This is a genomic window from Actinomycetospora sp. CA-084318 (assembly GCF_050955885.1).
GTDB lineage: Bacteria > Actinomycetota > Actinomycetes > Mycobacteriales > Pseudonocardiaceae > Actinomycetospora.
The window spans coordinates 5,128,716-5,184,283 of sequence record NZ_CP192098.1 but is presented as its reverse complement, the minus strand read 5'-3'; the positions used below and the strand labels follow the sequence as shown (position 1 = coordinate 5,184,283).

General features: G+C 73.0%; 56 protein-coding genes (2 of these 56 cut by a window edge). 30 read left to right on the top strand and 26 right to left on the bottom strand.

The window, feature by feature from the left end:
- Positions 1-81: the final stretch of a DUF5134 domain-containing protein gene (locus ACQPYX_RS25270; protein WP_433800026.1), read on the top strand. 603 nt of this gene lie to the left of the window's left edge; 81 of the gene's 684 nt are visible here — the last part of the coding sequence; its start codon lies off the left edge, out of view; it ends in the stop codon at positions 79-81.
- On the opposite strand, the gene ACQPYX_RS25265 is transcribed toward ACQPYX_RS25270, so the two are convergent.
- The gene (locus ACQPYX_RS25265) at positions 67-825 is read right to left on the bottom strand and encodes a helix-turn-helix transcriptional regulator (RefSeq protein ID WP_433800025.1); all 759 of its coding nucleotides are present in this window, start codon (positions 823-825) and stop codon (positions 67-69) included. The two genes, ACQPYX_RS25270 and ACQPYX_RS25265, sit on opposite strands and share 15 nt — an antisense overlap.
- Positions 826-892: 67 nt before the next feature.
- Between ACQPYX_RS25265 and ACQPYX_RS25260 the strand changes: the two genes are divergently transcribed.
- Both ACQPYX_RS25260 and ACQPYX_RS25255 read left to right on the top strand, forming a co-directional pair.
- Entirely contained in the window at positions 893-1,951 is a 1,059-nt protein-coding gene (locus ACQPYX_RS25260) for a zinc-binding dehydrogenase (protein WP_433800024.1), read from the top strand.
- A gap of 34 nt (positions 1,952-1,985) precedes the next feature.
- Entirely contained in the window at positions 1,986-2,558 is a 573-nt protein-coding gene (locus tag ACQPYX_RS25255; protein WP_433800023.1) for a DUF4232 domain-containing protein, read from the top strand.
- A 150-nt stretch (positions 2,559-2,708) separates the two neighbouring features.
- Here the strand turns inward: ACQPYX_RS25255 and ACQPYX_RS25250 are convergent, their stop codons facing one another.
- Entirely contained in the window at positions 2,709-3,518 is an 810-nt protein-coding gene (locus ACQPYX_RS25250; protein WP_433800022.1) for an SCO6745 family protein, read from the bottom strand.
- Between the two features lie 135 nt (positions 3,519-3,653).
- On the opposite strand from ACQPYX_RS25250, the gene ACQPYX_RS25245 reads away from it, so the two are divergent.
- Together ACQPYX_RS25245 and ACQPYX_RS25240 are read left to right on the top strand one after the other, a co-directional pair.
- Positions 3,654-5,258 carry a CocE/NonD family hydrolase gene (locus ACQPYX_RS25245; protein ID WP_433800021.1) on the top strand — a complete coding sequence of 535 codons (1,605 nt, stop codon included), beginning with the start codon at positions 3,654-3,656 and terminating at the stop codon, positions 5,256-5,258.
- Positions 5,259-5,519: 261 nt separating this feature from the next.
- Positions 5,520-6,197, top strand: coding sequence for a hypothetical protein (locus ACQPYX_RS25240; protein ID WP_433800020.1), 678 nt, complete (start codon positions 5,520-5,522; stop codon positions 6,195-6,197).
- Positions 6,198-6,259: 62 nt separating this feature from the next.
- Here ACQPYX_RS25240 and ACQPYX_RS25235 read toward each other — a convergent pair whose 3' ends face one another.
- Positions 6,260-7,384 carry a response regulator transcription factor gene (locus tag ACQPYX_RS25235; protein ID WP_433800019.1) on the bottom strand — a complete coding sequence of 375 codons (1,125 nt, stop codon included), beginning with the start codon at positions 7,382-7,384 and terminating at the stop codon, positions 6,260-6,262.
- Between the two features lie 113 nt (positions 7,385-7,497).
- On the opposite strand from ACQPYX_RS25235, the gene ACQPYX_RS25230 reads away from it, so the two are divergent.
- Positions 7,498-7,911: a RidA family protein gene (locus ACQPYX_RS25230; RefSeq protein ID WP_433800018.1), complete on the top strand. Its 414-nt coding sequence runs from the start codon at positions 7,498-7,500 to the stop codon at positions 7,909-7,911.
- A 75-nt stretch (positions 7,912-7,986) separates the two neighbouring features.
- Positions 7,987-9,333: an FAD-binding oxidoreductase gene (locus ACQPYX_RS25225; protein ID WP_433800017.1), complete on the top strand. Its 1,347-nt coding sequence runs from the start codon at positions 7,987-7,989 to the stop codon at positions 9,331-9,333.
- A gap of 71 nt (positions 9,334-9,404) precedes the next feature.
- On the opposite strand, the gene ACQPYX_RS25220 is transcribed toward ACQPYX_RS25225, so the two are convergent.
- From ACQPYX_RS25220 to ACQPYX_RS25200, 5 genes are all read right to left on the bottom strand, one after another.
- Positions 9,405-10,196, bottom strand: a complete 792-nt coding sequence (locus ACQPYX_RS25220) for an NAD(P)H-binding protein (RefSeq protein WP_433800016.1) — start codon at positions 10,194-10,196, stop codon at positions 9,405-9,407.
- A gap of 111 nt (positions 10,197-10,307) precedes the next feature.
- A complete protein-coding gene (locus ACQPYX_RS25215; RefSeq protein ID WP_433803805.1) occupies positions 10,308-12,155 on the bottom strand; it encodes a galactose oxidase-like domain-containing protein in 1,848 nt (615 codons plus the stop codon).
- 134 nt (positions 12,156-12,289) lie between these two features.
- Positions 12,290-12,817 (bottom strand): hypothetical protein, encoded by a 528-nt coding sequence (locus tag ACQPYX_RS25210; RefSeq protein ID WP_433800015.1) that lies wholly within the window; start codon positions 12,815-12,817, stop codon positions 12,290-12,292.
- A gap of 18 nt (positions 12,818-12,835) precedes the next feature.
- Entirely contained in the window at positions 12,836-13,090 is a 255-nt protein-coding gene (locus ACQPYX_RS25205) for a DUF2630 family protein (protein ID WP_433800014.1), read from the bottom strand.
- 26 nt (positions 13,091-13,116) lie between these two features.
- Positions 13,117-13,545 (bottom strand): TIGR03618 family F420-dependent PPOX class oxidoreductase, encoded by a 429-nt coding sequence (locus ACQPYX_RS25200; RefSeq protein ID WP_433800013.1) that lies wholly within the window; start codon positions 13,543-13,545, stop codon positions 13,117-13,119.
- Between the two features lie 33 nt (positions 13,546-13,578).
- Between ACQPYX_RS25200 and ACQPYX_RS25195 the strand changes: the two genes are divergently transcribed.
- The 6 genes from ACQPYX_RS25195 to ACQPYX_RS25170 all read left to right on the top strand — a co-directional run bounded on the left by ACQPYX_RS25195 (position 13,579) and on the right by ACQPYX_RS25170 (position 17,870).
- Complete coding sequence (locus ACQPYX_RS25195) at positions 13,579-13,986, top strand: nucleotidyltransferase family protein (RefSeq protein ID WP_433800012.1); 408 nt, start codon at positions 13,579-13,581, stop codon at positions 13,984-13,986.
- On the top strand, positions 13,983-14,420 hold the full coding sequence (hepT, locus tag ACQPYX_RS25190) for a type VII toxin-antitoxin system HepT family RNase toxin (RefSeq protein WP_433800011.1): 438 nt from the start codon (positions 13,983-13,985) through the stop codon (positions 14,418-14,420). Before ACQPYX_RS25195 ends, hepT begins: the two co-directional genes overlap by 4 nt.
- 132 nt (positions 14,421-14,552) lie before the next feature.
- Complete coding sequence (locus ACQPYX_RS25185; RefSeq protein ID WP_433803804.1) at positions 14,553-15,302, top strand: ABC transporter permease; 750 nt, start codon at positions 14,553-14,555, stop codon at positions 15,300-15,302.
- 46 nt (positions 15,303-15,348) lie between these two features.
- Positions 15,349-15,897, top strand: coding sequence for a hypothetical protein (locus tag ACQPYX_RS25180; RefSeq protein WP_433800010.1), 549 nt, complete (start codon positions 15,349-15,351; stop codon positions 15,895-15,897).
- Positions 15,898-16,022: 125 nt separating this feature from the next.
- A complete protein-coding gene (locus tag ACQPYX_RS25175; RefSeq protein WP_433800009.1) occupies positions 16,023-16,649 on the top strand; it encodes a histone-like nucleoid-structuring protein Lsr2 in 627 nt (208 codons plus the stop codon).
- Positions 16,650-16,727: 78 nt separating this feature from the next.
- On the top strand, positions 16,728-17,870 hold the full coding sequence (locus ACQPYX_RS25170; RefSeq protein ID WP_433800008.1) for an acetyl-CoA C-acetyltransferase: 1,143 nt from the start codon (positions 16,728-16,730) through the stop codon (positions 17,868-17,870).
- A gap of 73 nt (positions 17,871-17,943) precedes the next feature.
- Here the strand turns inward: ACQPYX_RS25170 and ACQPYX_RS25165 are convergent, their stop codons facing one another.
- Positions 17,944-18,108: a hypothetical protein gene (locus ACQPYX_RS25165; RefSeq protein ID WP_433800007.1), complete on the bottom strand. Its 165-nt coding sequence runs from the start codon at positions 18,106-18,108 to the stop codon at positions 17,944-17,946.
- 156 nt (positions 18,109-18,264) lie between these two features.
- Between ACQPYX_RS25165 and ACQPYX_RS25160 the strand changes: the two genes are divergently transcribed.
- The gene (locus ACQPYX_RS25160) at positions 18,265-18,615 is read left to right on the top strand and encodes a LysM peptidoglycan-binding domain-containing protein (protein ID WP_433800006.1); all 351 of its coding nucleotides are present in this window, start codon (positions 18,265-18,267) and stop codon (positions 18,613-18,615) included.
- Positions 18,616-18,682: 67 nt separating this feature from the next.
- Here the strand turns inward: ACQPYX_RS25160 and ACQPYX_RS25155 are convergent, their stop codons facing one another.
- Positions 18,683-19,438, bottom strand: coding sequence for a GntR family transcriptional regulator (locus ACQPYX_RS25155; protein WP_433800005.1), 756 nt, complete (start codon positions 19,436-19,438; stop codon positions 18,683-18,685).
- Between the two features lie 122 nt (positions 19,439-19,560).
- Here ACQPYX_RS25155 and iolC point away from each other — a divergent pair, with 122 nt between their 5' ends.
- From iolC to ACQPYX_RS25100, 11 genes are all read left to right on the top strand, one after another.
- Positions 19,561-20,541 carry a 5-dehydro-2-deoxygluconokinase gene (iolC, locus tag ACQPYX_RS25150; RefSeq protein ID WP_433800004.1) on the top strand — a complete coding sequence of 327 codons (981 nt, stop codon included), beginning with the start codon at positions 19,561-19,563 and terminating at the stop codon, positions 20,539-20,541.
- Entirely contained in the window at positions 20,534-21,436 is a 903-nt protein-coding gene (locus tag ACQPYX_RS25145) for a class I fructose-bisphosphate aldolase (RefSeq protein WP_433800003.1), read from the top strand. The genes iolC and ACQPYX_RS25145 overlap by 8 nt, the downstream gene beginning before the upstream one ends.
- A complete protein-coding gene (gene iolB / locus ACQPYX_RS25140; RefSeq protein ID WP_433800001.1) occupies positions 21,433-22,344 on the top strand; it encodes a 5-deoxy-glucuronate isomerase in 912 nt (303 codons plus the stop codon). Before ACQPYX_RS25145 ends, iolB begins: the two co-directional genes overlap by 4 nt.
- Positions 22,344-24,251, top strand: coding sequence for a 3D-(3,5/4)-trihydroxycyclohexane-1,2-dione acylhydrolase (decyclizing) (gene iolD, locus ACQPYX_RS25135; RefSeq protein ID WP_433800000.1), 1,908 nt, complete (start codon positions 22,344-22,346; stop codon positions 24,249-24,251). Before iolB ends, iolD begins: the two co-directional genes overlap by 1 nt.
- Positions 24,252-24,266: 15 nt before the next feature.
- Entirely contained in the window at positions 24,267-25,805 is a 1,539-nt protein-coding gene (locus tag ACQPYX_RS25130; RefSeq protein ID WP_433799999.1) for a CoA-acylating methylmalonate-semialdehyde dehydrogenase, read from the top strand.
- 76 nt (positions 25,806-25,881) lie between these two features.
- Complete coding sequence (locus ACQPYX_RS25125; RefSeq protein ID WP_433799997.1) at positions 25,882-27,300, top strand: sugar porter family MFS transporter; 1,419 nt, start codon at positions 25,882-25,884, stop codon at positions 27,298-27,300.
- Positions 27,297-27,650: a universal stress protein gene (locus ACQPYX_RS25120; RefSeq protein ID WP_433799996.1), complete on the top strand. Its 354-nt coding sequence runs from the start codon at positions 27,297-27,299 to the stop codon at positions 27,648-27,650. Before ACQPYX_RS25125 ends, ACQPYX_RS25120 begins: the two co-directional genes overlap by 4 nt.
- 185 nt (positions 27,651-27,835) lie before the next feature.
- Positions 27,836-28,771, top strand: coding sequence for a sugar phosphate isomerase/epimerase family protein (locus tag ACQPYX_RS25115; protein ID WP_433799995.1), 936 nt, complete (start codon positions 27,836-27,838; stop codon positions 28,769-28,771).
- An 8-nt stretch (positions 28,772-28,779) separates the two neighbouring features.
- The gene (locus ACQPYX_RS25110; protein ID WP_433799993.1) at positions 28,780-29,796 is read left to right on the top strand and encodes a Gfo/Idh/MocA family protein; all 1,017 of its coding nucleotides are present in this window, start codon (positions 28,780-28,782) and stop codon (positions 29,794-29,796) included.
- Positions 29,793-30,677 carry a sugar phosphate isomerase/epimerase family protein gene (locus ACQPYX_RS25105; protein ID WP_433799992.1) on the top strand — a complete coding sequence of 295 codons (885 nt, stop codon included), beginning with the start codon at positions 29,793-29,795 and terminating at the stop codon, positions 30,675-30,677. Before ACQPYX_RS25110 ends, ACQPYX_RS25105 begins: the two co-directional genes overlap by 4 nt.
- Positions 30,674-31,816, top strand: coding sequence for a Gfo/Idh/MocA family protein (locus ACQPYX_RS25100; protein ID WP_433799991.1), 1,143 nt, complete (start codon positions 30,674-30,676; stop codon positions 31,814-31,816). Before ACQPYX_RS25105 ends, ACQPYX_RS25100 begins: the two co-directional genes overlap by 4 nt.
- A 150-nt stretch (positions 31,817-31,966) precedes the next feature.
- Here the strand turns inward: ACQPYX_RS25100 and ACQPYX_RS25095 are convergent, their stop codons facing one another.
- The 8 genes from ACQPYX_RS25095 to ACQPYX_RS25060 all read right to left on the bottom strand — a co-directional run bounded on the left by ACQPYX_RS25095 (position 31,967) and on the right by ACQPYX_RS25060 (position 40,650).
- Positions 31,967-32,566, bottom strand: coding sequence for a DJ-1/PfpI family protein (locus tag ACQPYX_RS25095; RefSeq protein WP_433799990.1), 600 nt, complete (start codon positions 32,564-32,566; stop codon positions 31,967-31,969).
- A gap of 58 nt (positions 32,567-32,624) precedes the next feature.
- On the bottom strand, positions 32,625-33,620 hold the full coding sequence (locus ACQPYX_RS25090) for a LacI family DNA-binding transcriptional regulator (protein WP_433799988.1): 996 nt from the start codon (positions 33,618-33,620) through the stop codon (positions 32,625-32,627).
- Between the two features lie 88 nt (positions 33,621-33,708).
- Positions 33,709-35,922: a cytochrome P450 gene (locus ACQPYX_RS25085; RefSeq protein WP_433799987.1), complete on the bottom strand. Its 2,214-nt coding sequence runs from the start codon at positions 35,920-35,922 to the stop codon at positions 33,709-33,711.
- A gap of 178 nt (positions 35,923-36,100) precedes the next feature.
- Positions 36,101-36,877, bottom strand: a complete 777-nt coding sequence (locus ACQPYX_RS25080; protein WP_433799986.1) for a TIM barrel protein — start codon at positions 36,875-36,877, stop codon at positions 36,101-36,103.
- A complete protein-coding gene (locus tag ACQPYX_RS25075; RefSeq protein WP_433799985.1) occupies positions 36,874-37,734 on the bottom strand; it encodes a sugar phosphate isomerase/epimerase family protein in 861 nt (286 codons plus the stop codon). The genes ACQPYX_RS25080 and ACQPYX_RS25075 overlap by 4 nt, the downstream gene beginning before the upstream one ends.
- A complete protein-coding gene (locus ACQPYX_RS25070; RefSeq protein WP_433799983.1) occupies positions 37,731-38,726 on the bottom strand; it encodes a Gfo/Idh/MocA family protein in 996 nt (331 codons plus the stop codon). Before ACQPYX_RS25070 ends, ACQPYX_RS25075 begins: the two co-directional genes overlap by 4 nt.
- Before the next feature lie 14 nt (positions 38,727-38,740).
- The gene (locus tag ACQPYX_RS25065) at positions 38,741-39,502 is read right to left on the bottom strand and encodes an SDR family oxidoreductase (protein ID WP_433799982.1); all 762 of its coding nucleotides are present in this window, start codon (positions 39,500-39,502) and stop codon (positions 38,741-38,743) included.
- Positions 39,499-40,650: a phytanoyl-CoA dioxygenase family protein gene (locus tag ACQPYX_RS25060; protein ID WP_433799981.1), complete on the bottom strand. Its 1,152-nt coding sequence runs from the start codon at positions 40,648-40,650 to the stop codon at positions 39,499-39,501. The genes ACQPYX_RS25065 and ACQPYX_RS25060 overlap by 4 nt, the downstream gene beginning before the upstream one ends.
- 98 nt (positions 40,651-40,748) lie before the next feature.
- Here ACQPYX_RS25060 and ACQPYX_RS25055 point away from each other — a divergent pair, with 98 nt between their 5' ends.
- Positions 40,749-41,714 carry a LacI family DNA-binding transcriptional regulator gene (locus ACQPYX_RS25055; protein WP_433799980.1) on the top strand — a complete coding sequence of 322 codons (966 nt, stop codon included), beginning with the start codon at positions 40,749-40,751 and terminating at the stop codon, positions 41,712-41,714.
- 79 nt (positions 41,715-41,793) lie between these two features.
- On the opposite strand, the gene ACQPYX_RS25050 is transcribed toward ACQPYX_RS25055, so the two are convergent.
- The 4 genes from ACQPYX_RS25050 to ACQPYX_RS25035 form a co-directional block, all read right to left on the bottom strand.
- The gene (locus tag ACQPYX_RS25050; protein ID WP_433799979.1) at positions 41,794-42,789 is read right to left on the bottom strand and encodes a Gfo/Idh/MocA family protein; all 996 of its coding nucleotides are present in this window, start codon (positions 42,787-42,789) and stop codon (positions 41,794-41,796) included.
- Positions 42,786-43,601, bottom strand: a complete 816-nt coding sequence (locus tag ACQPYX_RS25045; protein ID WP_433799978.1) for an ATP-binding cassette domain-containing protein — start codon at positions 43,599-43,601, stop codon at positions 42,786-42,788. The genes ACQPYX_RS25050 and ACQPYX_RS25045 overlap by 4 nt, the downstream gene beginning before the upstream one ends.
- Positions 43,602-43,612: 11 nt before the next feature.
- The gene (locus ACQPYX_RS25040) at positions 43,613-44,671 is read right to left on the bottom strand and encodes an ABC transporter permease (protein WP_433799976.1); all 1,059 of its coding nucleotides are present in this window, start codon (positions 44,669-44,671) and stop codon (positions 43,613-43,615) included.
- 82 nt (positions 44,672-44,753) lie between these two features.
- On the bottom strand, positions 44,754-45,707 hold the full coding sequence (locus tag ACQPYX_RS25035) for a substrate-binding domain-containing protein (protein WP_433799975.1): 954 nt from the start codon (positions 45,705-45,707) through the stop codon (positions 44,754-44,756).
- A gap of 172 nt (positions 45,708-45,879) precedes the next feature.
- On the opposite strand from ACQPYX_RS25035, the gene ACQPYX_RS25030 reads away from it, so the two are divergent.
- The gene (locus tag ACQPYX_RS25030; protein ID WP_433799974.1) at positions 45,880-46,635 is read left to right on the top strand and encodes a GntR family transcriptional regulator; all 756 of its coding nucleotides are present in this window, start codon (positions 45,880-45,882) and stop codon (positions 46,633-46,635) included.
- A 23-nt stretch (positions 46,636-46,658) separates the two neighbouring features.
- On the top strand, positions 46,659-47,411 hold the full coding sequence (locus tag ACQPYX_RS25025; RefSeq protein ID WP_433799973.1) for an alpha/beta fold hydrolase: 753 nt from the start codon (positions 46,659-46,661) through the stop codon (positions 47,409-47,411).
- A 5-nt stretch (positions 47,412-47,416) separates the two neighbouring features.
- Here ACQPYX_RS25025 and ACQPYX_RS25020 read toward each other — a convergent pair whose 3' ends face one another.
- Positions 47,417-48,346 carry a helix-turn-helix transcriptional regulator gene (locus ACQPYX_RS25020; RefSeq protein WP_433799972.1) on the bottom strand — a complete coding sequence of 310 codons (930 nt, stop codon included), beginning with the start codon at positions 48,344-48,346 and terminating at the stop codon, positions 47,417-47,419.
- 135 nt (positions 48,347-48,481) lie between these two features.
- Between ACQPYX_RS25020 and ACQPYX_RS25015 the strand changes: the two genes are divergently transcribed.
- Positions 48,482-49,900 (top strand): amidase, encoded by a 1,419-nt coding sequence (locus ACQPYX_RS25015; protein ID WP_433799971.1) that lies wholly within the window; start codon positions 48,482-48,484, stop codon positions 49,898-49,900.
- 184 nt (positions 49,901-50,084) lie between these two features.
- Positions 50,085-51,182, top strand: a complete 1,098-nt coding sequence (locus tag ACQPYX_RS25010; RefSeq protein WP_433799970.1) for a tyrosine-type recombinase/integrase — start codon at positions 50,085-50,087, stop codon at positions 51,180-51,182.
- Positions 51,183-51,400: 218 nt separating this feature from the next.
- Here ACQPYX_RS25010 and ACQPYX_RS25005 read toward each other — a convergent pair whose 3' ends face one another.
- The 3 genes from ACQPYX_RS25005 to ACQPYX_RS24995 all read right to left on the bottom strand — a co-directional run.
- Positions 51,401-52,651, bottom strand: coding sequence for a pentapeptide repeat-containing protein (locus ACQPYX_RS25005; RefSeq protein WP_433799969.1), 1,251 nt, complete (start codon positions 52,649-52,651; stop codon positions 51,401-51,403).
- 1,184 nt (positions 52,652-53,835) lie between these two features.
- The gene (locus ACQPYX_RS25000) at positions 53,836-54,489 is read right to left on the bottom strand and encodes a response regulator transcription factor (protein WP_433799968.1); all 654 of its coding nucleotides are present in this window, start codon (positions 54,487-54,489) and stop codon (positions 53,836-53,838) included.
- Positions 54,480-55,568 carry the 3' portion of a sensor histidine kinase gene (locus ACQPYX_RS24995; protein WP_433799967.1) on the bottom strand. The gene runs 666 nt beyond the window's last position, so 1,089 of the gene's 1,755 nt are visible here — the last part of the coding sequence; its start codon lies beyond the right edge, outside the window; the stop codon is at positions 54,480-54,482. The genes ACQPYX_RS25000 and ACQPYX_RS24995 overlap by 10 nt, the downstream gene beginning before the upstream one ends.

Here is a 55,568-nt window from a genome sequence, read left to right as displayed (position 1 = left end):
CTCGCGCACGGCCGGGTGCAGCTCGTCGGGCAGGCCGGGATGGGCGTGGCGATGGCCGCAATGCTGCTACTCGGCGTCTGACGGGCCGTACACCACGAGCGTCAGGTCGGGGCGCTCGGCGGGGTGCAGGGCGGTGTGGGTCAGCGTCACGACGTCGCCGTCGGGGCGCCGGACGCGCTTGGTGCCCGAGCGGTCGTCGCGCACGTCCTGCCGGTCCCACCAGCGCGCGGCCTCGGCGGAGCGCTCCTGCAGCCGGGTCACGACCTCGGCGATCCGCCCGTCGTCGGGATGGCGGGTCCGCGCCGACCGCAGGCGGGCGAGGACGCCGAGGGCGACCTCCTCGCGGTCGACGAGCACCTCGTCCGCCGTGGGGTCGGTGAACACCCACAGCGCGACGTTGGGCGTGATCCCGCGGAACAGCGCCCGCGCCGCGGGGTTGGCGGCGAGCACGTCGAAGCTCGCGGCGGTGACGTAGGCCGGGCGCGGGTCGAGCGCGTCGACGAGGTCGGCGAGGGCCGGGTCGACCCGCTCCGGTCCGGCCGGCGGGCCGTCGGGGACGAGCCCCGCGAGGCGGAACAGGTGGTCGCGCTCGTCGTCGGTGAGGCCGAGCGTGCCGGAGATCGCGCCCAGCACCTGGGCCGACGGACGCACCGGTCGGCCCTGCTCGAGGAACGTGTACCAGCTCGTGCTCACCCCGGAGACCAGGGCGACCTCCTCGCGGCGCAGCCCCGGCGTGCGGCGGCGCCCACCGGAGGGGAGCCCGACCTCGTCGGGGGAGCGCCGTTCCCGGCGGTGCCGCAGGAAGGCGCCCAGTTCCACGGTCACGGGTACCTCCGGTACCAGGATCAGCGGCGGATGGATACCAGGCTAGTCGGAGCGCAGGGTCGTCGTCATGCGTGCATGGATGCTCGACGAACCCGGGGCCGCCCTCCGCCTGGCCGAGGTGCCGGACCCGACGCCGCGGCCGGACGGGGTGCTGCTCGAAGTGCTCGCCGTCCACGTCCCGGCCTACACCGACGTCGTCACCCAGGCCGGGCCGCGCGGCGGGGTGCCGACGCCGCTCGTGCTCGGCGTCGGCGGGATCGGCCGGGTGTCGGCGGTCGGGGAGGACGTGCTCGGCCTCGCGGTCGGCGACGTCGTCGCGCACGTCGGCCTGCTGGGGTCGGACGACGTCGTGGCGCCGGAGGAGTTCCTCACCGGCTGGACCGGGATCGGCGGCCGGGGGGAGCGCACCCCCACGATCGCGGCGATGCAGGACCGGTGGCGTGACGGGACCTTCGCGGAGCGGGTGCTCGCGCCGGCCCGGGCCCTGGTGCGGTTGCCGGGCGCGACGGGGGCGCCGCACGAGGCGCTGCTGGGCTGGTTCGCGATCGCGGCGGAGGCGCTCGACCGGGCGGACCTGCAGGCGGGGCACGAGGTGGCGGTGCTCGGGGCGACCGGTCAGCTCGGGGCGGCGGGGGTGCACCTGGCGCTCGCGCGCGGCGCCTCCCGGGTCGTGGCGGTCGGCCGGAACGTCGACCTGCTGGAGCGGCTGGCGATCCGGGACGCCCGGGTGCAGGCGGTCCCGTTGGCGGACCGGGCGGCGACGACGGCGGCGATCGGCGAGGTCGACGTCGTGCTCGACGCGCTCGGCCCGGTACCGAGCGCGGACCCCACGCTGGCGGGGTTGGACACGGTGCGCCCGGGTGGGGCGATGGTGCTGGTCGGCGGGGTCCGCCAGGACCTGACGATCCCGTACGGCCTGCTGATGCGGCGACGGTTGCGGCTGCTCGGCTCGTGGATGTTCCGCCGCGAGACCCTGCTGCGGGTGTGGCGGCAGGCGGGGGTGCTCGACCTGGGATCGCTGCCGGTGAGCACCGTCGGCCTCGACGACCCGGCCGCGGCGCTGGACCTGGCGGCGCGGACCGGCGGCTCCGGCTTCGTCGTCCTGACACCCGGCCGCGCGTCGTGATGCGCCGAACGGAGCAACGGGCCAGAGTGGGCGCATGCGCGTCCAGTGGTTCATACCAGTAGCCCTGACGACGGCCGTGCTCGCGGGGTGCTCCACCGGCACCCCGGCGGCGGCCCCGCCCACCACCGTGACGGTGACGGCCCCGCCGTCCACCGTGACCGTCGCCCCTCCGACGTCGACCCCGACGAGCAGCGTCGCTCCAGCGAAGGGGAAGTGCGCCCTCACCGACGTCCGCCCGCAGGTCACCCTGACGACGGGGGAGGCCGGTCAGCGCCACACCACCGTGACCTGGACGAACGTCTCCGGCTCCGTCTGCACGATGTTCGGCTTCGGCGGGGTCGACCTGGACGGCCCGCCGCCGTCGCCGTACTCGCTCCCGCGCTCGTCGGTCGCGCCGCAGACCGTGCGGCTGGCGCCGGGGGAGAAGGCGCACACCGTGATCACGTGGCTGCCGGGCGACTGGACGCCGACGAAGCTGGTGATCACCCCGCCGGACGAGACGCACTCGGCGGTGCTCGACTGGCCGGGCGGCGGGGTACTGCGCCAGGACGGGGCGACCCGGCCGGGCACGTACATCGGCCCGGTGGAGGCCGGGGCGAGCGCCTGACCGTCCGTGCACGGCGGGTGCGCAAGGTGACCTCGCTCCCCGGACCGCCTGCGGGAACCGGTGCCGGCGGCACCGGTTGTGCGGCGATGGTCCGGGACCCGGGCGTCCCCGGACCGCTTCGGGGAACCGGTGCCGGCGGCACCGGTTCGCTCAGGCCCGCTCCGCGATCGGGGTGAGACCGGTGACGAGCTCGTCGAGTTCCGCGTCGTCGAGGACCTCGTAGGCCGTCGCCGCCGCGACCTCGGTGAGGTGCTCGATGCGCGCGCGCAGGTCGCGGCCGGCGGCCGGGAACCCGCCGTCGACGTCGACGAGACCACGGGCCCGCAACCCCTCGACGGTGGCCTCCAGCCGAGTCGGGGGCAGGTGCTGCAGCCGGCTGAACTCCTCCGCCCGCACCCCGGAGGCCAGGGCGGTGAGGACGTGCGCCTCGGTGCCGCCGATCCCGTGGGCGACGAGGACGCCGTTGTGGCCGTCCCCGCGGTGCTCCCGCAGCAGCGTCGCGGCGTGCCAGACCCGGGCGACGGGGTCGGCGGGCACGGCCAGAGCCCGGAGGCCGGCGAAGAGGGGGCGGCCCTCGCTCGGGGCGCTGAGCGCCGCCCGCGTGGCGAGGTCGGCGGTCCGGCTCGTCCCGGGCGCGTCGGCGAGGTCCCCGAGCCGCTCCCGCAGGGTGGCCGCGCAGGCCCGCTCGCGGACGGCGATCGCCTCCTGCGGCGTGATGTGGTCCCACACCCACGGCACGTGCCGGGCCACCTCGCCCTCCGCGAAGTTGTAGAAGACCGCGTGCACCACCTCGGGCGGGGTGAGCCCGAGCGGCGCCGCGCGGCCGGCGAAGTAGCCGTCCCAGTAGTTCCGCATCCCGCGGTCGAGGAAGGCCCGGGTCGGTCCGTCGGAGAAGGCGAGGGTGCCGATGCGCTCGACCAGCTCGGACAGGCGGTGGACGGCGGCGGATCGGTCGGTCATCGGTGGCTCCTCACCATGCGCGACGGCGTGTCCCGTCACCTCGACGTCGAACGGCTCCCGTCCCGTTCGACACCCCGCGCGGACCCATAGCCAGGACGACGACGCCGCGCGGCCCGGTCGGACTACGGTCGCGCCGTGTCCCCCGTGATCGACAGCGGCGTCGAGATGACCACCCGCGACGGCGTGGTGCTCGTCGCCGACGTCTACCGGCCTGCGGCGGAGGGCGCGTGGCCGACGCTGCTGCACCGCACGCCGTACGACCGGACCGACCCCACCCTCGTGAGCGCGATCGTCGCGGACCCGCTGTGGCTGGCCCGACAGGGCTTCGCGGTGGTGGTGCAGGACGTGCGGGGGCGATTCGCCTCCGGCGGCGACACGGACTTCGCCGTGCAGGAGGTCGACGACGGATTCGACGCCGTCGAGTGGGCCGCCGCGCAGCCGTGGAGCACGGGCGACGTCGGCATCTACGGCTCCTCGTACCACGCGATCGCCGCGCTGAACGCCGTCGCGGCGCGCCCGCCGCACCTGCGGGCGGCGCTGGCCATGATCGGCGGGGCCGACATGGAGGCCACCTCGTGGCCGGGCGGGACGCTCGAGCTCGGCTTCCTGGCGCTCTACTCCCTGGGACAGACCGTCGACACGCTGCGGCGCCTCGACCGGCCCGACCGCCTCGCGGACGTCCAGCGCGCCGCGGCCGACCCGACGGGCACGGTGTCGACGCTGCCGCTCACGGCGATCCCCGTCCTGGACGACCCGGTGATCGCCCCCGCCTGGCACGACCGGCTCGCCCACGGCCCCGGCGACCCCTGGTGGCGCCGGCATCCGAACGTCCACCAGGACCCGTCCCTGGTCGAGGTCCCGCTGCTGCAGGTCGCGGCCTACCGGGACTTCCTCTCGCCGCCGATGTTCCGGCTGGCCTCGGAGCTGGCAGAGCTGGGCGAACCGCATCGTCTCGTCGCCGGACCCTGGGCGCACGGCGGCGTCTACACCGGCCACACCGGGGCGCGCGTCCTGCCCGACACCGCGGGCGGGGTGGGCGCGTGGGGACCTCTGATCGCGGCCTGGTTCGACCGCCACCTGCGCGGCGGCGAGGGTCGGCACCGGTTCCTCACCGACGACCCGGTGCACTACTACCTCGGCGGCGAGAACCGCTGGACGAGTACGGCCACCTGGCCACCCCCGGCGTCGGGAACGCGTCTTCCGCTCCTCGACGCGGCTCGCTCCTTCCGTGCCGACCCCCGGAACCCCGTCCCGACGACGGGCGGTGCGATGTCCGCGCCGCCGCTCGGCCCGGACGGCATCCAGGACCAGCGGGTGCTGGACGGCCGGGACGACGTGCTCGTGCTGGTCAGCGGTCCGCTGGCGGAGCCGGTGACCCTGGTGGGGCGGCCGCGGCTGGAGCTGGAGTTCTCGACGACGGCCGTGGACGCGGACGTCTGCGTGACGCTCGTCGACGTGGAGCCGGACGGCTACGCGGTGCCGGTCGCCGAAGGAGCGGTGCGGCTCCGCCACGTCCTCGGACGCCTCGCGACGCCCGACGAGCGGGTGGCGGTCACCGTGGAACTGCACGACACTGCGCACGTCTTCCGGGCCGGCCACCGGCTGCGCGTGCAGATCGCGGGCTCGTCGTTCCCGCGACGGAGCCGGAACCTGCACACCGCGACGGCGCCGGAGCACGGGACGCTCGACGAGGCGGTCGTCGCCACGCACACGGTGCACGCGGCGACGCTCGTGGCGTGATGCCTGCGGTCGCATCCTCCGCTCTGCGAGGGTGGCTCGAACCGAGGTAGGCCGGGTGCGCGTGAGCGTCGCGCTCGGCGTGATCAATTGCCTAGCGGCGTGCGGTGTCCCCTCGTCGGGGGACAGCGGTGTCGTCCGCAGGACCGGCTCCTCGGGGGACGGGACGGAGGTCCCCGCGGCGGCAGAGTTCCCGGTGTCAGCACGGAGAGCGCCCACCAGGACTCCTCCCCGCACCGCGTCCCTCACCCTCGGGAGCACGTCATGCGCCTCACCCGGATCGCCGCCGCCACCCTGATCGCCGGCTCGCTCACCCTCGCCGGCACCGGCGTCGCCCTGGCCGACACCGTCACCCCGGTCACCGCCCAGTCCTCCAGCGTCCAAGCCGCGGTCGCCGAGCCGGGGGTGCTCACCCTGTCGGCGTCGTCGGTGAAGCCCGGCGCGCAGATCACGTTCTCCGGCACCTTCGCCGAGCCCGCCGCCTCCACCGCGACCGGCCCGATCACCGTCACCTCGTCCGCCTTCGCCGGGCCGGCGACGATGTCGAGGACGAACCCGGAGGCGTTCTCCGGCTCGGCCACCATCGCCTCGAGCGCGAAGGCCGGCACCTACACCGTCACCGCGTCCTCGTCGGCGGGCACGGTGTCCAGCCGGATCACCGTCACCGGCGCCGCGCCCGCCCCGGCGCACCACGGCAGCGGGACCGCCGCGGGGACGCACTCCTCGGGGCACGGCTCGTCGTCGGGGAGCGACAGCACCAGCACCGACGTGACCGACACCGCGGGGTCGGACGTGCTGCCCTGGGCTCTCGGCGGGGCGGGCGTGATCGTGCTGATCGGCGGCGGGGCGTACGCGCTCGGTCGCGGACGTCAGGCCGACCGGGCGGCGCAGGCCCGGCAGGACTACCGCGAGCCGCGCACCGAGGTCATGCCCCGCCGCTGAGGATGCGTCGGTGGCCCCTCCGACGCGTCCAGTGACACGGATCGGCCACCGACGCCTCGGCCTCAGGACGCGGCGAACCACCCCGACGGGGCCAGGCCCACGCCGTTCGCCATCTGCGGCAGGTAGTGGTCGGTGAACACCTGGGCGATCAGCTCGCGGCGGCTCCGGACGCCGATCTTGCCGAACACCTTCTTCAGGTGGTCCTGCACGGTGTACGCCGACAGGTGCAGGGCGCGCGCGATGTCGGCGGTGTCCACGCCCTGCAGCACGCGGGCGACCACGTCGCGTTCGCGGTCGGTCAGCCCGTAGGAGGCGACGACCAGCGGGATGATCTCGGGCGGCCGCGCGTCGTCGATGGTGACCACGACGTCCGGGGCGCCGCCGTCCCGGCTCACCAGCGGGGACGCGTGCGCGACGACCCAGCGCCCGGCCCCCGTCCGCAGCCGGGCCCGTGGGTTCGCGGCGCCGGGCGTGGCGCTCATCCGCCGCGCGGCGGCCACGAGACCGGTGACGACCTGGGGGAGCTGGTCGCCGAGGTCGACGCACCCGAGGTCGGCGAGCCGCTCGGCCGCGCCCAGGTTCGCCGAGGCGACCTCACCGCGCCCGTCGACCACCAGCACGGCCGGACCGGACGCCGCCGGGCGACCGTCGTCGGCGACGGCCGCGGCGACGAGCCCGCTGCGCACTCCCCGGGCGAGGCCCTCGGAGATCGACGCGACGAACGCCTGCTCGGCGGCGGTGAAGGCGCGGCCCTCGTGGAACAGGGCGAGCCCGCCCCAGGTCACCCCGTCGACGCTCAGCGTCACCCGGAGCTCGTCGGAGAAGTCCCACACCGGCGAGAACAGCTCGGCCCAGCGCCGCGACCGCCCCGGGTCGCCGCCGGTCGAGGACTGCAGCGTCACGACACCCCCGCCGCCGCAGGACAGGGAGCGGAAGTCGTAGAGGTCCTCGACCTCGTACTCGTGGAACGACCACTCGACGTCGTGGTCGTCGTCGAGGCCGCCGCTCTTCACGTTCGCGGTGACGATGTGGGTGGCCGGGTCGACCGAGGCGAAGCAGCTCGCCGCGAACGGCATCGCGCGGTGCAGCGTCTCGACCGCGGTCCGCCCGAAGGTCTCCCAGTCGAGGCCGGCGACCGCGAGCGCGTCGATCTGTCTGCGGACCCGCTCGGGGCTCAGGGCGACCATGTCACGCACGGTAGCTTGCGTTGGGGCATTCGGGGTATCCCAGATTTCTGGGGTCGGGAGTGCCCAGGTCGCTGGGATGGGCCCGAGGACGGCGGGTCGCCAGAGTTCTCGCCATGACCGACACCGAGCTCGACAGCACGATCCGCCTCAACCCGACCACCTGGAACCTCGGGTTCCACTACGATCAGGCCCAGCTCCGGCCCGCACCACGATGGTTACTCACCGTCGCCGGACAGGGCTCGATCGCCGAGGACGGCGCCCTGCTGCACGCCGACGACATGGCGGCGCAGATGGCCCTCGCCCTGGCCAACGTCGAGTCGCTGCTCGCCGGCGGCGGCATGGACCTGCGCGACGTCACCCGCCTCGTCGTGTACGTGACCGACATGGACGCGGCCCTCGCGTCCTACGGCGCCCTCACCGAGCGGCTCGCCGCCCTCGGCGCCACCCCGCCCGCGACGCTCGTCGAGGTCTCCCGCCTCGCCGTGCCCGGCATGTGCGTCGAGATCGACGCCACCGCGGGCCGCTGAACGCGCTCGTCCGGGAGCCCCGGCCCGGAGCTTCCGTGGTCCGCCGCAGCACCACCCCCTCGAAGGAGAACCGTCATGACCGCCGCATCCGCCCCCTCGACCGCCTCCCGCGCGATCCGTTCCGGTGACCCCGGCTACGACGCCGCCGTCGCCACGTTCAACACCGCCCACCAGCCACGGCCCGACCTGGTGGTGGAGGCCCGCAGTCCCGACGACGTGGTCGCCGCGGTCCGTCGGGCCCGCACCGACGGGCTGCCGGTGACGATCCAGGCCACCGGCCACGGCATCGCCTCCGACCTCGCCGGCTCCCTGCTGATCTCCACCCGCCACCTCGACGAGGTCCGCGTCGACGCCGACCGCGCGGTCGCCGTCGTCGGCGGGGGCGCCACCTGGGCGCAGGTGATCGCCGCCGCCGACCCGCTCGGTCTCGCGCCGATCTGCGGCTCGTCCTCCGGCGTCGGGGTCGCGGGGTTCCTGCTCGGCGGCGGCCACGGGCCGCTGTCGCGGGAGTACGGCGTCGGATCCGACCACCTCCGCCGGGCGCTCGTCGTCACCGGCACCGGGGAGCTCGTCGACACCGACGACGACCCGGACCTGCTCGCCGCCCTCCGCGGCGGCAAGGCCGGCCTCGGCGTCGTCGTCGAGCTCGAGGTGGCCCTGCACCCGGTCACCCGCCTGTACGGCGGTGGCCTCTTCCTCCCCGGCGAGGCCGCCCCGCAGGTCCTGCCCGCCTGGCGCGACTGGGTCACGACGCTGCCCGAGCACGCCTCCAGCTCGATCGCGCTGCTCCGCCTCCCGCCGGACCCCGCGCTGCCCCCGCCGCTGCAGGGCCGGTTCGTCGTGCACCTGCGCTTCACGACGACGGGTCCGGCCGAGGAGGGCGAGGCGCTGCTCGCGCCGATGCGGGCGCTGGGGATCGCGCCGATCGCCGACCTGGTCGCGGAGATGCCGTTCGCGGCGATCGACTCCGTGCACGCCGACCCCACCGACCCGATGCCGGTGTGGGACGCGTCGACGCTGCTCGGGGACCTTCCCGACGCGGCCCTCGACGCCCTGCTCGCCGTCGCGGGACCCGGCGTCGAGACCCCGCTGATCATGGCCGAGCTGCGGGCGTTCGGTGGAGCGATCACCCGCGGTCCGGAGCTCGACTCCGTGGCGGGACGGGACGCGCCGTTCGGGCTCTACGCCCTCGGGCCGATGGTGCCCGAGCTGGTCGGCGTGGTGCCGGTGGTCGTGCAGGGCGTGGTCGACGCGCTCAAGCCCTGGTCAGCGGGCGTGCTGCCGAACTTCGTGGGGGCGGCGCACGGCGGCGTGGTCGGCCGGGCCTGGGACGACGCGACGCTGACGCGGCTGCTCGCGACGGCGCAGCGCCTCGACCCCGACGTCTTGTTCGGTCAGGTCGGGACCCGCGTCAGCGCGTGACGTGACCCCACCCCCCGGGTGGCAGCGAAGCGTCGTTGCTGTCAGCCAGTGGCAGCAACGACGCTTCGCTGTCACGAGGGAGTGACGGCGAGCCCGTCCAGTCCCCGCGCGGGCCGGCCGAGCAGCGTGGGCACCGCCGGGTCCACCTGCTCGGCCTCCCCGCGGCGGTAATGGGCGTAGTCCTCGACGAGTCCGTCGGCCTGCCAGGCCGGGAGCACCCCGTCGAGCAGCCCGCGGAACGTGGCGTCGTCGAGAACGGTGAAGCCGACGCCCAGCGCCGCGGCGATCTCCGCGTGGGTCACCGCGGCGGGCCCGGTCAACGTGTGCGTGCCGGCGTGCCCGTCCTCGGTGAGCACCACGGCGGCGACGGCGGCGATGTCGCGCGCGTCGATCACGCTGACCCGGGCGTCCCCGACGGGTGCGCCGAGGATGCCCGCGGACGCCGACTCGACGACGGCCTGCAGGAACAGGTTCGGCCGCAGCACCGTCACCTCGAGCGGCAGTGTCGCCACGTGCGCCTCGACCTCCGCGTGCCAACGCAGGAACCGGACCGGCGAGTCCGCCCCTGCGCCGAGCTGCGACAGCACGACGAGCCGCCGCACCCCGGCGGCCACGGCGAGGTCGGCGCACCGGATCTGCTGCTCCGCCGCCCGCTCGGACGACGGGGTGTTGAGGAAGACCGCGTCCACCCCGACGAGGGCCGCGGCGAGCGAGGCCGCGTCGTCCAGGTCGGCCACCACCTCGCCGGGCCGCCCCGTCGCCCGGCGCACCATCGGGCGCACCGTCACCCCGCGCGCCGCCAGCTCCGGCACGAGCTCCGCGCCGATCCGTCCGTTGGCCCCGGTCACGAGCACCGTCGTCATCCCGTCCACCTCCATTGAGAGAGCACTGCTCTCACGAAGATGGCACGGTCGTCGTCGGGAAGCAAGAGCAGTGCTCTCTCAAGTCTCCCTGCCACGTGGGCGACAGGGGGCCTACGGCACCCGGACCATCGACCCCACCGACGGCACCCCGCGGTCGTCGACCAGCACGAGCATGTAGTTGCCCACCTGCATCGTCTCGATCTCGCGCGGCAGCGTGAGTTCGAGCGTGTCGGGCCCCGTCGCCCGGGCGTCGACCGCCACCGAGAACTGGTCGACCGCCGTCACGTGCGTCGACGACATCAGCCGCATGAGCCGCACCTTCTGGATGCGCTGGGCGTCGGGGGTCTGCACCGGCACCGTGGTGCCCCGGCGCATGACGTCGGGTGCTCCCGTGATCTCCGGCCGCTTCCCGCCCTGGAACAGGTAGGGCGGTGTGTAGATCTCGAGGCGCTGCTCGAAGGTCCCCGGGATCGTGTTGCGCTCGTCGTCGAAGAGCGGGTCCGAGCCCGCGGTCAGGACCCGTCCGTCGGGCAGCAGCACCGCCTGGCCGTGGTAGTTCCGCCCGACGACCGGGTCGGCCGCCTCGACGAGCGTGCCGCCGGGTCCGCCCTCGGGGCGCAGCAGGTGGGCGTCGAGGACGTCGGAGTCCCCCTTGCCGCGGTAGTCGCGCGAGCCGTGGCTGATCAGCATCGAGTCGTCGGGCAGCGTCGTGAGGTTCGGATAGCGGACCGGGTCCGGCAGCACCGGGCCGGGCCGGAACGCCGGCTCGGGGGAGTCGAGGTCGATCTCGTCGATGCGCGCCGTGGTCAGCGGGCTCTCCCCGATGCCACCGCCCCCGACGACCACCATCCGCTGGTCCTGCACCGGTCCTAGCCACGCCGAGCCCGCCGTCTCGAGCAGGTTCGGGTCGCGCAGGCCCGGGACCGGGGTGAGGACGTTCGTGTCGAGGTCCCAGAAGCCGGGCAGTCGTCCGGCCTCGGCCGGTCCGTAGCCCGAGTTCGTCCCGCTGTAGAAGAGCCGGTTCGGCTGCTCGGTGGTGAAGACGGCGGGGTAGGTCGGGAAGTACTGGGTGAGCTGCTTGTCCTCGACGAAGCGGTTGGTGCGCGGGTCGAAGTGCTCGGTCTCGCCGTTGAGGACGTTGCCGATGTTGTCCAGCCCGGAGAGCGTCAGCACGTCGCCGTTGGGCAGCGGGGTCAGCGTCGGGTACCAGCGCGCGAAGTCCATGTCGTCGACGCGCGACCAGGTCTCGGCGACCGGGTCGAACGTGTAGGCGGCCTCGGTGCCCTGGTAGTTCTGCTTGTCCAGGGTCAGCGCCTCGCCGAGCCCGTACACGTCCTTCGCGGCCGCGGGGTCGAGGCCCGTGATCGAGAACTGCTGGCCGGGCTGGAGCGTGATGCCCTGCGGGCCGGGCTGCACGGCCTCGACGAACACCCGCTCCTCGGCGGCGGTGACCGTCGCGCCGGTGCGAGTGGCGACCTTCGTCGCCGGCGGGACCACGTTCGGCCGGATCGTCCGGTAGGCCTTGCCCTCCGGGGAGACGAACTCGGTGCCGGCCGGGATGTCGCGCCCGACGTCCGGGTTCTCGTTCTTCACCCGCATCGCGCCGCCGGCGTAGGTCACGGCGCCGTCGAGCTTCTCGTAGCGCGCGGTGCCGCCGGCGACGAGGAGACGGCCGTCGGGGAGCAGCGTCTGGCCGGCGCAGAACATGTCGTCGGGGACGGGGATGACCTTCGAGGCGCCGGTCGCGGGGTCGTAGAGGAGGCTCTTGAGCGCCCTCGTCGCGAACATGTCCTCCTTGTTGCCGGACCCGGCGATCAGCATGATCTTGCCGGAGGGCAGCAGGGCGGAGTGGATGGCGTTGACCCGCTGGTCGACGGGCAGCTCGAGGACGTCCCACTTGCCGAACTGGCGCTGGTACTCGATCGAGTTGATCATCTGCTGGTACCGCCAGTCCTGCACGTAGGCGAGCGCGGGCGGCAGGTTGACGCCGAGCAGGACGGCGAGCGCGATGGCGGTCAGGACGAGAGGTCGGAGCCGGCGCGAGGTGCGCAGGACGACACCTCCTCGGGGAGCGGGGTGTGCGGGGTCCGGGTTCAGACCGCGAGCGGCGGCCCGCGTGCCCCGCTCGCGCCGACCACCCGGCCCGCGCCCATGCCTTCCCGACGACGCGTGGCGGCGGCCGCCGCGCCCCGGCGCGGCCCCGTCGGGCGGCGCCACCAGCGCCGGGGCAGCACGCGGTCGGCGGTGTCGCGCAGGTCGTCGGCCAGTCGGGCGCCCCCGAGCAGGAGCAGCGCCGCGGCCAGCGCGGCCGCGCCGTGCACGCCGAGGGCGGCGACGGCGGTGACGACGTGGTGGTCGGCCGCCGCGAGGACGGCCTCGAGCGCCACCTGGCCGAGCAGGAGCACGGCGAGCGCCGTCCACGGTCCGCGGGAGACCCGCCCGGTCCGCAGCGCGAGCAGGCTGACCACGGCGGACACCGCGACGACGACGGTGAGGACGATCCCCGTCGGGCGGGCGCCGCCGCCGATGAGGTGGGCGGCGAGCGCGAGGGCGGTGCCGACGGCGGCCGCGACGGGGACACGGTGGACCGGGATGTCCGGTCCGTACCCCCCTGTCCGCATGAGGGCGACTCTAGGTGACTACTGTCGGTAGCCCTCGACCGTCCCGGCGTCGCGCTCGTGCGCCTCGCCGGGGTCGTGCCCGGCGTCGCGCTGGGCCTGGCGCTGGCGCTTGAGGTCGAACAGGCGGTCGCGCTCGACCTGCAGGTCGCGCAGGCGGTCCGCGTCGGCGTCGTCGAGCCCGCCGTGGGCGGCACTGCGCAGCGCGTGCTCGGCCTCGGCGTTCTCGTCGATCGCGCGGGCGAGGTCGTCGTCGGTGCGGGGTTCGTCGGCCATCGGTCCAGCCTCCCAGAGGTCCGCGGTCAGTTCGAGTAGGTCCGCGTCGGGGTCACGAGGACGGCGGCCCGGCGGTCCCGGGCCATGGTCGCGTCGAAGGTGTCCCAGTCGTCGTGGGTGCCCCCGGCCGCGGTGAAGACGGCGCGCAGCAGCGCCGGCACGTCGTCGATCCCGGGCAGCGGGTCGTCGGGCCCGGCGATCTCCACGGACCCCTCGACGGTGCCCCACCGCCAGCCCGAGCGCGCCGTCACCGCGGTCCACGGCCGACGCCGGAGGTTGCCGAGCTTCGCCCGGCCGTAGGTGACGAAGGCGAGCACGTCCTGCCCGGTCACCGGGTGGGCGAGCACCCCGGCGTTGACCACCGACGACTGGATCGACCCGTCCGCGCGCGCCGTCGCGACGACCACCAGCCCGTGCTCCTCGGCGGCGAGGGCACCGAACTCCGCGAGGTCCATGCGGGCCATCCTGCCTGTGCCACGATGGCGGGCGTGGCTGGACCGGTCGAGGGTCTCGCCCGGCTCGAGCAGGCAGCGGAGGCGGGCCTGATCGACGCGCTCTGCGAGCGTCACGGGGTCCGTCTGCTGACCGTCTTCGGGAGCACCGCCCGCCACGAGCCCGCTCCTCGCGACCTCGACGTCGGGGTGGTCTTCGAACACGGCGTGCGGCCCGACCTGTTCGCCGTCATCGCCGACCTCACCGACGTCGCCGGGACCGACGTGGACGTCGTCCGTCTCGATCGCGCCGGCCCCGTCCTCCGGGAGCGGGCCCTGCTCGGCTCGGTCGGCCTCTACGAGAGCGAGCGCGGTGCGCTCGCCACGGCGGCGACGGCCGCTCTGGCGGAGCGTATCGACACCGATACCAGCCGCCGTCGCGATCTGGAGTTGCTGGCCGAATGACCCCACGTCGGCTCGACTGGCACTCGGTCCACCCCAAGCTCCGACAGATCGAGCGCTTCGCCGGGGTCCTCGTCTCGTTCGACCCGGTCACCGCGGCCGATCTCGACGCGGACATCCGGACCGCGCTCGCGGTCGAGCGGGCGCTGACGCTCCTCGTCGAACTCGCGTTCGCGGTGAACGCCCACGTGGCGGCGGCGGTCCTCGGGCGGTCGCCGGACTCCTACGCGGAGTCCTTCGCCCTCGCCGCCGAGGTCGGCGCGATCGACGCCGCGCTCGCCGCCCGGCTGCGCCCCTCGGCGGGAATGCGGAACGTGCTCGTCCACGCGTACCTCGAGGTCGACCACGAGATCGTCGCCGCGAGCCTGCCGTCGGCGGTCACGGACTACACCGAGTACTCCCGCCAGGTCGCGCGCTGGTTCGCCACGTCGGGCTGACGTCGAGCCGTCGGAGGAGCCCCTCCCGTCGGGTCGGTGCCGGTGGCATCGATCCCACGTCCGCGGCACGCGTCGTGACGACCGGTCGTGCGCCATCGCGTCGCGCTGCCGCGCAGGACGTCCACCGCCACGATGATCGTCGTGGCCGGGCGTGGACGTCGGGTGCCGGGCAGCCCGGACCTCTGGGTGACGCCGCTGCTCGTCGTCGCGGGCCTGCTCGTCGCGTTCGGCACCGTCTACACGGGCCGACTCGATTCGCTCGAACGCCGCGCCCTCGACCCCGCCAACGTCCTCGGCCAGCTCGCCCAGCACCTCGTCCTCACCGCGTACTCGACGGTGCTGGTCCTGGCGATCGCGCTGCCGCTGGGGCTCGTGCTCAGCCGTCCGCGGTTCGTCGTCGCCGCACGAGCGGTGGCCGTGATCGGCGGCTTCGCCCAGGCGCTCCCGGCCTTCGGGGTGCTGATCCTGCTCGGCTTCTGGCGGTTCGGGCTGCTCAGCGCCGTCCTCGGGCTCACGCTGGCGGCGTTCCTGCCGGTGCTGCGCAACACGATCGTCGGCCTGCAGGAGGTGGACGAGACCCTCGTCGAGGCCGCGCGCGGCATGGGGATGTCGGCGCGCCAGTGCCTGCTCCGGATCGAGATCCCGCTCGCGGTCCCGGTGATCGTGGCAGGGGTGCGGGTGGCGCTGGTGCTCAACGTCGGCACCGCGACCCTCGCCTCGTACATCGGCGCGGGCGGCCTCGGCGCGCTCATCCAGCAGGCGCTGCTGCTCAACCGGCTCGCCGTGCTCGTCGTCGCCGGGTCGCTGGTCGCGGCACTCGCGCTGGTGGTCGACTGGCTCGCCGGCCTCGTCGAGCGGGTCGTCGCGGCCCGGACGCTGTGAGCATGGCGGACCGGACCTGACCGCCTTCCCGGCCAGACTCGTCGTCATGAACCCGGTGGAGACCTTCCGGCAGGCGGACCGCGCGATCGAGGGCGTGATCGCGGCCCTTCCCGACGACGGCTGGGAGCGGGTTCCCGCTCCCGTCTTCGCCTCCGACCCGATCGGTGGCCGCCCGGTGCGCGACGCGGTCGACCACCTCGCGCGGGACGAGGCGTGGATCCCCTCGCAGCTGGCGGGGGAGACGATGGCCGAGGCGGGCGAGCCCGACGTCGGGCCGTTCCCCGACCTGGCCCGCCGGGCGCGCGCGGCTGCGGACGCCGTGACCGACCCGGCCGCGACCGTGCACTCCTCCTTCGGCGACCAGACCGTCGAGGAGTACCTGTGGCAGCTGATCGTCGCGCGCACCCTCGGGGCGGAGGCGCTGTCGCGGACCGTGGGGCTGCCCTCGCCGGTTGACGACGACCTCGCGGCGGCCGTCCTGGTCGGGCTCGAACCGCGCGCGGAGCTCTGGCGGCAGGTGGGGATCCTGCTGCCCGCGCGTCCGCCGGCGTCGTCGTCGGCCCGGGACCGGCTGCTCGGGCTGTGCGGGGTGTGACCCTGATCGCCTCCGTGTCCCGCGCTGATCGTCGGGGGCACCTGGTAGGACCAGCGCGAGGAGCGGGGCCGGGGGGACCGGCGACCTCCGAGCTCATCCGCCCGGCCGCCCCGAGGAGTGCAGGAATGGCCACCAGGACCACGGTCACGTTGGTCGACGACCTCGACGGCGGCACCGCCGAGGAGACCGTCGACTTCGGACTCGACGGCGCGTCCTACGAGATCGACCTCTCCACCACGAACGCCGGGGAGCTGCGCAGCGCGCTCGAGCGCTACGTCGCGGCCGCCCGGCGGACGGGCGGGCGGCGGACGTCCCCGGCGACCCCGGCGCCTGCTGCGGCCGCGTCGTCGTCCTCGTCGTCGTCGTCCCGGGAGCGCAACCAGGAGATCCGGACCTGGGCCAACGAGCACGGGGCCGGGCTGTCGTCGCGCGGTCGCCTGCCCGGGTGGGTCGTGGAGGCGTTCGAGGCGGGCGACCCGGCGCTGCTGAGCCGAGCGGACTCGGCGTCGGAGCGGGCCTCCGCTCCGCCCGAGGTCCCCGCCGAGGTCCCCGCCGTGGAGTCCACCCTGGAGTCCACCCTGGAGTCCGCCGAGCCGGCCGAGGAGAAGCGCGGCCGCGACGGGCTGACGGCGGACGAGCGCGAGCGGATCCGTGCGTGGGCGATCGACGAGGGCATCGAGGTCAAGGCACGCGGCCAGCTCACCAAGGACCTCATCGCCAACTACCAGGCCACGGCCGCGCGACAGAGCTGACACCGCTGCTGCTGGCGTCAACGGTGGCCCACCGCCGACACTGATCGTCAGGAACCGCACACGCTCGTAGGAGGCACCGTGGCCGACGCCTACATCGTCGACGCCGTCCGATCGCCCGTCGGGACCCGCAAGGGCAAGCTCGCCGACGTGCACCCCGCCGACCTCGGCGCGCACGCCTTGACGGCCCTGATGGAGCGGACCGGCGTCGACCCGGGCGCCGTCGAGGACGTGCTGATGGGCTGCGTGACCCAGCTCGGCCCGCAGGCCGGGGTCATCGGCCGCACGGCGTGGCTCTCCGCCGGCTACCCCGAGCACGTGCCCGGCACGACGATCAACCGTGCCTGCGGCTCGTCGCAGCAGGCGCTGCACTTCGCGGCGCAGGCGATCATGTCCGGCACGCAGGACCTCGTGGTCGCCGCGGGCGTGGAGAACATGGCGATCGTGCCGATCGACGCGAACGCCGCCGTCCTCGAGCGCATGGGCACCCGCCGCGAGGGCGCGAAGTGGATCGAGCGCTACGGCGAGCAGGAGATCAGCCAGTTCCGCGGCGCGCAGCTCATCGCCGAGCAGTGGGGCATCACGCGGGAGCGGATGGAGGAGTTCGCGGTGGAGTCGCACCGCCGCGCCGCCGTCGCCACCGACGAGGGCCGCTTCACCGGGCAGATCGCCCCGCTGAACCACCTGTCCCACGACGAGGGCATCCGGCCGAACGTCGACCTGGAGAAGATGGCGTCCCTCCCGCCGCTGCGTGAGGGCTACGCGCTGACCGCGGCCGTGTCGTCGCAGGTGTCGGTCGGGTCGGCGGCGATGCTGATCGCCTCCGAGCAGGCGATGCGTGAGCACGACCTGGAGCCGATCGCGAAGGTCTCGACGATGGCCGTCGTCGGGGAGGACCCGGTCCTCATGCTCACCGGTCCCATCCCGGCGACCCGGTCGGTGCTGAAGAAGGCCGGCCTGACGATCGACGACATCGACCTCTTCGAGTGCAACGAGGCGTTCGCACCGGTCGTGCTCGCCTGGGCCGAGGAGACCGGCGCGCCGCTGGAGCGCACCAACGTCAACGGCGGCGCCATCGCGATGGGCCACCCCCTCGGCGCCACCGGGGCCGTGCTCGCCACCAAGCTCGTGCACGAACTGCGCCGCACCGGGGGCACCCGGGGTCTGCAGACGATGTGCGAGGGCGGCGGCCAGTCGAACGCGACGATCATCGAGCGCGTCTGAGCCCGTCCCGACCCACGAACGGGCCGTTCGTCACGATCTTCGGTGACGAACGGCCCGTTCGTGCGTGTGGGGGTCAGCGGTTGGCGACGATCAACGCGACCACGACCCCGACGATCACCCAGACCGCGCCGACGAGGGCCTTCTCGGCACCGCCGCCGGCGCCGCCGATGCGGCGACGGAACGGGACGAGGACGAAGAGCACGACGAGCAGGACGAAGGCCAGCGGCAGGAGATCCATCGTCGGTCGATCGTGCGGAGTGCCCGGGTCGGCCGCAAGGAGGTGGGGCTCTCCGGACGATCGGGAACGGCTGCTCAGCCCTGACCTGCTGCGGCGTCCGGCCCATCCTGTCTGGCGAGGTCGACGCAGTCGGCGGGCGCGGGTGAGGATCTCCGCATGAACCTGGCGCGGATCGTCGGTCTGGTGGTCCTCGTGGTTCTCCTCGTCGCCGTCATCTCCGAGCCGGCGAACTCGGCGGCCACCGCGCGCGCCGGCGGGCGTGCTCTCGGGGAGGCCGGGAGCAGCCTCGGCTCGTTCGTGTCGTCGGTGACGAGCGGGTGGGGATCGTCGGGTCGTCCGTCACTCGCCGCGGAGGAGGCGGACGGCGGGTCCTACACCGTCCGCCCGGGCGACACCCTCTCGTCGATCGCGTCCCGGTACCGCGTCGAGGTGAGCACACTCGTCCGACGCAACGACCTCGTCGACGCCGACCTCATCCGCCCCGGTCAACGCCTGACCGTGCGCTGAGGTGGCTTCGCCCTGTGAGTAGAAATCCGTGTCAGAGCACGGATTTCTACTCACAGGGCGAAGCCACCTACACGACGACCGAGGTCTCCACCGTGTACCGGTCGGCGCGGTAGAGGTGGCGCCCGACCTCCACGAGCGCACCGGCGTCGTCGTACACCAGCATCTCCGCGGTGACGCAGGCCAGCGGCGTCTCCTGCTCGAGCAGCGTCGCCTCCTCGTCGGTGGCGAGCCGCGCCCCGATGGTCTGGCGGGCGATGGCGATCTGCACGCCCTTGGCGCGCAGCAGGTCGTAGAGGCCGGTGCCGGCGAGCTCGGCCAGGTCGTCGTCGGTGAGGCGCAGCCGCTCGGGCAGGTAGTTCGTCATGACGGCGAGCGGCTCGTCGTCGGCGGAGCGCAGCCGACGGACCTGCTGCAGCGTCTCGTCGGGGGAGAGCACGTCGGGGAGCCCGAGGGACGACGCGGGCACGACGTCGGTCGCGAGCAGCCGGGTGCGGGGGGAGCGACCGGCCGTCGTGAGGTCCTCGTGCAGGGAGGAGAGCCGGACGTCGCGGTGGATGGCGGGCCGGGTCACCTGGGTGCCGAGGCCGCGGCGGCGCACGAGCATGCCCTTGCGGACCAGCTCCTGGATCGCCTGCCGCGCGGTGGGGCGCGCGAGGCCGAGCCGCTCGGTGAGCGCGAGCTCGTTCTCGATCCGGTCCCCGGGCTGCAGCTCGCCGGACGCGATCTTGCTCTCGATCGCCTGGGAGAGCTGGTGGTAGAGCGGCACGGGACTGGTCCGGTCGAGCCGCACGTCCAGCGGGACGGCCTCGGAGCGGGTGGCCATGGGCGCAGCGTACCGCCCCAAGTCCTATTGTCATCATGTCTGTACAAAGTATTGACGTTGTCGGTGCCTCGGCCTACCGTTCCGGACGACGCCGGAACCCACCAGCACCGAGAGGGTCATCCATGAACGCCTCCGTCGCACCCCCCGAGGTCCTGACGTTCGGCCGGGCCGGGGTGGACATCTACCCGCTGCAGGTCGGGGTCGGGCTGGAGGACGTCACCTCGTTCGGCAAGTTCCTCGGCGGCACCACCGCGAACGTCGCGGTCGCCGCGGCCCGCCTCGGGCGCCGCGCCGCGATCATCACCGGGGTCGGGGACGACCCGTTCGGCCGCTACGTGCGCCGGGAGCTCAACCGGCTCGGGGTGGACGACCGCTACGTCGTCACGAACACCGAGTACGCCACGCCCGTCACCTTCTGCGAGATCTTCCCGCCGGACGACTTCCCGCTGTACTTCTACCGTCGGCCCACCGCGCCCGACCTGCAGGTCCGCCCGGCCGACCTCGACCTAGACGCCATCGCCGGCACCGACCTGCTGTGGCTCTCGGTCACCGGGCTGTCCGAGGAGCCGTCGCGCTCGGCGCACCACGAGGCCCTCGCCGCCCGCGGCGCCGGCCGGACCGTGCTCGACCTGGACTACCGGCCGATGTTCTGGGAGACCCCGGAGCAGGCCCGCGCCGAGATCCAGAAGATCCTCGGGCAGGTCACGGTGACGGTCGGCAACCGCGAGGAGTGCGAGGTCGCGGTCGACGAGACCGACCCCGACAAGGCCGCCGACGCCCTGCTCGACGCCGGTGTCGAGCTCGCCGTCGTGAAGCAGGGCCCGAAGGGCGTGCTCGCCAAGACCCGCACCGAGCGCGTGGTCTCCCCGCCGATCGACATCACCCCGTACAACGGCCTCGGCGCGGGCGACAGCTTCGGCGGCTCGCTCGCCCACGGCCTGCTCGCCGGCTGGCCGCTCGAGGAGGTCCTGCACCGGGCCAACGCGGCCGGCGCGATCGTCGCGTCCCGCCTGGAGTGCTCCACCGCCATGCCCACCCCCGCCGAGATCGACACCCTCCTGTCCGGCGGCGACCCCAACCAGAACGGGGAGTCCGATGCCTGACTTCGTGGCCGACCTCGCGGAGCTCCGCGACGTCCGCGCCCACGACCCGGGCCGCGTCGCCGCGCTGCTCGCCGCCCGGTCGCGTCAGCCGTTCCTGCCCGCCGACGGCCGGCTCATGCTGGTCGCGGCCGACCACCCCGCTCGCGGCGCCCTGTCGGTCCGCGGCAACCCGGACGCGATGGAGAGCCGCCCGGAGCTGCTCGACCGGCTGGTCACCGCCCTCGCCCGGCCCGGGGTCGACGGCGTCCTGGGGACCGCCGACGTCCTCGAGGACCTGCTGCTGCTCGGCGCGCTCGAGGACAAGGTCGTGGTCTCCTCGATGAACCGCGGCGGGCTCGCCGGCTCGGTCTTCGAGATGGACGACCGGCTCACCGGCTACGACGTCGCCGCCACCGTCGACGCGCGCTTCGAGGCCATCAAGATGCTCACCCGCATCGACCTCGGCGACCCCGCGACCGTCGCCACGCTGGAGTCCTGCGCGCAGGTCGTCACCGAGGCCAACCGGGCCGGCGTCGTCGCGATGGTCGAGCCGTTCATGTCCCGTCGGATCGACGGCAAGGTGGTCAACGACCTCTCGGCCGAGGCCGTCATCCGCTCGGTGCACATCGGGCAGGGCCTCGGCGCCTCGAGCGCCTACACCTGGCTCAAGCTGCCCGTCATCGACGACATGGAGCGCGTCATGGCGGCCACCACGCTGCCCACGCTGCTGCTCGGCGGCGACCCCGCGGGCCACCCCGACGACACCTACGCCTCCTGGGCCAGGGCCCTCGCCCTCCCCGGCGTCCGCGGCCTGGTCGTCGGCCGCTCCCTGCTCTACCCGCCCGACCACGACGTCGCCGCCGCCGTCGACACCGCGGTGTCGCTGGTGCGTCCGCCGAAGGAGGCCGCCGCATGACCGCCGCCACCGTCCGGGGCAACGAGCTCCACCTGCCGTCGGGGAGCACAGCGGCCGACGGGTTCGACACCCTGATCACGCCGTCCGTCGCGGGCTGGTCGTACTCCTCGCTGCGCACGTTCACGCTCGCCCGCGGGGAGGAACGCAGCATCCCGACGGCGGGTGAGGAGATGTTCGTCGTCCCGCTCGCCGGGTCGGGGGCGGTCTCGCTCGGGAGCACGACGTACGAGCTGCGCGGGCGCTCCGGCGTCTTCGCGGGCCCCACCGACGTCGCCTACCTCCCGGTCGACGCGGAGGTCACCGTCCGCGGCGAGGGGCGGTTCGCGCTCACCGGCGCCCGCACCGACCAGCAGCTGCCGTTCCGCTACGCGCCGGCCGGCGACGTGCCGGTCGAGCTGCGCGGCGCCGGACAGGCCAGCCGACAGGTGCGCAACTTCGGCACCGTCGGGGTCTTCGAGACCGCCTCGCTGATCGCCTGCGAGGTGATCACCCCGAACGGCAACTGGTCGAGCTACCCGGCCCACAAGCACGACACCGCGGGCCCGCACGAGTCCGAGCTCGAGGAGATCTACTACTTCGAGATCGCGCCGTCCCCGCACGGCACCCCGGGCATCGGCTACCACCGCACGTCGACCTCCGAGGCGGGCGAGATCGACGTGCTCGTCGAGGTCCGCGACCGCGACACCGTGCTCGTCCCGTTCGGCTGGCACGGACCGTGCATGGCCGCGCCCGGGCACGACATGTACAACCTCAACGTCATGGCCGGCCCCGGGCCGGAGCGCGCCTGGAGGATCACCGACCACCCCGAGCAGGCGTGGGTGCGGGAGACCTGGGCCGACCAGAGCATCGACGCTCGTCTCGTCGGAGACGCAGCGGAGCGGAGCTCGACCAGAGCAGGAGGGCAGTAGTGGACACGATCCGGCTGACCGTCGCCCAGGCGACGGTCAAGTTCCTCGCCGCGCAGTACTCGGAGCGCGACGGCGTCCGGCAGAAGCTGTTCGCCGGCTGCTTCGGGATCTTCGGCCACGGCAACGTGGCGGGCCTCGGGCAGGCGCTGCTGCAGGCCGAGCTGGAGGAGCCCGACGCACTGCGCTACGTCCTCGGCCGCAACGAGCAGGCCATGGTGCACACCGCCGTCGCCTACGCCCGTACCCAGGACCGGCTGCGCACCTGGGCCGTCTCGTCGAGCGTCGGCCCGGGCGCCACGAACATGGTCACCGGTGCTGCCCTCGCCACCATCAACCGGCTGCCGGTGCTGCTGCTCCCGGCCGACACCTTCGCCGACCGCTCGGCCTCGCCGCTGCTGCAGGAGCTCGAACTCCCGAGCGCGGGCGACGTGACGGTGAACGACTGCTTCCGCCCCGTCTCGAAGTACTTCGACCGCGTGTGGCGCCCCGAGCAGCTGCCCGCCGCGCTGCTCTCGGCGATGCGCGTGCTCACCGATCCGGTCGAGACCGGTGCGGTCACCGTCTGCTTCCCGCAGGACGTGCAGGCGCAGGCGCACGACTGGCCGGTCGAGCTCTTCGCCGAGCGCACCTGGCACGTCGCCCGCCCGCTCCCGGAGCGCTCCGCCGTCGCGCGGGCCGCCGAGATCATCCGCTCCGCGCGGCGGCCACTCGTCGTCGCCGGCGGCGGCGTGCACTACAGCGGCGCGGTCGAGGCGCTCACCGCGTTCTGCGAGGCGACCGGCATCCCGGTCGGGCAGTCGCAGGCGGGCAAGGGCACGCTCGCGTGGGACCACCCGCAGTGCCTCGGGGCGATCGGCTCCACCGGCACGACCGCCGCCAACGCGGTCGCTGCGGAGGCCGACGTCGTCGTCGGGATCGGCACGCGGTACTCCGACTTCACGACGGCGAGCCGCACCGCCTTCCAGGCGCCCGACGTCCGCTTCGTCAACGTCAACGTCGCGCCGATCGACGCGGTGAAGCACTCCGGCGTCTCGGTCGTCGCTGACGCCCGCGAGACGCTGGAGGCGCTGACCGCCGCCCTCGAGGGCCACGCGGTCGACGCGTCCTACGTCGAGCACTACCGCGCGCTGGACGCGGAGTGGGCCGCGACGGTCGACGCCGCGTACCACCCCGCGACCCCGAACGGCGGCGCCGACGGCCTGCTCACGCAGAACGAGGTCCTCGGCATGGTCAACGACCTGTCCGACCCGCGCGACGTCGTGGTCTGCGCCGCCGGCTCCATGCCCGGCGACCTGCACAAGCTGTGGCAGACGCGGGACCCGAAGGGCTACCACGTCGAGTACGGCTACTCCTGCATGGGCTACGAGGTCGCCGGCGGGCTCGGGGTCGCGCTCGGGTCGCCCGACCGCGACGTCTTCGTCATGGTCGGCGACGGCTCGTACCTGATGATGGCCACCGAGCTGGTCACCGCGGTCCAGGAGGGCCTCAAGGTGATCGTGGTGCTCGTGCAGAACCACGGCTTCGCCTCGATCGGCTCGCTGTCGGAGTCGCTGGGCTCGCAGCGGTTCGGCACGAGCTACCGCTACCGCTCCCCGTCCGGTCGCCTCGACGGCTCGCACCTGCCGGTCGACCTCGCGGCCAACGCCGAGTCGCTCGGTGTGCCCGTCCGCCGGGTGCGCACGGCCGAGGAGTTCGCCGCGGCCGTGCAGGCCGCGAAAGCGGACTCCGTCGCCAGCGTTGTCCATGTCGAGACCGACCCGCTGATCGGGGCACCCGACTCCCGGTCGTGGTGGGACGTGCCGGTCAGCGAGACCTCCACGCTCGCCTCGACGCAGTCCGCCCGAGCCACCTACGACGCCCACAAGGCGAGGCAGCGCCCGTTCCTCGCGCCCGCCGAGAAGCACTGAGACCGGAGACCAGAGATGACCAGCACGCTGGACGACACCGCGACCACCCCCACCGACGACGGCGTCCCCGAGCTCACCCACTGGATCGGCGGCAAGGCCGCCCCCGGCGGGAGCGGCACCTTCGGCGACGTCACCGACCCCGCGACGGGCCAGGTCACCAAGCGGGTCCCGTTCGCCTCCGCCGAGGAGGTCCTCGACGCGGTCGCCACGGCGAAGGCCGCGTTCCCCGGATGGCGGGACACCTCGCTGTCGAAGCGCACGACGATCCTGTTCCGGTTCCGCGAGCTGCTCAACGCCCGCGCGCCGGAGCTGGCGGAGCTGATCACCGCCGAGCACGGCAAGGTCCTCTCCGACGCCGCCGGCGAGGTCGCCCGCGGCCAGGAGGTCGTGGAGTTCGCCTGCGGCATGCCGCACCTGCTCAAGGGCGGGGCCACCGAGAACGCCTCGACCGGGGTGGACGTGCACTCGGTGCGTCAGCCGCTCGGCGTCGTCGGGATCATCTCGCCGTTCAACTTCCCGGCGATGGTGCCGATGTGGTTCTTCCCGGTCGCGATCGCCGCCGGGAACACGGTGGTGCTCAAGCCGTCGGAGAAGGTGCCCTCCGCGGCGCTGTGGATCGCCGAGCTGTGGCGCGAGGCGGGCCTGCCCGACGGCGTGTTCAACGTCGTCAACGGCGACAAGGTCGCCGTGGACGGGCTGCTGACCAGCCCGGACGTCAAGTCCATCAGCTTCGTCGGGTCGACGCCGATCGCCCGCTACATCTACGAGACCGGCACCGCCCACGGTAAGCGCGTCCAGGCCCTCGGCGGCGCGAAGAACCACGCCGTGGTGCTCCCCGACGCCGACCTCGACCTCGCCGCGGATCAGGCCGTCAACGCCGGCTTCGGGTCGGCGGGAGAGCGGTGCATGGCGATCTCGGCGCTGGTCGCGGTCGGCTCGTGCGCCGACGAACTCGTCGAGAAGATCCGGACCCGTGCCGAGGGGCTGCGCACCGGCGACGGCCGCCGCTCGTGCGACATGGGACCGCTGGTCACCAAGGCCGCGCAGGAGCGGGTGTCGGGCTACATCGACGCCGGCGAGCGCGAGGGCGCCACCGTGGTCGTCGACGGTCGGCAGGGTGACTTCGACGCCGACGGGGAGGGCTTCTTCGTCGGCCCGACGCTGCTCGACCACGTCGGCACCGACATGAGCGTCTACACCGACGAGATCTTCGGTCCGGTGCTCTCGGTGGTGCGCGTCGAGTCCTACGCCGAGGCCGTCGACCTGATCAACGCCAACCCCTACGGCAACGGCACCGCGATCTTCACCAACGACGGCGGAGCCGCGCGGCGCTTCCAGAACGAGGTCGAGGTCGGGATGATCGGCGTCAACGTGCCGGTCCCGGTGCCGATGGCCTACTACTCCTTCGGCGGCTGGAAGAACTCGCTGTTCGGCGACACCCACGCCCACGGCACCGAGGGCGTGCACTTCTTCACCCGCGGCAAGGTCGTCACCACCCGCTGGCTCGACCCGTCCCACGCCGGCCTGAACCTCGGCTTCCCCACCAACGGCTGACCCCCTTCCCGACGGCGGGTGACACGACACCCGCCGTCGGGCTCACCCACGACGCCCTCATCGGGGAGGAGCGATCATGAGCACCGATTCCGCGGCACCACCGGACCTGCCGCCCGACACGAAGGGGCCGCATTCATCGCGGCTCGGGCTGATCGCGGTCGTCGCCACCTTCGGCGGCCTGCTCTTCGGCTACGACACCGGCGTCATCAACGGCGCCCTGGAACCCCTGACTCGCGACCTCGGACTGACGTCGGTCACCGAGGGCATCGTCGTCAGCATCCTGATCTTCGGTGCCGCGATCGGCGCCATGGTCGGCGGACGGCTCTCCGACCGCTACGGCCGCCGGCACAACATCCTGCTGCTCGCCGTCGTCTTCATGATCGGCACGATCGGCTGCGTGGCCTCCCCGAACTGGGAGGTCCTGGCGCTGTTCCGCTTCGTGCTCGGACTCGCCGTCGGCGGCGCCTCGGCCACCGTGCCGGTGTACCTCGCCGAGATCGCCCCGGCGGAGCGCCGTGGCGGGCTCGTCACCCGCAACGAGGTCATGATCGTCTCCGGCCAGTTCGCGGCCTTCGTCATCAACGCGATCATCTTCAACGTCTGGGGCGAGGTCGACGCCATCTGGCGCGTCATGCTCGTCGTCGCGCTGCTCCCGGCGATCGCGCTGTTCATCGGGATGCTGCGGATGCCGGAGAGCCCGCGCTGGCTCGTCGGGCAGGGTCGTGACGACGAGGCCCTCGCGGTCCTCGAGCAGGTCCGCACCCCCGAGCGGGCGCGGGCCGAGATGGCCGAGGTGCACCGGCTGGCCGAGGAGGAGGAGCTCTCCCGCACCGGTGGGGCGTCCGACCTGTCGGTGCGCTGGATCCGCCGGCTCATCCTCATCGGCGCCGGGCTGGGCGTGTTCCAGCAGTTCACCGGCATCAACTCGATCATGTACTACGGCACCCAGCTGCTCGGCGACGCCGGGTTCTCCGCGAGCGCCGCGATCATCGCGAACACCCTGAACGGCCTGTTCTCGGTCCTCGGCATCACCGTCGGCATCCTGCTGATCAACCGCATCGACCGGCGGACGATGCTGCTCGGCGGCTTCGCGCTCACGACGACGTTCCACCTGCTCGTCGGGCTCTCCGCGCTGCTGCTGCCCGACGGCACGGCGAAGGCCTACTTCATCCTGGTGTTCGTCGTGCTGTTCGTGTTCTGCATGCAGGGCACGATCGGCCCCCTGGTGTGGCTGATCCTCTCCGAGATCTTCCCGCTGAAGATCCGGAGCCTGGCCATCGGCATCAGCGTGTTCGTGCTGTGGATCGCCAACGCCGTGGTCGCCCTGGTCTTCCCGCCGACGGTGGAGGCGATCGGGATCGCGCCGACGTTCTTCATCTTCGTCGTGCTCGGCCTGATCGCCCTGGTCTTCACCCACCGCTACGTGCCCGAGACCCGCGGGCGGTCGCTCGAGGAGCTCGAGGCCGACTTCCGCTCCGCAGGAGGTGTCCGATGAGTGTGCTCGTGGCGGTCGGAGAAGGAGCGGAAGGGACGCACGCGCTCGCGGCGGGCGCCGCGGAGGCAGCCCTGCTGGACGCGAAGCTCGTCGTCCTGAACCTGTCGCTGTCGGCGCTCGACCCGTCGCTCGTCCCGGACGGCGCGGAGGTCGTCGAACGGCGCGGCGCGGGCGACCGCGACCCGTCGGAGGCGGTGCTCGACGAGATCGACGAGCGCGGCGACGTCGAACGGCTGGTGATCGGCGTGCGGCGCCGCTCGCCGGTGAGCAAGGCGCTGCTGGGGAGCATCTCGCAGCGTCTGCTGCTGGAGTCGCCCGTGCCGGTCCTGGCGGTCAAGCCGCCGGCCTGAAGCACGGCCCGGTGTCCGTCAGGCAGGCCCAGCAGCGTCGGGGTGTGCCTGACGTGGATCTCGGCCCGGGCGGCCTCGACACCCACCTAGAGCGCTCTAAATATCTTGACAGTATGTCTGTACAAAGCCGGGGCGACTGCCTAGCGTTGTCCCCGTTCGGCCCCACTCTCATCGAGGAGATCGCAGTGAGCAGCATCCGCGTGGGCTCCGCCCCCGACTCCTGGGGCGTCTGGTTCCCCGAGGACCCGGAGCAGACCACCCCCGAGCGTTTCCTCGCCGAGGTGGCCGCCGCCGGGTACGACGTCATCGAGTTGGGCCCCTACGGCTTCCTGCCCACCGACCCGACCGCGCTGGCCGACACCCTGCGCGAGCACGGCCTCTCCGTCTCGGCCGGCACCGTCTTCGAGCACCTGCACCAGCCCGAGTCGTGGGACCACGTCTGGGACCAGGTCGCCGACGTCGCGGCCCTGACCCGCGCGGTCGGCGGCGAGCACCTCGTCGTCATCCCGGAGCCGTGGCGCGACCACAAGACCGGTGCGCCCAAGGAGCCCCGCGAGCTCGACGCCGCGTCCTGGGACCGCCTGACCACGGGCATGGACACGCTCGGCCGCCGCGTGCTCGAGGAGTACGGGCTGCGGGTGCAGTTCCACTCGCACGCCGACTCGCACGTCGGCTACCAGCGCGAGATCGAGCGCTTCGTGGAGTCGACCGACCCGCGCTACGTGAACCTGTGCCTCGACACCGGGCACGTCTCCTACTACGGCGGCGACAACGTCGCGATCATCCGGAAGTACCCGGAGCGCATCGGCTACCTGCACCTCAAGCAGGTCGACCCGGCGATCGTCGCCCGCGTCGAGGCCGAGGACCTGCCGTTCCCGGACGCCGTCCGCGCCGGCGCGATGATCGAGCCGCCGCACGGCGTGCCCTCGATGCCCGACGTGCTCCGCGCCGTCGAGGAGGCCGTCCTCCCCGTCAACCCGGACGTGTTCGCGATCGTCGAGCAGGACATGTACCCCTGCCCGGCCGACATGCCGCTGCCCATCGCCAAGCGCACCCGCACCTACCTCGCCGGCTGCGGCGGCGCCGTCGCCGTCGGCCCCGCCGCCCTCACCACCGCCTAGGAGCGACCATGACCGACGAACTCCGCGTCGCCGTCCTCGGCGTCGGCAAGATGGGCGCCTTCCACGTCGACAGCCTGTCGCGCCGCACGCGCGGGGCCCGGGTCACCGTCGTCAGCGACTTCGTCGACGAGCAGGCCCACCGCGTCGGCGACCCGGTCGGCGCCCGCGTCGTGGCCGACCCGCTCGAGGCGATCCGCGCCGACGACGTCGACGCCGTCGTCCTCGCGAGCCCCGGCGCCGCCCACCAGGAGCAGGTCCTCGCCTGCCTCGAGGTCGGCAAGCCCGTGCTCTGCGAGAAGCCGCTCACCGTCGAGGCGGCCACCTCGCTCGAGGTGTACCGCCGCGAGTCCGAGCTGGGTCGCCGCCTCATCCAGGTCGGCTTCATGCGCCGCTTCGACCACGAGTACGCGCAGCTGCAGCGCATGATCTCCGCCGGTGAGTTCGGCGCCCCGCTCATGCTGCACTGCACGCACCGCAACCCCGACGTGCCGGACTTCTTCGACTCGCAGTTCATGATCCGCGACTCGGTGGTCCACGAGGCCGACACCGCCCGCTTCCTGCTCGGCGAGGAGATCACCGCGGTCTCCGTGGTCAAGGGGCGTCCGACGTCCTCCGCGCCCGCCGGCACGAACGACCCGATGCTCGTGCTGTTCGAGGCCGAGTCCGGCGCGCTCGTCACCATCGAGATCTTCGTCCGCACCGGGATCGCCTACGAGGTGCGCACCGAGCTCGTCGGCGAGCGCGGTTCGGCGACGATCGGACTGGACCAGAACGTCGTCGTGAAGCGCCCGGGCGGCACCTGGGGCGGGACGATCACCCCGGGCTTCGTCGAGCGGTTCGGCCAGGCCTACGACGACCAGATGCAGCGCTGGGCCGACGCCGCCCGCGCCGGGATCGCCTCCGGCGGCGACGCCGTCGACGGCCCCGGGAGCTGGGACGGCTACGCGGCCGCGGCCATCTGCGAGGCCGGGGTGGCCGCCGTCGTGAAGGGCGTCCGGGTCGAGACCGGGATGGACGCGCGATGAAGCTCGCCCTCGACGCGCAGATGTTCCACCGGACGACGCCGGTGGTCGACCTGCCCGACGCGGTCGCCCGCGCCGGCTACCAGTGGATGGAGCTCTCGCCCAAGGAGGACTTCATCCCGTTCTTCGCGCACCCGCGGGTCGACTCCGCGACGGTCGCGACCCTGCGCCGCCGGGCGGCGGACGCGGGCGTGGGGATCTCGTCGGTGCTCCCGGTGCTGCGCTGGTCGGGACCGTCGGAGGAGGCCCGCCGGGCCGCGGTGCGCGCCTGGCGGCGGGCCATCCGGATCACCGTCGACCTCGGCGTCGACACGATCAACACCGAGTTCAACGGCCGGCCCGAGGCGGCGGAGCACGCGGAGTCGATGTTCCTGCGCTCGTTCGACGAGCTGGCCCCGGACTTCGAGCGCGAGGGCATCAGGCTCGTGCTCGAGCCGCATCCCGACGACTTCATCGAGGACGGCCACGCCGCCGTCGACATGATCGCCGGGCTGGACCGGGACTGGATCACGTTCCTTTACTGCACGCCGCACACGTTCCACCAGGGGAACGACGCCGCCGGGATCATCGCGCACGCCGGCGCCCGGGTGACCAACGTGCACCTCGCGGACACGCTCGACCACACCGCCTCCGGCGGCCTGCGCTACATCGTCAACCCGCCCGGGTCGACGGTGCGGGTGCACCAGCACGCCCCGATGGGTGCGGGCGAGGTCGACTTCGACGAGGTGTTCGCCGCGCTCGCGACGGCGGGCTTCGACGGCACCCTCACCCACTGCGTGTTCGGGTGGGAGGAGCGCGCGCTCGACGTGGTGACGCGTGACCGGGAGACGATCGCGGCCCTCGTCGGGAAGCACTTCGGAACCGTGGAGTGGGAGACGCCGTGACCGGGATCGGACTCGTCGGAGCGGGGTGGATGGGCCACCTCCACGCCCGGGCGTACGCGCGGCTGCCGCACCACGTGGCGCTCGCGGACCGGCCGCGGCTGGTGGCCGTGGCGGACGCGGTCGCCGCGTCGGCGGAGGACTTCGTCGTGCGCTACGGCTTCGAGCGGGCGACCACCGACTGGCGGTCGGTGATCGACGACCCGGCGGTCGAGGCGGTCAGCGTCGCCGCGCCGAACGGGCTGCACCGCGAGATCGGCGTGGCGGTCGCCGAGGCTGGCAAGCACCTGTGGATCGAGAAGCCGGTCGGGCTCACCTCGGCCGACACGGCCGCCGTGGCGCAGGCCGTGCACGCCGCCGGTGTCACCTCGACGATCGGCTTCAACTACCGGATGGTGCCGGCGATCGCGCGGGCGCGGCGGCTGCTCGCCGAGGGGGCGATCGGGCGGCTCACGCACGCGCGCTTCCGGCTGCTGACCGACTTCGCGGCCCATCCCGACGGCGGGTTGAGCTGGCGGTTCACGCGGGCGCAGGGCGGGTCCGGGGTGCTGAACGACCTCGCCGTGCACGGCGTCGACCTGATCCGGTTCCTGGTGGGCGAGCCGCGCACCGTGGTCGCCGACGGGGAGCGCTTCATCCCGCGTCGCCCGGTCGTCGCGGCCGGGGCGAGCCAGTACTCGCGGGGCGGAGACGTGTACGGCGACGTCGAGAACCTCGACTACGTCTCCGTGCTCGGGCGCACCACCGACGACGTGATCGTGCAGCTCGAGGCCAGCCGGGTCGCCGTCGGCGACCAGAACGACTACGGCTTCGAGATCCACGGGACGCAGGGCCTCGTGTCGTTCGACTTCCGCCGCCCCGGCGAGCTGCTGGTGTCCGCCGGCGACGGCTACGTCGACCAGGCGTCGTCGGTGGTCGCGGCCGCCCCCGGCGACGGCGACTTCGCGCTGTTCCAGCCCGGCGCCGGGAATCCGACGTCGCTGGACGACCTCAAGGTGTCCGAGGCCCACGCGTTCCTGCGCGGTGTCGCCGGGGGAGAGGTCGCTCCCGGCGCGACGATCGACGACGCCCTGGCCGCGGCCCGCGTGCTCGACGCGGTGGCGCAGTCGATGGACAAGCGGGGCTGGGTCGACCTGGCCTGAGCCGCGTCCACCACCGCGTGAGGGGAACCCTCATGTTGGTGGAGGGCTCGGATCCTCCCCTCACGACGGCCGGTGCCGGCCGGCCCGGCGCGAGTGCGGCACTGTGCACCACAGCTGGCGCACAGTGCCGCACTCGATCAAGGACTCGGTTCAGCGCGCCGCAACCGGCAGCTCGATCTGCAGCGGGTAGACCATGTGCGCCGCGACGGCCCGGGCGGTCTCCGGGTCGGCCTCGCGGGCGATCAGGTGGAACGCCAGGTCGATCCCGCTGGTCACGCCGCCCCCGGTCACCAGCGCACCGTCGTCGACCACCCGCGCGTCCCGCCGCACGATCGCCCCCGACTCCTCCAGCGCGTCCATCGCGCTCGGATGTGTGACGGCGGGTCGGCCGGTCGTCAGCCCCGCCGTCGCCAGGATCATCGCGCCCGTGCACACGGAGGCGACGAGCGTGCCCCGGTCGGCCAGCTCCTTCACCCGCTGCGGGAGTACGCCCCGGTCGGCCTGGGCCCGCGCGCCGCGACCGGGCACGAACCACCCGCCGCCCGGCACGACGACGAGGTCGGGCTCCCCGAGGACCTCGGACACCGTCAGCACCATGCCGTTCGCACTGGTCACCGTGCCCGGTGCATCCACTCCGACCAGCGTCGACGACCATCCGTCGAGCCGGTGCGAGGCGTGCGAGAACACCTCGTGCGGCCCCAGCGCGTCCAGGTCGTCGAAGCCGTCGAACACCACGATCTCGATCCGCATGGCACCCAGCCTGGCCGGACGCGTCGTCGGGAACGAGTGGCAGGAACGACGAGAACCGTCAGATTCCTGCCAGGGGTGACGCCGTGGAGGACCGCACCACGACCTCCGGCGGGATCACCACGTCCCGGCGCACCGTCCGGCCGCCGTCGAGCCGTTCGCCGACGAGCTCCAGCGTGTGTCGGGTGAGCCCGGGGACGTCCTGGCGGACGGTCGTGAGGCCCACGGGACCCATGCGTGCGAGCGGCGAGTCGTCGAACCCGGCCACGGACACCTGCCCGGGCACGTCGACGCCGGCGCGGGTGAGCTCGGACATGAAGCCGATCGCGGCCTGGTCGTTGAACAGCAGGACGGCCGTGGGCAGGTCACCCGCGAGCAGGGTCCGCGCGCTTGCCGCTCCGTCCTCGGCGTCCTTCCCACCCGCGATCACGTGCGGCTGGAATCCGGCGTCGGCCATCGCGGCGAGGTAGCCGGCCTCGCGATCGGCCGCGATGACGGCGTCATGCCCTCGGACATAGCTGATCCGCCGGTGGCCGAGCCCGACGAGGTGCCGGACCAGCTCGCCGACGCCGAGCTCGTCGTCGAGCCGCACCACATCGACGGCGGCCCCGGGCATCCGACGCCCGACCGTGACCAGGGGGACCTGCCGGTCCAGGGCCACGAGCCGTTCGACCGGCGCCTCCGTCCCGATGAGCACCAGCGCCTCGCAGCGCGAGTCGAGCAGCGACTCCACGGCCCGCGCCTCGTCGCGGTGCGGGGTGCGTGGGCCGAGCAGCAGGTCGTAGCCGATCCGGTCGGCCGCCGCGAGCATCTCCTCGGCCAGCTCCGCGTGGAACGTCGAGCGGACCTCCAGCACCACGCCGATCATCCGGCTGCGGCGCGACGCCAGGGCGGCCGCGGCGCGGTCGGGCCGGTAGCCGAGCTTGTCGGCGGCCGCGAGGACCCGCTCGACCGTCTCGGCCGACGGGCCCGGCGCACCCCGCATCACCATCGACACCGAGGCCCGCGACAACCCGACCTCGGCGGCGACGTCCTCCAGCCGCACCCGGCGCGTCATCGGCACGACGCTAGACCCGCCTCTGTGATCACCGAGCACTCCGGGCGGCCGCACAGCGCCCACGACCACCGCAGGTGCTCGCCGATCATCAGAGGTCCAGCCGCAGCGACGCGGTGCACGAGCGGGACACGCAGATCATCATGCAGTCGTTGCGCGAGCGCTCCGCCGCGTCGAGCACCGAGTCGCGGTGGTCGGGCACGCCGTCGAGCACCCGCGTCTCGCACGTCCCGCAGGTGCCCTCGGCGCACGACGAGACGACGGTCGCGCCGGCCTCCTCGACGACCTCGAGCACCGAGCGCTCCGGCGGCACCTCCAGCGTGACGCCGGTCCGCGCCAGCTCGACGGTGAACGCCTCCGTCCGCAGCGGCTCGCCGATCGGCTGCGGGCTGAACCGCTCGACGTGCAGCGCGCCCTCCGGCCAGCCCGCGCACCGGTCCTCGACTGCCGCCAGCAGCGGCTCCGGCCCGCAGCAGTAGACCAGCGTGTCCTCGCGGGGCGTCCCGAGCAGCGTGTCCAGGTCGAGCAGCCCGACCTCGTCCTGCGGCGCGACCGTGACCCGGTCCCCGTAGCGCGCCAGCTCGTCGAGGAAGGCCATCGACGCGCGCTGCCGACCGCCGTACACGAGGTGCCAGTCCGCGCCGGACGCGTGCGCGGCGGCGATCATCGGCAGCAGCGCGGTGATCCCGATGCCGCCCGCGATGAACAGGAACCGCCGCGAGCAGGCCAGCGGGAAGTTGTTGCGCGGCCCGCGGACGCGGACCCGGTCGCCGACGTCGAGCGTGTCGTGCACGTGCCGCGACGTCCCGCGTCCGTCGGCCTCGCGCAGGATGCCCAGCCGCCACGTCGTGGTGTCCTCCGGCGACCCGCACAGCGAGTACTGCCGCGGCGCGATGCCATCGAGCAGCAGGTCGGTGTGCGCGCCCGGCGCCCAGGCCGGGAACGACCCGCCGTCGGGACGTCCGAGCGAGAGCGTGACGACGCCCTCGGAGACGGACTCCTTCCCGACGACGACCGCCTCCAGTTCCGAGGCGACGTCCTGGCGCCGGGTCGGGGCGGGCGGAGCCGTCGGACCCGGTGTCCGGATCGGCAGGTGCTTCCAGACGTACATGTTCGGCGAGCTCGGGTAGAAGGTCGGCTCGCCGTCGAGCTCGTAGTCGCCGAGCAGCGGCAGCGCCTCCTCGAGCGCGATCCGGGCCTCGAGCCGCGCCATCGGCGCACCGAGGCAGCCGTGGACCCCCTCGCCGAAGCCGACGTGGCGACCGGGCGGGCGGGTGATGTCGAAGCGGTCGGGGTCGGGGTAGCGGCGTTCGTCGCGGTTGGCGGCGCCCGGGATGAGCACGACGCGCGCGCCCTTCGGCATCGTGACGCCGTGCAGGGTGACCTCGCGCGAGGTGGTGCGGGCGGTGAGCTGCAGCGGGGTCGCCCAGCGCATCGCCTCCTCGACCGCGGCGGGGATGAGCGACGGGTCGGCCTGCAGCAGCGCGCGCTGGTCGGGGTTCTCGGCGAGCAGCTTGAACAGCGTGCCGGTGAGTCCCGCGGTGGACTCGACGCCGCCGAGGAACAGGATCGTCATGAGGCCGCTGACCTCGGAGACCGGCGTGATCTCGTCGGGGACGAACGGGGTGCCGTCGACGTCGGCCGTGACCATCTTCGTGAGCAGGTCGTCGCGGTGCTCGCGGCGGCGCTCGTTCAGCACGTCGATGAAGTACTGCTGGACTCCGGCCGTCGCGGCCTTGGCCTTCGGCCCGAGGTGCGGCGTGCCGGGGATGCGCTCCTTGAGCTCGTGGGTCCAGCGCTCGAGCTGGTCGCGGCGGGCGAGCTGCTCGGCCGTGGCGTCGGCGCGGCCCGGGAAGCCCATGAGGTGGAAGAACACGTCGAAGGGCATCGGCCAGGCGAGCTCGTCGGCGAGGTCGAACCGGTCCCGGCCGCGCAGGTTCGCGACCAGCTCGCGGACCACCGTGCGGATGCCCGACTCCATGGTCGCGATCCGCCGGGGCACGAAGTAGGGCTGCACGACCTGACGCACCTGGTCGTGCCGCGGGTTGTCCATGCTGCCGATCGAGCCCGGCGGCACCTGCTCGAGCCGCGAGTCGTCGATGTCCATGCCCTCGAAGCTGCGGAAGGTGTCCGCGTCGGTGATCGCCGCGCGCACGTCGTCGAACCGTGTGAGGGCGAACCACTGCCAGCGCTCCGACCAGTAGACCGGCGCCTCGTCCCGCATCCACCGGTACGTCCCGAAGGGGTCGGCGGTGTAGAAGGTCGGGTCGAACGGGTCGTACTCGACGGCGGTGGGTGCGGCCATCGGGGTCCTCCGGGGACGAGGGAATGGGTGGCTCTCGCGACGAGCTTAGAGCGCTCTAAACGGTGATCACAAGAGCTTTGTCCGCACAAAGCGAGAGGCCCGCCGACCATGTGGTCGGCGGGCCTCGGTGCGCTTCGCGCCTGTGAGTACTCATCCGTGCTGGGGCACGGATGAGTACTCACAGGCCGAAGGCACCTTCGAACGCGTCCAGCGCCGCATCGGGGTCACCGCTGGCCCACCCCTCGAGGCCGACCACCCCCGTGTAGCCCCGTTCCACCAGGGCCCGGGCGATGGCCGGGTAGTGGATCTCGCCGGTCCCGGGCTCGCAGCGACCCGGGACGTCGGCCACCTGGATCTCGCCCACGAACGGCAGCGCCTCGTCGAGCAGGGCGATGAGGTTCCCCTCGCCGATCTGGGCGTGGTAGAGGTCGAGGTTCATCCGCACGTTCGGTGAGTCCACCGCCCGCACCAGTTCCAGGGTGTCCGCGGCCCGGGCGAACGGCACCCCCGGGTGGTCCACGTCGAGGTTGAGGTTCTCCAGCGTGAACACCCGCCCGGCCTCGGCGCCGAGCTCCGCGACCCGGCGCAGCGTGTCGGCCGCCGTCAGCCACATCCGCGGTGTCACCACCTCCACCGGCACCACCGGCAGGCCCTGCGGGTCGAGCCCGGTGCCGTGCAGGTTCAGCCGGGGGCAGTCGAGCTTCGCGGCGACCTCGAGCGAGCGTCGGGCCGAGGACAGGAGCTCGGCGATCCCGTCGGGGTCGGTGAGCGAGCCGGTGAGGTAGCCGGTCATCGAGGAGAAGCGCGCGCCGGTGCCCGTCAGGTCGTCGACGTCCTTCGTCGCCCAGTTCCAGATCTCGACCTCGAACCCGCGCTCGTGCAGCCGGCGGACCCGGTCGGCGAACGGCAGGTCGAGATACAACATCTCCGCGCACGCGGCGAGGGAGAAGCTCACGAGAGCACCGACCGCAGGTGTTCGACCGACGCCGCCACGTCCGCGACCGGTCCGACGCCGGACGGCTCGTCGTGCAGGATCGTGTCCTGCTCCAGGACGTACCAGCCGTCGTAGCCGCGCGCCGCGAGGTCGGAGAGCACCGCCGTCAGGTTCACGTCCCCCGACCCGAGCGGCCGGTACATCCCGCGACCGACGGCCTCGGTGTAGGTCAGCCGCCCGTCCTGCACCTGGCGGGCGAGTGAGAGGTCGACGTCCTTGAGGTGGGTGTGCGCCACGCGCTCCGGGGCCTGCCGGGTGATGTCGGCCGGGTCGGTGCCGCCGATCAGCAGGTGCCCGGTGTCCAGGCACAGCCCGATCGACGAGCCCGCGAGTACCCGCTGCACGTCGTCGGTGTTCTCCACCATCGTCCCGACGTGCGGGTGCAGCACCGCCTCGACGCCCCGCGCCGCCGCGACGGCGGCGATCCGGTCGAGGTTGCCGAGCAGCAGCGACCAGCCCGCCGCGTCGAGCTCGGGCCGCGAGTCGTAGCCCGCGCCGCCGGAGTCGGCGGAGAGGACGAGCGTTCCGGCGTGGGCCGCGTCGTAGCTCGCGAGCAGCGCCTCGACGCCGGGCACCGGGTCGTGGTCCGGCACGTGCAGCAGCGTCGGGGTGAAGCCTCCGACCGCGTGCAGGTCGTACTCGGCGAGCGTCGCCGCCTTCGCCGCGGCGTCGTCGGGCAGGAATCCGTCGGGGCCGAACTCGGTGGCCGACAGGCCGACCTCGCGCATCTCGGAGAGCACGCGCTTCGGCTCGAGCTGGTAGCCCCAGCCGGGGACCTCGCAGACGCCCCAGGAGATGGGCGCACCGGCAATCTTCATCGGGTGACCTCGTCGATCCGCACCGGACGGTGCTCGTGCAGGGACAGGGTGGCGGCCTCGGCGATCCAGCCGGCGGCCATGGCGTCGGCGACGGAGCACGGCGTCGGCCGCGTCCCCGCCACGAGCTCGGTGAACGCGGTCAGCTCCGCGCGGAAGGCGGGCGCGAGCCGGTCCATGAAGAAGGCGTGCGGCGTGTCCGCCGGGAACGTCACGCCCGGCTCGGCCGAGCGCAGCGGCAGCCCGTCGTCGAGCCCGACGGCGATCGAGTCGCGGTCGCCGTGCAGCTCCATGCGCACGTCGTAGCCGCGCGGGTTGTAGCGGGTGTTCGACACCAGCGCGTGCGAGCCGTCGTCGAGGGTCAGCACCGCGGCCGCCGTCGAGACGTCGCCGACCTCGGCGAACACCGGGTCGCCCGCCGTGTCGCCGGTGGCGAACACCTCGACCACCTCCCGGCCGGTGACCCACCGGATGGCGTCGAAGTCGTGCACCGAGCAGTCGCGGAAGATCCCGCCCGAGATGCGGATGTAGTCCATGGGCGGCGGCGCCGGGTCGAGCGTCGTGGCGCGGACGGTGTGCACGCGGCCGAGCTCGCCCGAGGCGACCGCCGCCCGCGCGGTCGTGTAGCCCGCGTCGAACCGGCGCGGGTAGCCGATCTGCACCTTCTCGTCGCGGCCGACCAGCTTCGCCGCGACGTCGAGGGCGTCGTCGATCCGGCCGGCCAGCGGCTTCTCGCAGAACGCCGGCAGCCCGGCGTCGACGGCCGCGAGCAGCAGCTCCGGGTGGGCCGGGGTCGCGGCGGCGATGACGACGCCGTCGACGCCGGCGGCGAACACGTCCTCCGGGGAGTCGACCGCGGTGGCGTCCACCTCGGCCGCGACGGCCGCGGTCACGTCGGGCCGGGCGTCGGTGACGACGAGCTCGTCGACGATGCCGCGCAGGGTCTGCGCGTGGAAGGCCCCGATGCGCCCGAGGCCGATGAGTCCGATCTTCACTGCAGCACTGCCTTTCAGTCGTGGGCGCCGGAGACCTGCTGGTCCCAGTCGAGGACCGAGCCGGTGACCACACCGGACCGGTCGGAGAGCAGGAGGACGACCATCTCGGCGGCGTCCTCGGGGGCGGCGAGTCGGCCGGCGGGCAGGTCGGCGCCGGCGCGCGAGCGCCAGTCCTCGCCCGCGCCGTGCCGCCGCTGCACGACGTCCTCGCCCTCGGTGTCGGTCCAGCCGATGTCGAGCTGGTTGATCCGGATCCGGTCGAACCGGTGCGCGTACGCAGCGTTGCGGGTGAGGGTCGCGAGACCGCCCTTCGCGGCGGAGTACGGGCCGAGGTCCGGTGCACCGCCGCGGGCCGACTCCGAGCCGATGTTGACGATCGCGCCGGGCTCGCCGCGACGGACCATGTCCGCCACGACGGCCTGCATGAGGAAGAACGGCCCGCGCAGGTTGACGGCAATGTGCGCGTCGAACAGTTCCGGTGTGGTGTCGAGCAACGACCCGCGGTCGACGAGACCCGCCGCGTTGACCAGCCCGTCGACCCACCCGAACTCGGCCACGACCGTGGCCACCGCCTCGCGGCAGGCCTCGACGTCGGCGACGTCGCACGGCACGAACAGCGCTCCGAGGTCGGCCGCGGCCTTCTCCCCGTGTTCCCGACGACGCGCTGCGACGGCCACCGTCGCCCCTTCCCGCCGGGCGGTCCGGGCAACGGCCGCACCGACGCCGGAGGTGCCGCCGCTGACGAGCACCACGCGGTCGGCGAGCAGCCCGCTCACGTGACCACACCGCGGCGCCGCGCGGTCTGCCCCGCGAGGACCTCGTCGAGGCGGGCCGCGGACCACCGTTCCCGCACCGCGCGCAGCAGCACGTCCGCGGGGGAGGGCGGGGCCAGGCCGTCGACCGGCGGGTCGGCGTCCAGGTCGGTCGGGAACGCGTAGCCCTCGGCGGTGGCCGCGACCGCGTTCTCGAGCCGCCCGTCGTCGGGAAGGGAGAACAGCGCGGGGAAGACCGCCCGCGCCATCGAGGCCCGGTCGCAGCTCTCCATCGCGCGGCCGAAGGCGGACGAGACCTGGAGCAGGTTGGCGAGCCGGTGGACGTCGGCGGTGCGGTTGTGGCCCGCGCCGTGGATGAGGGCGGGGTTGAAGAAGACCGCATCGCCGGCCGCGAGGGGCAGCTGGACGTGGTGCTCCGCGAAGTACGCGCCGAAGTCCTCGCGGTCGGCGACGAGGTAGCCGTGCGGATAGGTCTGGGAGTGCGGCAGGTACATCGTCGGGCCGGACTCGACGGGCATGTCGCCGTGCGCCACCGCGCCCTGCAGCGTGAGCGCGGGGGAGAGGCGGTGGACGTGGGCGGGGTAGCGGGCCGCGCCGGCCGCGTCCATGAAACCCAGGTGGTAGTCGCGGTGCGGGCTCTGCGCAGCGCCGCCGGGGTTGACCTGGTTGACCTGCGACGTCACCTGGTAGCCCGGGCCGAGCCAGGCCTCGCAGACCAGCGCGAGCGCGGGGTTCGCGTAGTAGGCGGCGAACACCTCGGGGGCGCGCAGGGCGAGCTTCTCGGCGGCGTTCCAGATGCGGTCGTTGGCGCCGGGCTTCGCGAAGTGGTCGCCCGCGACGGCGCCGGAGGCGCGCTGCTCGGCGATCATCGCGCGGAACTCGGCGGTGGCCGCGTCGAGGACCGGCCGCTCGAACGCCCCCGCGATCACGACGATGCCCGGGCCGTCCAGGAGGGTCGCGGCGAGCTCGGCCTGGACCCCGCGCCGCTCGTCCGTGAGCAGAGCGGTCGCCTCGTACACCGGGACCCCGGAGCGGATCGCCGCGGCGCGCGGGTGGGCCGCCGGATCGGTGCCGCGCTCGACGTGCGCGTGCAGGTCCTCGATGCGGGCCTCGGCCGGGTCGAGCCACATCGGGGCGGCGATCGACGTCATCGTCGGGCTCCTTCCGGAGGGCCTTAAAGCGCTTTAAGGTGCTTGACGAGTGTCCGCGCTCACCGGATTTCATGTCAAGACAAAGATGAGGAGGTTCCGTGGGACGGCCCCGCCTCTCCGACGTCGCCTCCGCCGCCGGCTGCTCGACCGCGTCGGTGTCACTCGTGCTGCGCGGCGCCCCCGGACCGAGCGAGGCCACGCGCGACCGGGTCCTCGCGGCGGCCGAGCAGCTCGGGTACCGGCCCGACCGGGCGGCGAGCCTGCTGGCGCGGCGGCGCTCGGGGATGCTCGGCGTCGTCACCGACGTGCGCTCGACGTTCCACGCCGAGGTCGTCGAGGAGCTGCTCGACGCGTCCGCACGGCGCGGGTTCGACCTGCTGATCGGCGCCCGCAGCCCGGCCCGGGACGAGGAGCGGGCGGTGGAGACCCTGATCGACTCCCGGTGCGAGGCGTTGCTCCTGCTCGGGACGTCGGGGCCGGCGGAGCGGCTGGTCGCGCTCGACGGGCAGGTCCCGGTCGTGGCGGTCAGCGGCCGGGCGGGCGGCGTCGACAGCGTGCGCGTGGACGACGAGCGCGGGACCCGCGAGGCGACCGAGCACCTCCTCGCGCTCGGGCACCGCGACGTGGTCCACGTGGACGGCGGGGCGGGCGAGATCGCCGCCGACCGCCGCCGCGGCTACGTCGCCGCGATGACCGCGGCCGGCCTGGCGCCCCGCGTGCTGCGCGGCGGGCACGGGGAGGCCGAGGGCGCGGCGGCCGTGTCCGGGCTCGGCGGGGCGACCGCGGTGACGGTGTTCAACGACCGCGCGGCCGTCGGCCTGCTCGACGCGCTCGTGCGCGCCGGGGTGCGGGTGCCCGACGACGTCTCGGTGGCCGGGTTCGACGACAGCCCGCTGGCCCGCCTCGCCCACGTCGACCTGACCACCGTCAGCCAGGACGTGCCGGCCCTCGTCGCGAACGCCCTGGACCTGGTCGCGGAGCGGCTGGACGGGGGACGGGCCGAGCGCCGCGAGGTCGTGCTCGCGCCGCGGCTCGTCGTGCGGGGGACGACGGGGCCGCCCTGATCGGCACGGCGGAGGCCCCCACATGAACGAGCGGCACTCTCGCAGCATCTATATGCGTGAGAGTGCCGCTCGTTCGGGATCAGGAGGCGGTGACCGGCTCCGTCCGCGGCCGCGGCGGGAACCCGGCGGCGCCGTAGACCGCGTCGACGAGCTCGGCCTGGGCCACGGCATCGTCGAGGTCCAGCGGGAACGCCGCGCCCTCGCGCAGGTGCGCCCGCAGCGCCTCGAGCTGGTAGACGTACGTCGAGCGGGTGCCGAGGTGCTCGGTGCGCTCCTCCCCGTCCACGGTGACGACGACCCGGTCGTCCTGGTGCGGCAGCACCACGTTCAGCGCCGTCGCCTCGCCGCGTGAGCCGATCACGCGGGCGGTGATCGTCCACGAGTCGGCGGCCATGTCGCAGAACACCCGCCCGGTGACCCCCGAGCCGAACTCGAGGTCCGCCGCCATCGAGGCGTCCACGCCCGGCGAGCGCTCCGTGCCGGAGGCCTTCCGGACGACGGGTTCGGCCCCGGCCAGCCATCGCTGCAGGTGGAGCGCGTAGCAGCCGAGGTCCATCAGGGCGCCGCCGGCGAGGTCGAACGACCAGCGCGGGTCGTCGTCGGACGGGGCCGGCATCCGGAACGTCGTCTCGATCCGCTGCAGCTCGCCCAGCTCGGGGAGCAGCGACACGAGCCGGCGGGTCACCGGGTGGTGCACGTGGTGGAACGCCTCGACGACCACCACGCCGGCCGCCCGGGCGACCGCCGCGACCTCCCGGGCCTCGTCGGCGTTCGAGGCGAACGGCTTCTCGACGAGGACGTGCTTGCCGGCCTCGATCGCGGCCCGCGTCCAGCGGCCGTGCAGGCCGTTGGCGAGCGGGACGTAGACGACCTCGACCTCGGGGTCGGCGAGCACGTCGTCGTAGGTGTCGTGCACCCGCTCGACGCCGTGCTCGGCCGCGAACGCCTCGGCCCGGCCGCGGTCCCGGGCGGCGACGGCGACCATCCGGTCGCCCGTCGTCGTCGCGGGCTCCGCGAGCGCGACGACCGCGATGCGGGCCGCGCCGAGGACGCCGAAGCGCAGCGGGGCACTCACCGCTGGAGCTCGTGGGAGAGCTCGGCGAGTTCCTGGCCGCCCGCCATCTCGGCGGTGAGCTCCTCGAGGGTGACCTCGGAGCGCTTCCGATCGAGCACCCGCTTGCCCAGCTTCAGGATGATGAAGTGGTCGCCGACCATGTAGGCGTGGTGCGGGTTGTGGGTGATGAACACGACGCCGAGGCCGGCGTCGCGGGCCGCGGCGGTGTACTTGAGCACCACGCCGGACTGCTTGACGCCGAGGGCGGCGGTCGGCTCGTCGAGGATCAGCACCCGGGCGCCGAAGTAGACGGCGCGGGCGATCGCGACGCACTGGCGCTGGCCGCCGGAGAGCGTGCCGATCGGCTGATTGATGTCCTTGACGTGGATGCCCATCTTCTTGAGCTCGGTGTCGGCGATCTCGCGCATCTTCGGGATGTCGAGCGGCGCGAGCGGGAAGTTGCCCTTGCGGAGCTCCGAGCCGAGGAAGAAGTTCCGCCAGACCTCCATCAGGGAGACCACGGCGAGGTCCTGGTAGACGGTGGCGATGCCGCGGTCGAGCGACTCGCGGGGCGAGCCGAAGCGGACCTCGTCGCCGTCGACGGTCAGGGTGCCCTCGGAGTGCGGGTGCAGCCCGGACATGATCTTGATCAGAGTGGACTTGCCGGCGCCGTTGTCCCCGAGGACGCAGGTGACCTCGCCGGCGCGGACGGTGAGGTCGACGCCCTCGAGGGCGCGGATGGCGCCGTAGGTCTTGCCCACGCCCGCCATCTGCACGAGCGGGGCGCCGGCGGTCAGGTCGGCCGAGGCGTGCTCGGCGATCGTGTCGGTCATGTCAGCGGTCCCTACGTGCGCTTCGAGGCGGAGTTCTTGATGTACAGGTTCACGAGCACGGCCAGCAGGAGCATCACGCCGAGGAAGGCCTTGAACCAGTTCGGGTCCCAGCCGGCGTAGACGATGCCCTGGGTGGTCATGCCGAAGATGAAGGCGCCGATCGCGGCGCCGATCGCCGAGCCGAAGCCACCGGTCAGCAGGGCGCCGCCGACCACCGCGGCGACGATGTAGATGAGCTCGTTGCCCACGCCGAGGCCGGCCTGGACGGTCGAGAAGTTCATGAGCAGGTGCTGACCGAGGAACCAGGCCATGAACGCCACGCCCATGAAGAGGCCGATCTTGACCTTGGCGACCGGCACACCGACCGCGCGGGCCGAGTCCTGGTTGCCGCCGACCGCGAAGATCCAGTTCCCGGTGCGGGTGCGCAGCAGGATCCAGGAGGCGACGACGACGAACAGCAGCCACCAGATGACCGAGGCCTTCACGGTCATGAACCCGAGCGGGATGTCGCCGGCGAAGATCGCCTTGGCGGAGTCGAACCCGTCGAGCTGGTCGATGTTGGTGGTGGCGACCGTGCCGGTGATCAGCTTGGTGACACCGAGATTGACGCCCTGGAGCACGAAGAACGTGGAGAGCGTGATCAGGAAGCTCGGGAGCTTCGTCTTGACCAGCAGCCAGCCGTTCAGGGCGCCGATCGCGAGGGAGATGACCAGGCTGACGACGACGCCGACCCACACGTTGAGCGAGAGCTGGTAGGAGAGCATCGCCGAGGCGAGCGCGCTGGTGGTGACCGCGACGCCCGACGACAGGTCGAACTCGCCGCCGATCATCAGCAGGGCCACGCCGAGCGCGACGATCCCGATCGTCGAGGCCGAGTAGAGGATCGTCGAGAGCGCCTCGGGCGTGCGGAACGGCGGGGCGATCGCGAAGAAGAAGACGAAGATGACGACGGCCGCCGCGAACGCGCCGATCTCGGGCCGGCCGAGGATGCGAGCGCCGATCGAGCGCTGGACGCGCGCGGGCTCCTCGGTGGTGGTGGGCGGTGGCGGGGTCGCGACGGGGGTGCTCATCGCTGGGCTCCAAGGGGACGGGACTGGGGGAGGGCAGGGCACCGGCGCCGGCCCGTGGTGAGCGGACCGGCGCCGGGGTGGATCAGCGGGTGTTCTTCTCCGCGTACTGCACGATCGGGCCGATGTTGCTGGCGTCGACGAACGACGGGCCGGTGAGCACCGGCTTGCCGCCGCCGAGGTCGTTGCCGTTGGACAGCTGCAGCCACAGCGCCTGCACCGCCATGTAGCCCTGGACGTAGGGCTGCTGGTCGACCGAGAACGCGATCTGGTTGGACTGGATCGCCTTGGCGACGTCGGCGTTCAGGTCGAACGTGACGATCTTGGCCTGGCTCGACGAGGCCTGCTTGGCCTGCATGGCGGCGAGGGCGACCGGGGCGCCGAGGGTGACGACGTCGGTGATGGTCGGGTCCTGCTGCAGCTTCGCCTGGATGGTCTGCTGGACCGACGGCAGGTCGGCGCCGTTGACCTGCAGGTTCTCGGTGTTGGCGTAGGCCTGCTTGACGCCGGCGCACCGGGTCTCGAGGGCGACCGAACCCTGCTCCTGGATGACGCAGAGGGTCTTGCCGCCGGGGTTGAGCTGGCTGATGCGCTGGCCCGCGCTCTGCCCGGCGAGGGTCTCGTCGGAGCCGAAGTACATCTTCATGCCGTACTGCTGGTACTGGTCGATGCCCTGGTTGAAGCCGACCACCGGGATGCCGGCCTGGACGGCCTTCTGCGCGACCGGGCCGACCTGGTCGGGGTAGGACAGCGTGACGGCGATGCCGTTGACCTTCGAGTCGATCGCGTTCTGCACGAGCGTGGCCTGCTGGCCGCCGTCGTTGTTGTTCGAGTAGCGCAGGTCGACGTTGAGCTCGGAGGCGGCCTGCTGGGCGCCGGCCCGGATCTTGTCCCAGAACGAGTCACCGGGCTGCTCGTGGGTGATCATCGCGATGGTGAACCGCTGGCTGGTCGCCTGGTTCTGGTTCTGCGCACCGCCCTGGCTCGAGCAGGCGGTGAAGGTGAGCGCCACGGCGGCGGCGGCCGCGACGGCCAGCACCCTCCGAATACTCCTCATCGAGCATCAGTTCTCTCTGTGCGAGCCGCCTGCGGGGTGCGGCGGGCTGGACTTCCGGGGAGTGACCCCGGCCACGGTGATAGGAGTACGCTCCATCACTCGTCAGGTCAATACTTTGTTTGGACATAGTGCCTGTGAAGGTGCCGGGAGTGACATGGACCCTCGCGCTGCGCCACCCGTCCGGAGCAGTCCCGTGCCGCTCTACTTCCAGGCGGCGCTCCATCTGCAGCAGATGATCGCGGACGGTGAGCTGCCGCCGGGCGGGCGGTTGCCGAACGAGGCGGAGCTCGCCACCCGCCTCCGGGTCACCCGGCCGACCGTGCGGCGTGCCGTCAGCCACCTCGTCGAGCAGGGCGTCCTGGTCCGGCGGCGGGGGGCGGGGGTTCGGGTGGTCGCGCCGTCGGTGCGGCGCAAGGCGGACCTGACGAGCCTGTTCGACGACCTGGCCCGCCACGGCGGGACCCCGCGCACCGAGGTGCGCAGCCTCGTCGTCGGGATCGTGTCCGCCGACGTCGCCACGCGCTCGGGCATCCCGCCGGGGACGGAGGTGACGTCGATCGAGCGGCTGCGCTTCGCCGGCGACGAGCCGCTCGCGCTCATGACGAACGTCGTGCCGCGGGACGTCCTCGCGCTCGACGCGGACCTGCTCCGCGAGCACGGGCTCTACCAGCTCCTGCGCGACGCCGGGTGCGTGCCGGTGACCGCGACGCAGGTGGTCGGGGCCCGGGCCGCGACTGCGGCCGAGGCCGCCCTGCTCGACGAGCCCCGGGGCGCCCCGCTGCTGACGATGACGCGGACGGCGCGCGACGAGGCGGGGCGGCTCGTCGAGTTCGGCGCGCACGTCTACCGTGCGTCGCGGTACTCGTTCGAACTGGATCTGGGGGCCGGTCGGGCGATGCCGGTCGAGTAGGGTCCGAGCGGGGGATCTCCTGGATGAGTGATGCGGCGGTCGAGCTCGGCGGCGTGCCCACGCGCGTCGTCGACGAGGGCTCCGGCCCGGTGGTGGTGCTGGTCCACGCCACCCCGTTCGACCTCGACTACTGGTCGGGGCTCGCCTGCGCGCTGCGCTCCGGGTGCCGGGTCGTCCGCTACGACCTGCGCGGCCACGGCGCCGCCGCCGAGGCGCCCGTCCCGACGACCGCGCGGCTGGTCGAGGACCTGCGCGAGCTCCTCGACGTGCTCGACGTCGGGTCCGCCCACCTCGTCGGGCACTCGCTCGGCGCGGTGATCGCGCAGGACTTCGCGCTTGCGCACCCCGACCGGACGCGGCGGCTGTCCCTGCTCGCCGCCCGCGCCTCGCCCTCGCCCCTGTTCACGACGCTCGCCGACGCGCTGCGCCGCGACGCCGCCGCGGCCGACATCTCGATCACGCGCTGGTTCACGTCCGGTCAGCTCGCCCGCAACGGCTCGGCCGTGCAGTACGCGCGCACCCGGATCGAGCAGACGCCGGTCGCGTCCTGGGCCGACGGGCTCGCCCGGCTGGCCGAGGCCGACTGCCTCGAGGAGCTGGCGCGCCTGACGATGCCCGCCGAGGTCGTCGTCGGGGAGGACGACCAGGGGGCGAAGCCGGAGCACAGCCGCGCGATCGCCGACGCCATCCCGACGGCGAGCTTCCACCTCGTCCCGCGGGCCCGCTCCCTGCTGGCCCTGGAGCACCCGGAGATCGTGGCGCCGCTGGTGCGCTGAGCGGCTCAGCGCACGATCGACAGCCGCCATCCCGCCGCCCGGACGGCGGCCTCGGCGCGGTTGCGGGTGCCGGTCTTCATGAGGATGTGCTCGACGTGGGTGCCGACGGTTCGCGCGCTGATCCCGCAGCGCCGGCCGATCTGGGCGTTGCTGAGTCCGTCCGCGAGAGCGGCGAGCACGTGCAGTTCGCGCACCGTGAGCCCGTCGGGCGGCGGGACGGGACGGTGGAGCACGACGACGCCCGCGCCGCCGCGCGCGACGTCGACCGCGAGGACCTCGCCGCCGTCGACGAGGAGCCGCGTGCCCGTTCCGTCGCCCGCGACGGGAAGCGCGTCCAGCAGCTTCGGACGCGCACCCGGCGACAGCGGCTGCACCGGACCCGTCGTCGGGACGAGGAAGCCGTCGGTGCCGCCGTCGGCGAGCCGCGCGGTCGGCGGGAGCGCCGGGACGACCGGGTCGATCGCCGCGGCGAGGTCGGCGGAGAGCAGGTCGACGAGGTGGACGACGTCGTCGTCGAGCCGGTCGTCGAGCGCGTTCGCGTTGATCATCCCGACGTAGCGGCCGTCGGCGGCGAACAGGCACTGCGTCATGCCGCCGCGGAAGCCACCGGGGCCGATCACGCGGTCGAAGACCCCGCCGTGGCGCCGGACGGGCTCGACGTCGCGGATGCGTACCGGCTCGCGCCGTTGCCGGGGGATGAGGAACAGCGGGTCGTGGTGCCACTCGTCGTTGAGGAACGCCATCGCGCCCTCGGGGTAGCTGGACGCGAGCGTGCGGTGGCGCCCGGTCGCGGGGTCCCAGGCGGAGAGCGCGAGGCAGTCCGACGGGACGATGGCGCCGAGGGTCTCGAGGACCGCGGTGGCCGGGCCGGCGGTGCGGCTCCCGTGGCGGCGCAGGAAGGCGCGCAGCTCCCGCGCCGCCCTCAGCCTGCTCATGCACGGTCACCGTAGACGGGCGCTGACCTGGGCGGGAGGGGTCCGCATCGGTCGATCGACCGATCCCGGCGGCGGGGATCGTCCCTACCGTCCGCGCGGTGGGGCGCACCGGCGCCCGTGAGGACGGGAGGCGTCATGTCCGAGGAGATCCCCTGGCTGTCGGCGACGGAGCTGGCCGCGAAGGTCCGCGCCGGGGAGCTGTCGCCGAGCGAGATCGCCGCGGCGGTCCTCGACCGGGTCGACCGGGTCAACCCCGACCTGAACGCGATCATCGCCCTCGACCGGGAGCAGGTCGAGCGGGACGCTGCGGAGCTGACCGCCGCGGTCTCCCGGGGGGACGAGCTCGGCCCGCTGCACGGCGTGCCGTACACGATCAAGGACCTGACGAACGTGGCCGGGCTGCCGACGACGTTCGGCATGGTGCCGTTGAAGGACAACGTGGCGGCGGACGACGCCGTGCTGGTCCGGCGGATGCGGGAGGCGGGTTGCCTGTTCCTGGGCAAGACCAACACCCCGGAGAGCGGCTACTACGGCGGCACCGACAACCACCTCTTCGGCCCGACCCACAACCCGTGGAAGCACGGCCACTCCGCCGGCGGCTCGAGCGGCGGGGCCGCGGCCGCGGTGGCCGCCGGGCTCGGGCCGCTCGCCGAGGGCAGCGACGGCGCCGGGTCGGTGCGTATCCCCGCGGCGCTGTGCGGCGTGGTGGGGCTGAAGCCGACCACCGGGATCGTCCCGCAGACCATCCTCGCGGGCCGGTACTACACCTGGGCCTACCACGGACCGATCACGCGGACGGTCGCCGACAACGCGCTGATGCTCGACGTCGTCGCCGGCGCCGACCACGCCGACCCGCTGTCGATCCCGCGCGTCGAGTCGTCGTACGTCACCGCCGCGCAGGGCGACGTCCGGGGGCTGCGGGTCGCCTTCTCGGCGGACATGGGGCTGGGCACCCACGTCGACGACGAGGTCCTCGCGGTCTGCCGGGAGGCCGTCGGTGTGCTGGAGGGGCTCGGCGCGACGATCACCGAGGCGACGCCGGGGTGGGGTCCTGCCTCCCAGGCGATGTGGGACGGCATCTGGGTGCCCGGCTTCGCCTCGGAGCACGACCTGCTCGACTGGGAGTCGCTGCGCGGCCAGGTCGACGACAACCTGATCCAGCTGATGCGCGAGGGCGAGACGCTGACCGGCGTCGACGTCGGCCGCGCCGAGGTGTTCCGCGGCGCCATGTGGGACACCTGGACGACGTTCATGGACGACTTCGACGTCCTCGTCTCGCCGACGCTGTGCAGCGCGACGTTCCCGCTGGAGCGGTTCGCGCCGGAGTGGCTCGACGGGGCCTCGCTGCGCGAGCAGCTCCTGGACTGGCTGCTGACCTATCCCTACAACATGCTCAACAACCCGGCGATCACCGTGCCGGCCGGGACGACGGCCGACGGGCGCCCGGTCGGCCTGCAGATCGCCGCCCGGCACCACCAGGACGCCCTGGTGCTCCGCGTCGCCGGGAACCTGGAGCAGGCCCGCCCGTGGGCCGATCGGCGTCCGTCGCTCTGACGGGACGCGGCCCCCGGTTGCCGGGGGCCGCGACCGCGATGGTCAGTCCTCCCGCTTCGCGCGCACCTGGTTGGGCTCACTCCGGAGCCGCTGCTCGGGACCAACCGTGCACAACCGCCGTATCTGCCCGGTTAGTGCGGCGCGCCTTCCTGACCGTGGGATTCGCGGCTGAGACGCTGATCGGGTGACCGCCGCGGAGCTCTCCCAGGACTCCTCCGGTGAGTTCGTCAAGCGTCGCGACGAGCTGACCGCCCGCGCGGAGTCCTACGCCCGCGGGGCTCGCGCGGCGAACACCTGGTCGGCCTACGACCGGCAGTGGCGACGCTTCGAGTCCTGGTGCTTGTCGGCGGGGGAGCGGGCGCTGCCGGCCGATCCGCTGACCGTCGCCCGGTTCCTGGCCGACCTCGCCCCGGTCTGGCGGCCCGCCACCCCGACTGACCCGTCGAGCTCGGTCGTGGCCGGGCAGGTCTGCGAGCGGGAGGGCCTGCGGCCCGGCACTTTGTCCGGCTACCTGGCGGCGATCTCAGTGGTCCACCAGACCGCGCAGCTCGACAACCCCGTCACCGCCGAAGCCGTCCGGCGCACCATCACCGGCATCCGCTGCCACCCCGGCGTCGCCCCCACCCGCCGCCGCGCCGCCGCCCGACGGGAACCCCTCGTCGAGCTGCTCCGGTTGTTGAAGCCCGAGGAGGTGCTCGCCAGCGCCCGCGACCACGCCCTCCTACTGATCGGGTGGAAGGCGGCCCTGCGCACCGATGACCTCGCCCGGCTGCAGATGTCCGACCTGCATGCCTCCGAGCAGGGCCTCTCGGTACATCTGTCCCGCTCGAAGACCGACCAGCACGGCACCGGCGTCACCATCGGCATCGCCGCACCCTCACCGGACGCCGTGGTGGGGGAGGGGAGCGAGGAAGCGATGCTGCTCGACGCTGGTGCCGCCTGGACCCGCTGGCGCGACCTGCTCGGCTCCCACGGCATCCTCGACGGCCCCGCGTGGCGGGGGATCGACCGGTACGGGCGCCGGCCCCGCGCCGGCGGGCTGCACCGGAACTCGGTCGCCGAGATCATCAAGCGCCGCGCGGCCGCGGCCGGTCTCGAGGACGCCGACCTGTGGGGCGGGCACAGCCTGCGCCGCGGGTTCGCCACCGAGGCCATCGCCGCCGGCGTCCCCGAACGCGACGTCCAACGCCACGGCCGCTGGCGCTCGCGCGCCTCCATGGACCCCTATATCGACGCCGCCCGCACCTTCGACCCCACAAACCCCACCCACTGGCTCGCCTGACTCTTGATCCCAGTGGACAGGGTTCACGTCGGCTGCGGTGGCCCATCAACTGCATCTGCGCTGCTCAGCGACATGATCGAGTAAGAGTGATCTCGTTCCATGAACACCCACTGGCCGCTGTAGCGTGGTGTAAACGGTCCCCAATTCGGTCTGTACTGTGCATAGAGAAGCTGGATCCTCCCTGATCATCAAGAGGCGCCGTCGACGCCGCTATAGCCTCACGCGGGATCGGTCTCTGAGGCGCACGTGTCGGCGGCGCTCCAAAGGGGGGCACCGATGCTTACCGAGAGTTGGACGGCCCGGACCGTTGCGCCAGTAATGTCGGCGCCCGTGAAGATCGCGTCCGTAAGATCAGCGTCAGTGAGATTCGCACAATTTAGTTTGGCGTCCCTGAGGTCCGCTTCGGTCAGATCGGCTCCGACGAGAAAGGCGCGGGTGAGGTCAGCGTTGCCAAGTTCCGCGCGGACGAGAGATGCGCGCATGAGGCGGGTGCCGGTAAGCCTGGTGTCGATCAGCGTCGCGTCGGTGAGTTTGGCGTCGAGGAGATCCGCACCGGAGAGATTTGCGCCTGCAAGATTAGCGAAAGCGAGGTCGGCCCGAGCTAGGTCGGCCCGAGCTAGGTCGGCGCGCGTCAGGTCAATGTCGGTGAGGTCGGCGCCGAAAAGGTCGACGTCTTTGAGGGTGACACGGGTTAGACTGCCTCCTGCAAGTCGACAATTGCTCAGGTCGAGGCCTCCAAAGTCCAAGCCGTTGAAGTGGGCTCGGTCCACGACGTCGCCTCGAACGAGGAGCTGTGCGAGTACGGAAATCGCGGCCAGCACGTCGGCGCGTGGCTCGATTGAGGTCCGGCTGTCCCGTCCGTTATCTACCCGATGTGGAGCGGCGGCCGTCGCCGGTCCGTCGCTCTTGGCGATAGCCCCGTCACGTAGATTAAGTCGAACGAATGCCGAAAGGACCTCGACGACGGTCGCTTGATCTGAATCGCGGCCAGTATCGACGGCGAGCTGTTGAAGAGCATAGATGCCTCCAAGTCGGATCGCGATCGACTCGTGTCCTAGCTGCTCGATAGCCTTGGAGTACCGGTCGGTGAGGTGCCCACGCTCGGCAACTCGAAAGGTCTCCTGAGTGGTGGCCAGTGTTCGGGCGTTAAGCAGAAAGTTCCGGTAATTGATTGCGATGGTGATTAAGGCTCCCAGTCCGGCTAGTGCTGCGAGGACGGAGGCGCGAGTAGTCACGACCGCCTGCGCGCGAGTCGCATCTCTGGACGCGGCAACCTCGGGAGTAAGTGGGGGCGCACCGATCGGCGCGACGTACGGAGGGTAGAGATCGGGCACCTTGATCCAGGCCCACCCGGCCAAGAGGATCGCTAGTGCAAGCACGGACCCGAGCCCGGCGAGTCCAAACGCGCCTCCGCCGAGGAGCTGGACATGACGCCGACCGACCTTGAAGTGAAGCGACGCTGGTTTCACTCATCCCCTAGTGCGTTTATGCTCGGCATGGTCAACGCGATTACTGATCTATGGCTCAGTCGGTTGGCGACCTTGCTTGTCACGTTGACCATAGCGGGCAGGCGTCCGCGTCACGTCATTCCTCGGGGTCTCCCAGTCGGTCCCGCCTTTGCGGCATCGTTGAGGGCGACCGGTTCTACGTCGAGGAGTGGGACGAAGGGGTAGCCGATGCAGCCTCACACCTCGGCGCGGCTGGAGCGCATCGGCGGCTAGGATGCCGCGTGTCGCCGGGCCCTTCGGGCGCGACGACGGCGCGGAGGACCTCAGCTCTAGACCGTGTCCGTCGAGGTCGACGACGGCTCGGCGGCGGTCCTAGGTGCAGCGTCAGCAGCCCGTCTAGGGGCGGGTAGGGCGGCGGACCACACGAACCACCGCAGTTCGCCTCCGGACCCTGGGACGCGACGGCCGGTTGCTACTCTCCACGGAGCGTCGAGAGTGGCCATTGACCTTGACGCAGCTCGTCGAGCACCGTGTCGTGCTGCCCGGTCCGGTCGGCCAGACGGCCTGCCACTCCGTGTGCTCGGCCAGCAGCGACTCGGCGCCCTGCAGCACGTGCGGGTCAAGTAGACGGGTTCGGCGCGGGTGGCCGTCGGGACAGCTAGTCCCTCGGGGCTGATTACCGGTAGCGCGCTCGCGGCTGGTGAGCCTGATGCTGTGCCGGTCGAGGGGTTCAAGGTGCGGGTGCCCCTCATCGGTGTGCGAGCCGCCCTGATCCCGCTGCAGCGCACTCGGACCGCACCACCCAGACGGCCCGTGCGCAACCCTGGATAGGCCGGTGTAAGCCCGCGGCCCGACTTGGCGACCGTCGGATCCGCGGTGATCATCGGGTACACCAACAGCGGCGTACCTGGTGTGTTCGCCCGCCTCGCCTCGGTGCGGGAGGGCGACCGGGTAGAGGTCACCCGGGACGACGGTCGTCCGGTGACGTTCGTCGGGCACGGCACCCTTGAGGTCGACGAGACCGGCTTGCGACCGCCGAAGTCCACAGCGACACCCTCACCCCCGATCTGGGCTGATTCCCTGCGCGGAGGGGATCTCGAGAATCTCCGCCCGGGCGATTGGGTCACGTTCGATTGGGTGCGGGACTGCGCCGAGTAGCGCACCCGGTCGCGGGGTTGCGGGCGGTGCCGCAATCCGAGACCGGCTCAGGCGTCCATTGCGCGCAGCCATTCGAGGACGGCGAGCACCCGCCGGTTTCGGTTCTCCTCCCACGGGAGGTCGAGCTTCCCGAACACGGCGGTGATGTGCTTCTCGACGGTCTTCTTGCTGATCTTCGCCGTCGCGGCAATACCCGCGTTGGACTGGCCCTCCGCCATCATGACAAGGACGCGCCGTTCGCTTTCGTTGAGACGCTCGAGGACCTTGATGTGCCGCTGCCGCGCCAGCAGCGCCGAGATGACCGTGGGATCGATGATGCACCCACCCGAGGCGACGCGGCGCAGCGCGTCACCCAGGGTGTCGACGTTGTCGACGTCGTCCTTGAGCAGGTACCCAACGCCGCGATCGCCCAGGGTGAGCAGGCGCTCCGCGTAGTGCCCGCCGGTGAAGGTCGACAGGACGAGGATGCCAATGTGCGGGTGGCGCCGGCGAATACGTTCCGCCGCACGCAGCCCTTCGTCGGTGCGTGTCGGAGGCATGCGGATGTCGAGCAGTACGACGTCGACGGTGGTGCCCTCGAGACGGAGGAGCAGGTCATCCGCCCGACCGGTGGCGATGACGACCTCGAGACCCAGGGAACCCAGCATGTCGACAAGGGCTTGACGGAACAGCCGGGAATCCTCCGCGACGGCTACGCGCACGGGATGGTCACCTCCACCTTCGTGCCCTCGTCGTCGGACGACACTGTCAGGCGGCCACCCACCGCGCTCACGCGATCGCGGAGGCCGGCGATTCCGCCGCCCACCTTCTCCTGCGCGCCACCGCGTCCGTGGTCGCGGACCGAGACGCGGAGGGTCTCGCCGTGCCGGTCGACGACGACCTGGGCGGTCGTGGCCCCCGAGTGCTTGACCGCGTTCGCCAGCGCCTCGCAGCAGACGAAGTACGCCGTGGCCTCGACGAGCGGGTCGAGCCGCTCCTCGGGGATCCGGGTCTCTACCTCCAGGGGCATACGTTCGGCGACGCTGCAAATTGCCGGGCGGAGACCGGACTCGGTCAGTACGCCGGGGAGCAGCCCGCGCGAGAGCGCACGCAGTTCGTCGAGGGTCTCTTGGATCTCCACGCGCACGAGGTCGATCATCGTCCGCTCGCCGGGCCCTGTGGCGCGGGGTCGGGCGGTAGCGAGGGAGACCTTGAGGGCGAGCAGCCGCTGCTGGACGCCGTCGTGCAGGTCGCGCTCGATCCGGCGGCGGGCGTCGTCGCCGGCGCCGACGAGACGCGCACGGGAATTGCGGACCTCCTCGAGGCTCGCCTCGGTCGTCGCCTGCAGCCAGCTGTTCTCGATCGCGAGTCGCGCCGCGGAGACCGCCGCATAGACCAGGTCGGGGTGGCCGCTGAGACTCGCGTCCATCTCGAGGGTCGCCAGCAGCGTCCCGTCACCGGCGTCGACGGTGCGCGTGCAGCGGTGCGGCGCGGGAGGGGCGGACGCGGCTCGCCCGCCGGATTCAATGTGGCCCTCCCCAGCGGGGTGGTGGTAGATCACGCGCAGCGTGGGGTCGCCCAGGCTCACCGCCAGTGCCCGCTGCACGAACTCCGGCGTGACGGGCCGGGCGAGTGCCATCACGAGATCTGCCATGGCGGCGTGGGCGAGGCGTCGCCGGACTGCGGAGACGGCGAACGCGACCGGGATCGCGAGGAGCGCGAGCGCCTCGATAGCGATGACCAGATCCGCCGCCCACCGGGGTAGCGTGGCCAACCGACTGATCGTCTCCGCTCCCACCAC

Bases quoted from the DNA above. Each gene is read 5' to 3' on its own strand.
- ACQPYX_RS25220 (WP_433800016.1), bottom strand. From the start codon at position 10,196: ATGACGACGGTGCTCGTGACCGGGGCCAACGGACGGATCGGCGCGGAG.
- ACQPYX_RS25250 (WP_433800022.1), bottom strand. From the start codon at position 3,518: ATGACCGACCGATCCGCCGCCGTCCACCGCCTGTCCGAGCTGGTCGAG.
- ACQPYX_RS25175 (WP_433800009.1), top strand. From the start codon at position 16,023: ATGGCCACCAGGACCACGGTCACGTTGGTCGACGACCTCGACGGCGGC.
- ACQPYX_RS25260 (WP_433800024.1), top strand. From the start codon at position 893: ATGCGTGCATGGATGCTCGACGAACCCGGGGCCGCCCTCCGCCTGGCC.
- ACQPYX_RS25230 (WP_433800018.1), top strand. From the start codon at position 7,498: ATGACCGACACCGAGCTCGACAGCACGATCCGCCTCAACCCGACCACC.
- ACQPYX_RS25235 (WP_433800019.1), bottom strand. From the start codon at position 7,384: ATGGTCGCCCTGAGCCCCGAGCGGGTCCGCAGACAGATCGACGCGCTC.
- ACQPYX_RS25130 (WP_433799999.1), top strand. From the start codon at position 24,267: ATGACCAGCACGCTGGACGACACCGCGACCACCCCCACCGACGACGGC.
- ACQPYX_RS25160 (WP_433800006.1), top strand. From the start codon at position 18,265: ATGAACCTGGCGCGGATCGTCGGTCTGGTGGTCCTCGTGGTTCTCCTC.
- ACQPYX_RS25075 (WP_433799985.1), bottom strand. From the start codon at position 37,734: ATGAAGATTGCCGGTGCGCCCATCTCCTGGGGCGTCTGCGAGGTCCCC.
- ACQPYX_RS25020 (WP_433799972.1), bottom strand. From the start codon at position 48,346: ATGAGCAGGCTGAGGGCGGCGCGGGAGCTGCGCGCCTTCCTGCGCCGC.
- ACQPYX_RS25030 (WP_433799974.1), top strand. From the start codon at position 45,880: ATGGACCCTCGCGCTGCGCCACCCGTCCGGAGCAGTCCCGTGCCGCTC.
- ACQPYX_RS25105 (WP_433799992.1), top strand. From the start codon at position 29,793: ATGAAGCTCGCCCTCGACGCGCAGATGTTCCACCGGACGACGCCGGTG.
- ACQPYX_RS25145 (WP_433800003.1), top strand. From the start codon at position 20,534: ATGCCTGACTTCGTGGCCGACCTCGCGGAGCTCCGCGACGTCCGCGCC.
- ACQPYX_RS25045 (WP_433799978.1), bottom strand. From the start codon at position 43,601: ATGACCGACACGATCGCCGAGCACGCCTCGGCCGACCTGACCGCCGGC.
- ACQPYX_RS25015 (WP_433799971.1), top strand. From the start codon at position 48,482: ATGTCCGAGGAGATCCCCTGGCTGTCGGCGACGGAGCTGGCCGCGAAG.
- iolB (WP_433800001.1), top strand. From the start codon at position 21,433: ATGACCGCCGCCACCGTCCGGGGCAACGAGCTCCACCTGCCGTCGGGG.
- ACQPYX_RS25040 (WP_433799976.1), bottom strand. From the start codon at position 44,671: ATGAGCACCCCCGTCGCGACCCCGCCACCGCCCACCACCACCGAGGAG.
- ACQPYX_RS25210 (WP_433800015.1), bottom strand. From the start codon at position 12,817: ATGCGGACAGGGGGGTACGGACCGGACATCCCGGTCCACCGTGTCCCC.
- iolC (WP_433800004.1), top strand. From the start codon at position 19,561: ATGAACGCCTCCGTCGCACCCCCCGAGGTCCTGACGTTCGGCCGGGCC.
- ACQPYX_RS25095 (WP_433799990.1), bottom strand. From the start codon at position 32,566: ATGCGGATCGAGATCGTGGTGTTCGACGGCTTCGACGACCTGGACGCG.
- hepT (WP_433800011.1), top strand. From the start codon at position 13,983: ATGACCCCACGTCGGCTCGACTGGCACTCGGTCCACCCCAAGCTCCGA.
- ACQPYX_RS25025 (WP_433799973.1), top strand. From the start codon at position 46,659: ATGAGTGATGCGGCGGTCGAGCTCGGCGGCGTGCCCACGCGCGTCGTC.
- ACQPYX_RS25165 (WP_433800007.1), bottom strand. From the start codon at position 18,108: ATGGATCTCCTGCCGCTGGCCTTCGTCCTGCTCGTCGTGCTCTTCGTC.
- ACQPYX_RS25225 (WP_433800017.1), top strand. From the start codon at position 7,987: ATGACCGCCGCATCCGCCCCCTCGACCGCCTCCCGCGCGATCCGTTCC.
- ACQPYX_RS25180 (WP_433800010.1), top strand. From the start codon at position 15,349: ATGAACCCGGTGGAGACCTTCCGGCAGGCGGACCGCGCGATCGAGGGC.
- ACQPYX_RS25085 (WP_433799987.1), bottom strand. From the start codon at position 35,922: ATGGCCGCACCCACCGCCGTCGAGTACGACCCGTTCGACCCGACCTTC.
- ACQPYX_RS25110 (WP_433799993.1), top strand. From the start codon at position 28,780: ATGACCGACGAACTCCGCGTCGCCGTCCTCGGCGTCGGCAAGATGGGC.
- ACQPYX_RS25155 (WP_433800005.1), bottom strand. From the start codon at position 19,438: ATGGCCACCCGCTCCGAGGCCGTCCCGCTGGACGTGCGGCTCGACCGG.
- ACQPYX_RS25255 (WP_433800023.1), top strand. From the start codon at position 1,986: ATGCGCGTCCAGTGGTTCATACCAGTAGCCCTGACGACGGCCGTGCTC.
- ACQPYX_RS25205 (WP_433800014.1), bottom strand. From the start codon at position 13,090: ATGGCCGACGAACCCCGCACCGACGACGACCTCGCCCGCGCGATCGAC.
- ACQPYX_RS25240 (WP_433800020.1), top strand. From the start codon at position 5,520: ATGCGCCTCACCCGGATCGCCGCCGCCACCCTGATCGCCGGCTCGCTC.
- ACQPYX_RS25125 (WP_433799997.1), top strand. From the start codon at position 25,882: ATGAGCACCGATTCCGCGGCACCACCGGACCTGCCGCCCGACACGAAG.
- ACQPYX_RS25200 (WP_433800013.1), bottom strand. From the start codon at position 13,545: ATGGACCTCGCGGAGTTCGGTGCCCTCGCCGCCGAGGAGCACGGGCTG.
- ACQPYX_RS25120 (WP_433799996.1), top strand. From the start codon at position 27,297: ATGAGTGTGCTCGTGGCGGTCGGAGAAGGAGCGGAAGGGACGCACGCG.
- ACQPYX_RS25185 (WP_433803804.1), top strand. From the start codon at position 14,553: ATGATCGTCGTGGCCGGGCGTGGACGTCGGGTGCCGGGCAGCCCGGAC.
- ACQPYX_RS25090 (WP_433799988.1), bottom strand. From the start codon at position 33,620: ATGACGCGCCGGGTGCGGCTGGAGGACGTCGCCGCCGAGGTCGGGTTG.
- ACQPYX_RS25060 (WP_433799981.1), bottom strand. From the start codon at position 40,650: ATGACGTCGATCGCCGCCCCGATGTGGCTCGACCCGGCCGAGGCCCGC.